This window comes from Pseudomonas sp. VD-NE ins (assembly GCF_031882575.1).
Classification (GTDB): domain Bacteria; phylum Pseudomonadota; class Gammaproteobacteria; order Pseudomonadales; family Pseudomonadaceae; genus Aquipseudomonas; species Aquipseudomonas fluorescens_BZ.
The window spans coordinates 6,016,328-6,073,998 of sequence record NZ_CP134772.1; the positions used below are offsets into that span (position 1 = coordinate 6,016,328).

51 protein-coding genes and 1 tRNA gene (2 of these 52 running past the window's edge) are annotated in these 57,671 nt (G+C 59.8%); 31 read left to right on the top strand and 21 right to left on the bottom strand.

From position 1 onward, the window contains the following. From RMV17_RS26915 to RMV17_RS26975, 13 genes are all read left to right on the top strand, one after another. Positions 1 to 548, top strand: the 3' end of a protein-coding gene (locus RMV17_RS26915) for a bifunctional diguanylate cyclase/phosphodiesterase (RefSeq protein ID WP_034155074.1). Its footprint begins 3,199 nt before the window's first position; 548 of the gene's 3,747 nt are visible here — the last part of the coding sequence; its start codon lies off the left edge, out of view; the stop codon is at positions 546 to 548. 15 nt (positions 549 to 563) lie between these two features. After that, positions 564 to 640 (top strand) — tRNA-Ile (locus RMV17_RS26920). A gap of 137 nt (positions 641 to 777) precedes the next feature. Next, positions 778 to 1,518: a hypothetical protein gene (locus RMV17_RS26925; protein ID WP_311883819.1), complete on the top strand. Its 741-nt coding sequence runs from the start codon at positions 778 to 780 to the stop codon at positions 1,516 to 1,518. Positions 1,519 to 1,676: 158 nt separating this feature from the next. Then, positions 1,677 to 2,138 (top strand): Lrp/AsnC family transcriptional regulator, encoded by a 462-nt coding sequence (locus tag RMV17_RS26930; RefSeq protein ID WP_311883820.1) that lies wholly within the window; start codon positions 1,677 to 1,679, stop codon positions 2,136 to 2,138. Between the two features lie 224 nt (positions 2,139 to 2,362). Next, positions 2,363 to 4,045 (top strand): flavin monoamine oxidase family protein, encoded by a 1,683-nt coding sequence (locus tag RMV17_RS26935; protein WP_034155059.1) that lies wholly within the window; start codon positions 2,363 to 2,365, stop codon positions 4,043 to 4,045. A gap of 12 nt (positions 4,046 to 4,057) precedes the next feature. After that, the gene (locus RMV17_RS26940; protein ID WP_311883823.1) at positions 4,058 to 4,852 is read left to right on the top strand and encodes a carbon-nitrogen hydrolase family protein; all 795 of its coding nucleotides are present in this window, start codon (positions 4,058 to 4,060) and stop codon (positions 4,850 to 4,852) included. A gap of 38 nt (positions 4,853 to 4,890) precedes the next feature. Continuing rightward, a complete protein-coding gene (gene pqqF, locus RMV17_RS26945) occupies positions 4,891 to 7,305 on the top strand; it encodes a pyrroloquinoline quinone biosynthesis protein PqqF (RefSeq protein WP_311883824.1) in 2,415 nt (804 codons plus the stop codon). A gap of 156 nt (positions 7,306 to 7,461) precedes the next feature. After that, positions 7,462 to 7,536 carry a pyrroloquinoline quinone precursor peptide PqqA gene (gene pqqA, locus RMV17_RS26950; RefSeq protein ID WP_003422658.1) on the top strand — a complete coding sequence of 25 codons (75 nt, stop codon included), beginning with the start codon at positions 7,462 to 7,464 and terminating at the stop codon, positions 7,534 to 7,536. A gap of 81 nt (positions 7,537 to 7,617) precedes the next feature. After that, positions 7,618 to 8,529 carry a pyrroloquinoline quinone biosynthesis protein PqqB gene (gene pqqB / locus RMV17_RS26955; RefSeq protein WP_311883826.1) on the top strand — a complete coding sequence of 304 codons (912 nt, stop codon included), beginning with the start codon at positions 7,618 to 7,620 and terminating at the stop codon, positions 8,527 to 8,529. Positions 8,530 to 8,663: 134 nt separating this feature from the next. Beyond that, positions 8,664 to 9,416, top strand: a complete 753-nt coding sequence (gene pqqC, locus RMV17_RS26960) for a pyrroloquinoline-quinone synthase PqqC (RefSeq protein ID WP_311883827.1) — start codon at positions 8,664 to 8,666, stop codon at positions 9,414 to 9,416. Continuing rightward, complete coding sequence (gene pqqD, locus RMV17_RS26965; protein ID WP_034155054.1) at positions 9,413 to 9,688, top strand: pyrroloquinoline quinone biosynthesis peptide chaperone PqqD; 276 nt, start codon at positions 9,413 to 9,415, stop codon at positions 9,686 to 9,688. The genes pqqC and pqqD overlap by 4 nt, the downstream gene beginning before the upstream one ends. Next, positions 9,681 to 10,820: a pyrroloquinoline quinone biosynthesis protein PqqE gene (gene pqqE / locus RMV17_RS26970; RefSeq protein WP_409373141.1), complete on the top strand. Its 1,140-nt coding sequence runs from the start codon at positions 9,681 to 9,683 to the stop codon at positions 10,818 to 10,820. The genes pqqD and pqqE overlap by 8 nt, the downstream gene beginning before the upstream one ends. Beyond that, entirely contained in the window at positions 10,786 to 12,597 is a 1,812-nt protein-coding gene (locus RMV17_RS26975; RefSeq protein ID WP_311883832.1) for a S9 family peptidase, read from the top strand. Before pqqE ends, RMV17_RS26975 begins: the two co-directional genes overlap by 35 nt. A gap of 133 nt (positions 12,598 to 12,730) precedes the next feature. Here the strand turns inward: RMV17_RS26975 and RMV17_RS26980 are convergent, their stop codons facing one another. The 3 genes from RMV17_RS26980 to RMV17_RS26990 form a co-directional block, all read right to left on the bottom strand. Further along, a complete protein-coding gene (locus tag RMV17_RS26980; RefSeq protein WP_003228885.1) occupies positions 12,731 to 12,889 on the bottom strand; it encodes a YqaE/Pmp3 family membrane protein in 159 nt (52 codons plus the stop codon). A 65-nt stretch (positions 12,890 to 12,954) separates the two neighbouring features. Next, positions 12,955 to 13,137, bottom strand: coding sequence for a DNA-binding protein (locus RMV17_RS26985; RefSeq protein WP_311883834.1), 183 nt, complete (start codon positions 13,135 to 13,137; stop codon positions 12,955 to 12,957). 209 nt (positions 13,138 to 13,346) lie between these two features. Beyond that, complete coding sequence (locus RMV17_RS26990) at positions 13,347 to 14,630, bottom strand: aminotransferase class III-fold pyridoxal phosphate-dependent enzyme (RefSeq protein ID WP_311883836.1); 1,284 nt, start codon at positions 14,628 to 14,630, stop codon at positions 13,347 to 13,349. Between the two features lie 169 nt (positions 14,631 to 14,799). Between RMV17_RS26990 and RMV17_RS26995 the strand changes: the two genes are divergently transcribed. After that, positions 14,800 to 15,714, top strand: a complete 915-nt coding sequence (locus RMV17_RS26995) for a LysR family transcriptional regulator (RefSeq protein WP_034155050.1) — start codon at positions 14,800 to 14,802, stop codon at positions 15,712 to 15,714. A 227-nt stretch (positions 15,715 to 15,941) separates the two neighbouring features. Here RMV17_RS26995 and RMV17_RS27000 read toward each other — a convergent pair whose 3' ends face one another. From RMV17_RS27000 to bioB, 11 genes are all read right to left on the bottom strand, one after another. Continuing rightward, positions 15,942 to 17,720: an acyl-CoA dehydrogenase C-terminal domain-containing protein gene (locus tag RMV17_RS27000; RefSeq protein ID WP_034155049.1), complete on the bottom strand. Its 1,779-nt coding sequence runs from the start codon at positions 17,718 to 17,720 to the stop codon at positions 15,942 to 15,944. A gap of 212 nt (positions 17,721 to 17,932) precedes the next feature. Further along, entirely contained in the window at positions 17,933 to 19,729 is a 1,797-nt protein-coding gene (locus tag RMV17_RS27005; protein ID WP_311883838.1) for an acyl-CoA dehydrogenase C-terminal domain-containing protein, read from the bottom strand. Positions 19,730 to 19,819: 90 nt separating this feature from the next. Then, the gene (locus tag RMV17_RS27010; RefSeq protein ID WP_034155047.1) at positions 19,820 to 21,109 is read right to left on the bottom strand and encodes a GGDEF domain-containing protein; all 1,290 of its coding nucleotides are present in this window, start codon (positions 21,107 to 21,109) and stop codon (positions 19,820 to 19,822) included. A 198-nt stretch (positions 21,110 to 21,307) separates the two neighbouring features. Further along, positions 21,308 to 23,410: a cytochrome c peroxidase gene (locus tag RMV17_RS27015; RefSeq protein ID WP_311883840.1), complete on the bottom strand. Its 2,103-nt coding sequence runs from the start codon at positions 23,408 to 23,410 to the stop codon at positions 21,308 to 21,310. Between the two features lie 272 nt (positions 23,411 to 23,682). Beyond that, a complete protein-coding gene (locus RMV17_RS27020; protein ID WP_108225153.1) occupies positions 23,683 to 25,488 on the bottom strand; it encodes a phenylacyl-CoA dehydrogenase in 1,806 nt (601 codons plus the stop codon). Positions 25,489 to 25,763: 275 nt separating this feature from the next. Further along, on the bottom strand, positions 25,764 to 26,060 hold the full coding sequence (locus tag RMV17_RS27025) for a hypothetical protein (protein WP_016983171.1): 297 nt from the start codon (positions 26,058 to 26,060) through the stop codon (positions 25,764 to 25,766). A 107-nt stretch (positions 26,061 to 26,167) separates the two neighbouring features. Then, positions 26,168 to 26,848: a dethiobiotin synthase gene (bioD, locus tag RMV17_RS27030; protein WP_108225152.1), complete on the bottom strand. Its 681-nt coding sequence runs from the start codon at positions 26,846 to 26,848 to the stop codon at positions 26,168 to 26,170. Next, the gene (gene bioC, locus RMV17_RS27035; RefSeq protein WP_311883844.1) at positions 26,845 to 27,654 is read right to left on the bottom strand and encodes a malonyl-ACP O-methyltransferase BioC; all 810 of its coding nucleotides are present in this window, start codon (positions 27,652 to 27,654) and stop codon (positions 26,845 to 26,847) included. Before bioC ends, bioD begins: the two co-directional genes overlap by 4 nt. Then, on the bottom strand, positions 27,647 to 28,378 hold the full coding sequence (locus tag RMV17_RS27040) for an alpha/beta fold hydrolase (protein ID WP_034155042.1): 732 nt from the start codon (positions 28,376 to 28,378) through the stop codon (positions 27,647 to 27,649). Before RMV17_RS27040 ends, bioC begins: the two co-directional genes overlap by 8 nt. Continuing rightward, positions 28,371 to 29,549, bottom strand: coding sequence for an 8-amino-7-oxononanoate synthase (bioF, locus tag RMV17_RS27045; RefSeq protein ID WP_311883846.1), 1,179 nt, complete (start codon positions 29,547 to 29,549; stop codon positions 28,371 to 28,373). Before bioF ends, RMV17_RS27040 begins: the two co-directional genes overlap by 8 nt. A 128-nt stretch (positions 29,550 to 29,677) precedes the next feature. Continuing rightward, positions 29,678 to 30,733 carry a biotin synthase BioB gene (bioB, locus tag RMV17_RS27050; RefSeq protein ID WP_108225149.1) on the bottom strand — a complete coding sequence of 352 codons (1,056 nt, stop codon included), beginning with the start codon at positions 30,731 to 30,733 and terminating at the stop codon, positions 29,678 to 29,680. Between the two features lie 91 nt (positions 30,734 to 30,824). On the opposite strand from bioB, the gene RMV17_RS27055 reads away from it, so the two are divergent. The 5 genes from RMV17_RS27055 to rarD all read left to right on the top strand — a co-directional run bounded on the left by RMV17_RS27055 (position 30,825) and on the right by rarD (position 36,717). Beyond that, on the top strand, positions 30,825 to 31,559 hold the full coding sequence (locus RMV17_RS27055) for a ComF family protein (RefSeq protein ID WP_311883850.1): 735 nt from the start codon (positions 30,825 to 30,827) through the stop codon (positions 31,557 to 31,559). 188 nt (positions 31,560 to 31,747) lie between these two features. Then, on the top strand, positions 31,748 to 32,512 hold the full coding sequence (locus tag RMV17_RS27060) for a TOBE domain-containing protein (RefSeq protein ID WP_311883852.1): 765 nt from the start codon (positions 31,748 to 31,750) through the stop codon (positions 32,510 to 32,512). Positions 32,513 to 32,582: 70 nt separating this feature from the next. Further along, on the top strand, positions 32,583 to 34,484 hold the full coding sequence (locus RMV17_RS27065) for a PhoX family phosphatase (RefSeq protein WP_311883854.1): 1,902 nt from the start codon (positions 32,583 to 32,585) through the stop codon (positions 34,482 to 34,484). Between the two features lie 166 nt (positions 34,485 to 34,650). Then, the gene (locus RMV17_RS27070) at positions 34,651 to 35,625 is read left to right on the top strand and encodes a serine/threonine protein kinase (RefSeq protein ID WP_016983182.1); all 975 of its coding nucleotides are present in this window, start codon (positions 34,651 to 34,653) and stop codon (positions 35,623 to 35,625) included. 204 nt (positions 35,626 to 35,829) lie between these two features. Continuing rightward, positions 35,830 to 36,717 (top strand): EamA family transporter RarD, encoded by an 888-nt coding sequence (gene rarD, locus RMV17_RS27075; RefSeq protein ID WP_007910020.1) that lies wholly within the window; start codon positions 35,830 to 35,832, stop codon positions 36,715 to 36,717. A gap of 223 nt (positions 36,718 to 36,940) precedes the next feature. Here rarD and RMV17_RS27080 read toward each other — a convergent pair whose 3' ends face one another. Next, positions 36,941 to 37,459, bottom strand: coding sequence for a glycine cleavage system protein R (locus tag RMV17_RS27080; protein WP_311883855.1), 519 nt, complete (start codon positions 37,457 to 37,459; stop codon positions 36,941 to 36,943). 504 nt (positions 37,460 to 37,963) lie between these two features. Between RMV17_RS27080 and RMV17_RS27085 the strand changes: the two genes are divergently transcribed. Next, positions 37,964 to 40,141 (top strand): malate synthase G, encoded by a 2,178-nt coding sequence (locus RMV17_RS27085; protein ID WP_311883857.1) that lies wholly within the window; start codon positions 37,964 to 37,966, stop codon positions 40,139 to 40,141. A gap of 398 nt (positions 40,142 to 40,539) precedes the next feature. Here the strand turns inward: RMV17_RS27085 and RMV17_RS27090 are convergent, their stop codons facing one another. Further along, entirely contained in the window at positions 40,540 to 40,986 is a 447-nt protein-coding gene (locus tag RMV17_RS27090; RefSeq protein ID WP_034155034.1) for a response regulator, read from the bottom strand. A gap of 259 nt (positions 40,987 to 41,245) precedes the next feature. On the opposite strand from RMV17_RS27090, the gene RMV17_RS27095 reads away from it, so the two are divergent. The 8 genes from RMV17_RS27095 to RMV17_RS27130 all read left to right on the top strand — a co-directional run bounded on the left by RMV17_RS27095 (position 41,246) and on the right by RMV17_RS27130 (position 50,610). Beyond that, entirely contained in the window at positions 41,246 to 43,180 is a 1,935-nt protein-coding gene (locus tag RMV17_RS27095) for a putative nucleotidyltransferase substrate binding domain-containing protein (RefSeq protein WP_311883860.1), read from the top strand. Continuing rightward, a complete protein-coding gene (locus tag RMV17_RS27100; protein ID WP_311883862.1) occupies positions 43,177 to 43,884 on the top strand; it encodes a 3'-5' exonuclease in 708 nt (235 codons plus the stop codon). Before RMV17_RS27095 ends, RMV17_RS27100 begins: the two co-directional genes overlap by 4 nt. A gap of 365 nt (positions 43,885 to 44,249) precedes the next feature. Further along, the gene (locus RMV17_RS27105; protein WP_311883864.1) at positions 44,250 to 44,726 is read left to right on the top strand and encodes an RNA polymerase sigma factor; all 477 of its coding nucleotides are present in this window, start codon (positions 44,250 to 44,252) and stop codon (positions 44,724 to 44,726) included. Continuing rightward, complete coding sequence (locus RMV17_RS27110) at positions 44,723 to 45,697, top strand: FecR family protein (RefSeq protein WP_311883866.1); 975 nt, start codon at positions 44,723 to 44,725, stop codon at positions 45,695 to 45,697. The genes RMV17_RS27105 and RMV17_RS27110 overlap by 4 nt, the downstream gene beginning before the upstream one ends. Positions 45,698 to 45,963: 266 nt before the next feature. Next, positions 45,964 to 48,390: a TonB-dependent siderophore receptor gene (locus RMV17_RS27115; protein WP_311883868.1), complete on the top strand. Its 2,427-nt coding sequence runs from the start codon at positions 45,964 to 45,966 to the stop codon at positions 48,388 to 48,390. A 74-nt stretch (positions 48,391 to 48,464) separates the two neighbouring features. Further along, positions 48,465 to 49,595: a PepSY-associated TM helix domain-containing protein gene (locus RMV17_RS27120; RefSeq protein WP_034155028.1), complete on the top strand. Its 1,131-nt coding sequence runs from the start codon at positions 48,465 to 48,467 to the stop codon at positions 49,593 to 49,595. Then, entirely contained in the window at positions 49,592 to 49,771 is a 180-nt protein-coding gene (locus RMV17_RS27125; protein WP_311883871.1) for a hypothetical protein, read from the top strand. Before RMV17_RS27120 ends, RMV17_RS27125 begins: the two co-directional genes overlap by 4 nt. Positions 49,772 to 49,980: 209 nt before the next feature. Beyond that, positions 49,981 to 50,610 carry a glutathione S-transferase gene (locus tag RMV17_RS27130; RefSeq protein ID WP_311883873.1) on the top strand — a complete coding sequence of 210 codons (630 nt, stop codon included), beginning with the start codon at positions 49,981 to 49,983 and terminating at the stop codon, positions 50,608 to 50,610. A 208-nt stretch (positions 50,611 to 50,818) separates the two neighbouring features. Here the strand turns inward: RMV17_RS27130 and creD are convergent, their stop codons facing one another. The 4 genes from creD to RMV17_RS27150 all read right to left on the bottom strand — a co-directional run bounded on the left by creD (position 50,819) and on the right by RMV17_RS27150 (position 55,034). Next, positions 50,819 to 52,189, bottom strand: coding sequence for a cell envelope integrity protein CreD (creD, locus tag RMV17_RS27135; protein ID WP_311883875.1), 1,371 nt, complete (start codon positions 52,187 to 52,189; stop codon positions 50,819 to 50,821). A 169-nt stretch (positions 52,190 to 52,358) separates the two neighbouring features. Then, positions 52,359 to 53,777, bottom strand: a complete 1,419-nt coding sequence (gene creC, locus RMV17_RS27140) for a two-component system sensor histidine kinase CreC (protein ID WP_311883877.1) — start codon at positions 53,775 to 53,777, stop codon at positions 52,359 to 52,361. Next, positions 53,777 to 54,457, bottom strand: a complete 681-nt coding sequence (gene creB, locus RMV17_RS27145; protein ID WP_311883879.1) for a two-component system response regulator CreB — start codon at positions 54,455 to 54,457, stop codon at positions 53,777 to 53,779. Before creB ends, creC begins: the two co-directional genes overlap by 1 nt. Before the next feature lie 73 nt (positions 54,458 to 54,530). Continuing rightward, positions 54,531 to 55,034 carry an ATP-dependent zinc protease gene (locus RMV17_RS27150; RefSeq protein WP_095050277.1) on the bottom strand — a complete coding sequence of 168 codons (504 nt, stop codon included), beginning with the start codon at positions 55,032 to 55,034 and terminating at the stop codon, positions 54,531 to 54,533. 257 nt (positions 55,035 to 55,291) lie between these two features. Between RMV17_RS27150 and RMV17_RS27155 the strand changes: the two genes are divergently transcribed. After that, positions 55,292 to 56,179, top strand: coding sequence for an acyltransferase (locus tag RMV17_RS27155; RefSeq protein ID WP_108225133.1), 888 nt, complete (start codon positions 55,292 to 55,294; stop codon positions 56,177 to 56,179). Position 56,180: 1 nt separating this feature from the next. Here the strand turns inward: RMV17_RS27155 and RMV17_RS27160 are convergent, their stop codons facing one another. Beyond that, positions 56,181 to 56,738, bottom strand: coding sequence for a DUF2780 domain-containing protein (locus tag RMV17_RS27160; RefSeq protein ID WP_077574816.1), 558 nt, complete (start codon positions 56,736 to 56,738; stop codon positions 56,181 to 56,183). A 150-nt stretch (positions 56,739 to 56,888) separates the two neighbouring features. Between RMV17_RS27160 and RMV17_RS27165 the strand changes: the two genes are divergently transcribed. Together RMV17_RS27165 and RMV17_RS27170 are read left to right on the top strand one after the other, a co-directional pair. Next, complete coding sequence (locus tag RMV17_RS27165; RefSeq protein ID WP_016983732.1) at positions 56,889 to 57,524, top strand: RNA polymerase sigma factor; 636 nt, start codon at positions 56,889 to 56,891, stop codon at positions 57,522 to 57,524. After that, positions 57,521 to 57,671, top strand: the 5' portion of a protein-coding gene (locus tag RMV17_RS27170) for an anti-sigma factor domain-containing protein (RefSeq protein ID WP_311883885.1). It continues 524 nt past the right edge of the window; 151 of the gene's 675 nt are visible here — the first part of the coding sequence; it begins with the start codon at positions 57,521 to 57,523; the stop codon falls past the right edge of the window. The genes RMV17_RS27165 and RMV17_RS27170 overlap by 4 nt, the downstream gene beginning before the upstream one ends.

Consider the following 57,671-nt stretch of genomic DNA (forward strand, 5'->3'; position numbering starts at 1 on the left):
GCCTCGGCCCACTCTCGGTAAACCTCGCCGGCGCGCAACTGCGTCAGCCGAATCTGCTCGGACGCATCGAACAGTTGCTCAACGACAACCGCCTGCAGCCGGATTTACTGCAACTGGAAATTACCGAGAATTTCATCATGAGTCAGGCCGAAGAGGCGCTGGCGGTGTTGCACCAGCTCAAACACCTCGGTGTACAACTGGCGATCGATGACTTCGGCACCGGATATTCTTCGCTCAGTTACCTCAAACGACTGCCGCTGGACATCCTCAAAATCGACCAGTCATTCGTTCGCGGACTGCCCGACGACCCACACGACGCGGCCATTGTCCGGGCCATCATCGCGCTGGGCCGGAGCATGCAATTCACCGTCATCGCTGAAGGTGTGGAAACCCAGGCGCAACAACAATTTCTCGCCGCCGAAGGCTGCGAACAGATCCAGGGCTACATCGTCAGCCTGCCGCTGCCACCGGAAGAATTCGCAGCAACGTTTCTTCGTGTAACCGTATCGGATTATTCGGATAGCACAGCCGAGAAACCGTCGCTATAATCCGCGACCTACTGAGGGCCTATAGCTCAGTTGGTTAGAGCAGAGGACTCATAATCCTTTGGTCCACGGTTCAAGTCCGTGTGGGCCCACCAAACATACAAAGGCTTATGCTTGATGGCATAGGCCTTTTTTGTTTTTGTGTCTCGTCAGCCACTCAGTCGACCCCATCCACCTGGATGTGAGTGGCGCCCGCGGACATACGTAAAATCAAATCGCAACGGAGCACGCAATGAGCGTAATGGAAAAGGAACTTCCAGAAATACACATCGACGACACCATCAAGGTTCTCGAACATTTGAGTACATGCAGGCCCCTGAAGGCATCTGCAAGGCGTAGCAGGCTCGAAGTGAATGCGGAGAAATTTGCCAATTGGTGTCTCGTTCTCGGCGGTGCCGGGATGGCCGTCGCTGCCTGCATGGCCTACTGGCATACGTCGCAGACTCCGCTGCCGGAAGGGGCCAAATATCTGGCTCTCTATCTTGTGCTCTTCTCGACAATATCTACTTTGCTGTCGCTGCTTACACCCATGGCGGCACTGATCTATGCGCTCTGCCGATGGGAGACCATCACCTTGAAAAGCATGATTGCCGATGTCAGACACGAGAATGCGTTAGTGGATTCACTTCAACCTCATCCGGAAGTGGCACTTCTAGATGCAAAGTATTGGCTCGAACTCAGAATCAATCGAGCAGAAGCGCGTGTCGCCCTGTTTTTTGGAGAAAAAGCTGCAGCCCTTGCTCTGCTGGGAACGGCTTACGTCTGCGCGGAAAAATTCGGCGGTTTCCCCTGGATCAGTAAGACCTTGTTGGCCGGACCTGTGAGCGGAAATTGGGGTGATAGCGCCTTATTGATGATCATTGCCTTGGTCCTCGGTCTTTCCATAGGAGCGGTATTGCTCAAACGTGTAAATCTTCGATACCGTTTCCAGATCGAACTTATCGATCAAGCTTTACGCAGAATGGCCAGATAACGGTCAATCCAACGCATAAAAATCCGCGTAATTACGCGGATTTTTCGTTTCCATTCTTCGCGTTCCATTGGCCAACCATTCGATTACCGCCCACAAGCGTCTCGTCGGTTGAGCCTGTAACATGCTCGCTCCAAGATCCGCGCCCTATGGAGCCTTCCTTGCCTGACATCCGCCCGCCCGTGCTCGATGAAATCGACCGGCAGCTAATCGCCGCCCTGCAAATCAACGCTCGCGAAAGTGTGGCGATGCTCGCCCGGCAATTGGGCATCGCACGCACCACCGTGACGTCGCGACTGGCGCGGCTGGAAAAGGCTAGAGTGATCACCGGCTATGGCGTGCGCCTGGGTCAGCGCGTGGTCGATGGCGGGCTGCAAGCCTACGTCGGGATCAAGGTGCAACCGCGTTCCGGCAAGGACGTGGTGCGTCGGTTGAGTGCAATGGCGCAGGTGCAGCAGTTGTGTGCGGTGAGTGGCGAGTTTGACTATGTCGCCTGGTTGCGCACCGATTCGCCGGAGCAACTGGATCAGTTGCTGGATCAGATTGGTGGTGTGGATGGGGTGGAGAAGACGACCACATCGATCATTTTGAGTAGCAAGATTGATCGGGGGCAGCCGGTTTAAGATTTTGATCGGGCTTCTCGGGTGAATTTTCAGGGCCTCTTCGCGAGCAGGCTCGCTCCCAAATTTTGGTCGGTGTGTAGTCGATTCTCGTCATATTGATCGCTAATTTTGCAAAACGACGACACTTTGCGTCTTATTAACGTGCTCTACGCTCCCTAGAATGGCTGGCATCTTTTCCTATACTCAGACGCGCATCCCGCGTCGGGTCGCCAGCAAGGTCAGCCATGAACAAGAACAATCGCCATCCTGCAGACGGTAAGAAACCAGTCACCATTTTCGGCCCGGACTTTCCGTTCGCGTTTGACGACTGGATCGAACACCCGGCCGGTCTCGGCACTATTCCTGAACATAATCACGGCGCCGAAGTGGCGATTGTCGGCGCGGGCATCGCCGGGCTGGTGGCCGCCTATGAGCTGATGAAACTCGGTTTGAAACCGGTGGTTTATGAGGCGTCGAAGCTTGGCGGTCGTTTGCGCTCGCAAGCGTTCAACGGCACTGACGGCATCGTCGCTGAACTGGGCGGCATGCGTTTTCCGGTGTCCTCCACCGCGTTCTATCACTACGTCGACAAGCTCGGCCTGGAAACCAAACCGTTCCCGAACCCGCTGACGCCGGCCTCCGGCAGCACCGTGATCGACCTGGAAGGCAAAACCCATTACGCACAGAAACTGGCGGATCTTCCTGCACTGTTTCAGGAAGTGGCTGACGCCTGGGCGGATGCACTGGAAGCCGGCTCGCAGTTCGCCGATATCCAGCAAGCCATTCGCGACCGCGACGTGCCGCGCCTGAAAGAACTGTGGAATACCCTGGTGCCGCTGTGGGACGACCGCACTTTCTACGACTTTGTCGCCACCTCCGAAGCTTTCGCAAAGCTATCGTTCCATCACCGCGAAGTGTTCGGTCAGGTCGGTTTCGGCACCGGCGGCTGGGATTCGGACTTTCCCAACTCGATGTTGGAAATCTTCCGCGTGGTGATGACCAATTGCGACGATCACCAACACCTGGTGGTCGGCGGCGTCGAGCAAGTGCCGCAGGGCATCTGGCGGCATGTGCCGGAGCGCTGCGTGCACTGGCCCGAAGGCACCAGTCTGAAATCCCTGCACCGTGGAGCACCACGTTCCGGCGTGAAGAAAATCGCCCACGCAGCGGATGGCCGTTTCGCCGTCACCGATAATAACGGTGACACCCGCGAATACGCCGCCGTACTGACAACTTGCCAGAGCTGGCTGCTGACCACGCAGATCGAATGCGACGAAACCCTGTTTTCACAGAAGATGTGGATGGCCCTCGACCGCACCCGTTACATGCAGTCGTCGAAGACTTTCGTGATGGTCGACCGGCCATTCTGGAAGGACAAGGACCCGGAAACCGGCCGCGACCTGATGAGCATGACCCTCACCGATCGCCTGACCCGTGGCACCTACCTGTTCGATAACGGCGACGATAAGCCGGGCGTGATCTGCCTGTCGTACTCGTGGATGAGCGACGCCTTGAAGATGCTCCCGCATCCCGTGGAAAAACGCGTTGAACTGGCATTGAACGCATTGAAAAAGATCTACCCGAAAGTCGACATCGCTGCGCGGATCATCGGCGATCCGATCACCGTGTCGTGGGAAGCCGACCCGCACTTCCTCGGTGCATTCAAGGGCGCCTTGCCCGGCCATTACCGCTACAACCAACGCATGTACGCGCACTTCATGCAGGACGAGATGCCAGCCGAGCAGCGCGGGATTTTCATCGCCGGCGATGACGTTTCGTGGACGCCGGCATGGGTTGAAGGCGCAGTGCAGACCTCGCTCAACGCGGTGTGGGGAATCATGAAGCATTTCGGCGGTTCGACACATAAAGCGAACCCGGGCCCGGGTGATGTGTTCAAAGACATCGGCCCTATCGCCCTGCCCGAGTAAGAGGAATCCCTGATGCGTGTAGCCCTTTACCAATGTCCACCGCTGCCACTGGACCCCGCCGCCAACCTGCAACGCTTGCATCAACTGGCGATGGAGGCCAAGGGCGCCGACCTGTTGGTGCTGCCGGAGATGTTCATGACCGGCTACAACATCGGCGCCGAAGCGGTCAGCACCTTGGCCGAGGTCTTTAACGGTGAATGGGCGCAGCAAATCGGCCGAATCGCCAAAGCCGCAGGTTTGGCGATTGTTTACGGCTATCCGGAGCGCACTGCCGACGGGCAGATCTACAACGCCGTGCAGTTGATCGATTCGCACGGTGAGCGCCTGTGCAATTACCGCAAAACGCATCTGTTCGGTGATCTGGATCGCTCGATGTTCAGCCCCGGCGATGATGACTTCCCAATCGTCGAACTCAACGGCTGGAAACTCGGTTTCCTGATCTGCTACGACCTCGAGTTTCCGGAAAACACCCGCCGTCTGGCACTCGCCGGCGCCGAGCTGATTCTGGTGCCGACGGCGAACATGATTCCGTTCGATTTCGTCGCTGATGTCACCGTGCGCTCGCGCGCTTTCGAAAACCAGTGTTACGTGGCCTACGCCAACTATTGCGGCAACGAAGGCGACATCCACTATTGCGGACAAAGCAGCATCGCCGCACCGGATGGCAGCCGCATCGCTCAAGCCGGACTCGACGAAGCGCTGATCGTCGGCGAACTGGATCGGCAGTTGATGCTCGACTCGCGCGCGGCCAATCGCTACCTCAGCGACCGCCGCCCGGAGCTTTACGGCGCGCTGAACCAGCGCTAATCCGCTAGCATTGGCACTTCACTGTTCTGGAAGTGCCCATGCCTGCGCCGACTCACCCCCGCCACCACTCTGAAATCCTGGCCAACGGCTTGCGCGTGACCCTGCGTCATGTGCCCGGTCTGAAGCGCAGCGCCGCTGCGTTGCGCGTGTCTGCCGGTAGCCATGACGTGCCGTTGGCGTGGCCGGGGCTGGCGCATTTTCTGGAGCATTTACTGTTTCTCGGCACCGAGCGTTTTCCTGCCGGTGAAGGGCTGATGGCCTACGTGCAAAGTCACGGAGGGCAAGTGAATGCCAGCACTCGCGAACGTACCACTGACTTTTTCTTTGAGCTGCCGACCCGAGCGTTCAGCGCCGGGCTGGAGCGTCTGTCAGACATGCTCGCCAAGCCGCGTATGAATCTGGACGATCAGTTGCGGGAACGCGAAGTGTTGCAGGCGGAATTTGTCGCATGGTCACAGGATCCTGCGGCGCAGCGGCAGTTTGCGTTGTATGAAGGTTTACCAGCAGATCATCCACTGCGCGGGTTTCACGCGGGTAATCGGCACAGCCTGAAGGTTGAAGATCCGGCATTTCAGCAGGCGTTGAAAGATTTCCACCAACATTTTTATCAGACCGGGCAGATGACCCTGAGCCTGGTCGGGCCACAGAGCCCTGAAGAACTGAAATTGCTGGCGGAGCAATTCGCGGCGGCGTTACCGGCTGGGGATAAAGTTATGCAGGCTGCGCCCCTGCCACTGGCGGTGAAAAGTTATCAACAGGTCGATGAGCAGCGCAGCAATCTACTGCTCACATTCGAGGCCCTGCCTGAATCGTCCAGAGAGGCTCTGGCGTTTCTCTGTCATTGGCTGAACAGCGCCAAGCCCGGCGGCCTGCTGGCGTATTTGCGACAGCAGCAACTGGCGGATGGGTTGAAAGCGGCACCGGTGTATCACTTTGTCGGGCAAGCGTTGCTGCACTTGGAGTTCACCGCTGCCACCGGATCGTTAAACGCCATTCGCGAACAACTGCTCGATTGGTTGAGCTTCTTTGCTCAGCAAGATTGGACGCCATTGCGCAAGGAATACGCAGCCCTGCTGCAACGCCAGCAGCAGGTCAGCGGCGCACTGCAACTGGCGAGGCTCGACAGTGAGCGGTTGGAAAACGGCCTGTCCAATGCCGGCGTTGAAGCTCTTGAACAGATTCTCGGCGAAATCGGCGTTGTGGATAACTTCAGCGAGCACTGGCACCTGCCTGCCGCCAATCCATTCCTGCGAGCCAATGAACCTTTGGCCAACGCCGGACTGATTCGCGGCCAGACCAGCGCTCACCGAGGCCTGCGCACGTTCGCTCAGGATCGTTCGCGCGGCCGTCGTGAACGCTCGCCGATGCAATTCAGCCAGGCGTTGCCGGACTGCACTGATGAAGGCGCGATTTATCTGCGCTGGCAGGTGGAGGCCGCCGCCAGCGCTAACCTGCAATCGCGGTTGCAGCGCAGTCTTTGGCAAACCCGCCAAGACGCGCGCGAGGCCGGAGTCGAATTGTCTTTCAGCGCCACTGGCAACCAATGGCTGCTGAAGCTCACCGGTCTGCAGGAGTCAATGCCCGGTGTCCTCGAGCTCGCGCTGAAATGTCTGACGCAAGTTGACGCCGATTCCCCGCTTGGCGAGCCGCAAACGCCGCTGATCCCCATTCGCCAATTGCTTGAAGCGCTGCCCGAACATGTTCTGCAATCAACGAGAACCGGCGACGATGCGAAACACCTGTGGACAACTTCGCGCTGGGACGGTCTCGCTGTGGGGCTCAACCAACAGAGCCAATCCGCCATGGGTCTGGCCCTTAGCCGTATTCCCGGGATCCCGGACAACCAGCTGCCAGCACCGACGACGGTCACCGCACAACCACACTGGAGCCACATCGAAAGCGCTTCCAGCGAACACGCCTTGCTGCTGTTCTGCCCGACTGCCGACAGTGACATCGCTGCCCATGCGGCGTGGAGAATGCTCGCGCAACTTTGTCAGACGCCGTTCTATCATCGTCTGCGAGTCGAGTTGCAATTGGGCTACGCGGTGTTCAGTGCACTGCGCCAGATGCACGGCCAAACCGCCCTCCTGTTCGGTGTGCAATCGCCAAATGCCAGGCCTGCGGAGTTGCTCGAGCACCTTCAACAGTTTCTCAACGGCATTCCAGCCCTGATCGAACAGCTCGATGAGGTCAGCCTCAGCCAGCACCGGCAAAACCTCGCTGAACAATTCGACAGCGCCACGCTGGCCGGCAAAGAGGCGGCCGAATTGCTCTGGCAGGCCAGACTCGCGGGCCACTCGTCGGATTATCTCGCACAATTGACCGTCGCCATCGGCCAACTGGATCGCCAGACATTGCTCGCGGCGGCTCAACGCTTGATCAATGCAGAAGGCGGCTGGCTCTGCCTCGCTAGCGATCCAGTGCCTGGAAGCCCATGGCAAGCCGTCAAATGATCATTACCGAGGCTGCAAGGAGCTTTCTCAAAGATTCACGGGCATTTACCCGGAAATTTTGAGTAACATAGCAGCCTAACTATTTGGAACATCTCTGCGCTGCCGTGGACTATAACTATGGACAGCGCTATCCCACCCACCCCGAGGAGACACACCATGTCCTGGACAAAACCTGCTTACACCGACCTGCGTATCGGCTTCGAAGTCACCATGTACTTCGCCAGCCGCTGAGTTCTGCTTACGTAGAATTGCAGTGCAACGCCTCGGCTCGCCGGGGCGTTTTATTTTCCGCGTTGAAATGATGGAGTGTTCATGTTCGTCCAGATTCTGGGTTCGGCCGCTGGCGGCGGTTTTCCGCAGTGGAACTGCAACTGCGTCAACTGCGCAGGCTTTCGCAACGGCAGCCTGAATGCCAAGGCCCGCACCCAATCGTCCATCGCGATCTCCGATGACGGCGTGAACTGGGTGTTGTGCAACGCCTCACCGGACATTCGCGCGCAGTTGCAAAGCTTCGCCCCGATGCAACCGGGCCGCGCCCTGCGTGACACCGGCATCAGCGCGATCATTCTGATGGACAGCCAGATCGACCACACCACCGGTCTGCTCAGCCTGCGCGAAGGTTGCCCGCATCAGGTCTGGTGCACGGACATGGTTCACGAAGACCTCAGCACCGGTTTTCCGCTGTTCAAGATGCTCACCCACTGGAACGGCGGGCTGGACTGGAACCGCATCGAACTCGATCAGAGTTTCACCGTGGCCGCGTGCCCGAACCTGCGATTCACTCCGCTGCCGTTGCGCAGCGCCGCGCCACCGTATTCGCCGCACCGCTTCGATCCGCACCCGGGCGACAACATCGGTTTGATCGTTGAAGACCTGAACACCGGCGGCAAGCTGTTCTATGCGCCGGGGCTGGGCAAGGTCGATGCGCCGTTGCTGGAGATCATGGCGGGCAGTGATTGCCTGTTGGTCGACGGCACGATGTGGGATGACGATGAGATGCAACGCCGTGGCGTCGGCACTCGCACCGGTCGCGAGATGGGCCATCTGGCGCAGAACGGTCCTGGCGGCATGCTGGAAGTGCTGGAACAATTGCCTGAGCAGCGCAAGGTGCTTATCCACATCAACAACACCAACCCGATTCTCGATGAGGATTCGCCGGAGCGTGCTGAACTGGCGAGACGTAATGTTGAAGTGGCGTTCGATGGCATGAGTATTGTGCTGTAACTGATGGCCTCATCGCTGGCAAGCCAGCTCCCACAAGGTTATGTGGCGTACACAAAACCTGTGGGAGCTGGCTTGCCAGCGATGACGTCCTGACAGACACCACAGAATCCAACGGTTGTTCCCGGAGAACAGACATGACTGACACGCCAATGTCCCCCACCGAATTCGAAGCAGCCCTGCGCGCCAAAGGCGCCTACTACCACATCCACCACCCGTACCACGTGGCGATGTACCAGGGCCGCGCCACTCGCGAGCAGATTCAGGGCTGGGTCGCCAACCGCTTCTACTATCAGGTGAACATCCCCCTGAAAGACGCGGCGATTCTCGCCAATTGCCCGGATCGGGAAATCCGCCGCGAATGGATCCAGCGCCTGCTCGACCACGATGGCGCCCCCGGTGAAGACGGCGGCATCGAAGCTTGGCTGCGCCTCGGTCAAGCGGTCGGTCTCGACCCGGATCAATTGCGCTCCCAGGAGCTGGTGCTGCCGGGCGTACGTTTCGCCGTCGATGCCTACGTCAACTTCGCTCGTCGCGCCAGTTGGCAGGAAGCCGCCAGCAGCTCGTTGACCGAACTGTTCGCGCCGCAGATCCACCAGTCGCGCCTCGACAGCTGGCCGCAGCATTACCCGTGGATCGATCCGGCCGGTTACGAATACTTCCGCACCCGCCTCGGTCAGGCGCGGCGTGATGTCGAGCATGGTCTGGCGATTACGCTGGAGCACTACAAGACCCGCGAAGGCCAAGAGCGCATGCTGGAAATTCTCCAGTTCAAACTGGACATTCTTTGGAGCATGCTCGATGCCATGAGCATGGCCTACGAACTGCACCGTCCGCCGTATCACAGCGTCACCGAACAACGGGTCTGGCATAAAGGAATCACCTTATGAGTTTCGATCGCAGCAAAGTCCCGACCTGGCGTCCCGGCTACCGCTTCCAGTACGAACCGGCGCAAAAAGGCCACGTGCTGCTGTATCCGGAAGGCATGATCAAGCTCAACGAAAGCGCTGCGCTGATCGGTGGTTTGATTGACGGCGAACGCGATGTCGCGGCGATCATTGCCAAACTCGATGAGCAGTTCCCCGGCGTGCCCGAACTCGGCGACGACATCGAGCAATTCATGGAGGTTGCCCGTGCGCAGCACTGGATCGAACTTGCCTGATCTGCCGCCCAAGCCTGAAGTCGGCCTGCCGCTGTGGCTGCTCGCCGAGCTGACCTACCGCTGCCCGCTGCAATGCCCGTACTGCTCCAATCCACTGGATTTCGCCGAGCAGGGCAAGGAGCTGAGCACCGAGCAGTGGATCAAAGTGTTCCGCGAGGCGCGGGAGATGGGCGCAGCGCAACTGGGCTTTTCCGGCGGCGAGCCGCTGGTGCGTCAGGATCTCGCCGAGCTGATTCATGAAGCGCGGCAGTTGGGTTTCTACACCAACCTGATCACCTCCGGCATCGGACTGACCGAGCAGAAAATCAGCGACTTCAAAAAGGCCGGCCTCGATCACATCCAGATCAGTTTTCAGGCCAGTGACGAGCAAGTGAACAATCTACTCGCCGGCTCGAAAAAAGCCTTCGCGCAGAAACTGGAAATGGCCCGCGCGGTGAAGGCCCACGGCTATCCGATGGTGCTGAACTTCGTCACCCATCGGCACAACATCGACAAGATCGACCGCATCATCGAGCTGTGCATTGCACTTGAGGCCGACTTTGTCGAACTTGCTACCTGCCAGTTTTACGGTTGGGCGCAACTCAATCGTGTCGGCCTGTTACCGACCAAAGATCAACTGGTACGCGCCGAACGCATCACCAACGAATATCGGGCGAAACTGGAAGCCGAAGGGCACCCGTGCAAGCTGATTTTCGTCACCCCGGATTACTACGAAGAACGCCCGAAGGCCTGCATGAACGGCTGGGGCAGCATCTTTCTGACGGTCACGCCGGATGGCACCGCCCTGCCCTGTCATGGCGCCCGACAACTGCCGGTACAGTTTCCCAATGTGCGCGATCACAGCATGCAGCACATCTGGTATGACTCGTTCGGCTTCAACCGCTTCCGCGGTTACGACTGGATGCCCGAGCCGTGCCGCTCTTGCGACGAGAAAGAACAAGACTTCGGCGGCTGCCGCTGCCAGGCATTCATGCTCACCGGCGATGCGAGCAATGCTGACCCTGTGTGCAGCAAGTCCGAACATCACGGCGTGATCCTCAAGGCCCGCGAAGAAGCCGAGACCGCCACCCAAACCATCGAACAATTGGCCTTCCGCAATGAACGAAACTCACGCCTCATCGCCAAGGGCTGAGCCTTTCAGCGCCTCGCAAGCCGTCGCTGCCGGCATGGACTTCGCCGAGTTGCAGCTCGGTGCCAACGGGCTGTTCTGGAATGAGTATCGTCCGGAAGATGCCGCGTGCCGGATCTGGCATTGGCGCGATGGCATGGCGAAATGTCTGACGCCGGATGGCTTCAGTGTGCGCAGTCGGGTGTACGAATATGGCGGTGGCGCGTTTTGTCTGACGCCGGATGGGGTGGTTTTCGTCGCTGAGGCGGATCAGCAGTTGTATCGCCAGACTTTGGATGGCGAGCCTGAGGCGCTGACGGCGGGCGAATGCCGTTACGGCGATGTGCATTTTGCCTTCGGCCAGGTTCTGGCGGTTGAAGAGCAGCAGGATCAGCATCGGCTGGTGGCGATTGATCTGGCTGATGGCCGTCGACATGTGCTGGCTGAGGGCGCGGATTTTTATGCGGCGCCAACACTCAGCCCGGATGGCCAGCGTTTGGCCTGGATCGAATGGAGTCGGCCGCATCAGCCGTGGACGTCGACCCGGTTGATGGTGGCTGAGCGTTTGGCTGACAGCACATTCGGTTCGCCGCGACGCGTTGCCGGCGTTGAGATTGAAGAGTCCATTCAACAGCCACGATTTGATGCTCAAGGTCAGTTGTATTGCCTGACTGATCGCGGTGGTTTCTGGCAGCCATGGGTCGAGACTGCCGGCGGCTTGAAACCATTGCCCGCTGCTCAGGCCGATCATGCACCGGCGCCTTGGCAACTCGGCGGCTGCACCTGGTTTCCTGTTGGGGATTCCGTTCTCGCCAGTTGGAGCGAAGGTGGTTTTGGGCGCCTTACGCTTGGGGATGAAGATTACACGGGGGATTACAGCCGCTTCCGCCATTTGGCGCTGGATGCACAGAACATCTACTGCATCGCTGCCTCGCCGATCAGCCCTTCGGCGGTCATCGCTATTGATCGAACGAGCCGCGAAGTGAAAGTGCTGGCCGGTGGTGTTGCGCCCCTGCCCGCTGAGCGCATCAGCCGTCCGCAAACCCTGCGCTACCCAAGCGGTTCTGGCGAAGCGCACGGCTTCTTCTATCCATCCATGAGCGGCGAGACAAAACCGCCGCTGGTGGTGTTCATCCACGGCGGTCCGACGTCGGCCTGCTATCCGATGCTCGATCCGCGCATTCAATACTGGACGCAACGCGGCTTCGCCGTCGCCGATCTCAACTATCGCGGCAGCAGTGGTTATGGCCGCGAATATCGTCAGGCGCTGCACTTGAGCTGGGGTCAGGTGGATGTCGAGGATGCTTGCGCCGTGGTCGCCTATCTCACCGAACAAGGCTTGATCGACGGGGAACGGGCATTCATTCGGGGTGGCAGCGCAGGCGGTTACACCACGTTGTGTGCGCTGGCGTTCAAGCAGGTCTTCCGCGCTGGCGCCAGCCTTTACGGGGTCAGCGACCCGGTGGCGTTGGCTCGGGCGACGCACAAGTTCGAAGGTGATTATCTGGACTGGCTGATCGGTGATCCCGAGCAAGACGCCGAACGCTACGCCGCCCGCACGCCGCTATTGCATGCAAACAATATCCGCGTGCCGGTGATTTTCTTTCAGGGTGAGCTGGATGCCGTCGTTGTCCCGCAACAAACCCGCGACATGGTCACGGCGCTGGAGCAGAACGGCGTCCCGGTCGAAGCGCATTACTACCCCGACGAACGCCACGGCTTCCGCCGCGCGGCCAATCAGGCACATGCGCTGGAGCAGGAGTGGAGGTTTTATCGGCAGGTAATGGGGTTGGCGGACTGATCACCGCGCCCCGTTCAAAACCGAGTTGCCCCATTCGCGAGCAGGCTCGCTCCCACATTGGATCGGTGTTGTTCACAAATCCCCTGTGGGAGCGAGCCTGCTCGCGAAAGCTATCTATCAGCTGCCGCAGAACTCAGCGCTTGGCGATGATATACACCGCATGCACGATCCCCGGAATATACCCGCACAACGTCAGCAGAATGTTCAACCAGAACGCCCCGCCAAACCCGACCTGCAGAAACACACCCAGTGGCGGCAACAGAATAGCGATGATGATCCGAATAAAATCCATGGGGCAGCTCCTGAATGGGGGTTGGCTCACCTGAGCCATACAAGCTAATCGACCCGCGCCGTTCGTCAGGGTTCAGTAGCATTTTCCGCGTCTGCATCAGACTGACGCCGAGCCGCCTCAGAAATTGCAACGAGGCACGACTCATCAAACTCCCGCATCAATGCCTTGCTGATGGCACCGACATCAAGCAGTGCAAAGGCTGACTCGTGTATCGATTCAGAAATTTCACTTTTGAATTTTTCACCCATGAGCTGGCTCCTCAATTTCCTTGGTCGACAGGTTCTCGATTTGTCGTAGCAACGGCTGAGCTTAAAAAACATGAGCGGCTCCATCGCTCAAGCATTAATTGCCACCTGCAAAACCCGGCCACAAAAAAACGCCCCACGCCAAAAGAATCAGGCGTGGGGCGTGCGTTATACCGCGAGACGGTTCTTGAATTCGGGTAGGAAACTTCAGTTCAGACGGCAATCCCTTTGCGGCATTGCAGTTGTGCGGTGCGCACGCGGGCGAAGGCGCGGGTGAGGCGCAGGAGCATTTCGTCGATGTTGGTTTTGCTCACGGTGAGCGCCGGGGTGAAGCGCAGGCAGTTTGCTTGCGGGGCGTTGAGCAGAAGGCCTTCGTGCAGGGCGGCGTGGACGACGGCTTCGGCGGAATCGTCTGACAGAGTCAGTCCGTGGAACAGGCCTTGGCCGCGCAGTTCGCCGTGGTCGTAGCGGTGCGCCAATCGGGCCAGGCCTTCGCGCAGATGTTGGCCGTTGTCGTTGATCTGTTCGAGAAAGCTGCGGTCTTGCACGCTGTCGAGCACCACCAGACCGGCCGCTGTCATCAGTGCGTTGCCGTGATGGGTGCCGCCGAGTTCGCCCGCTTCGAAACAACAGGCCTTGCCCCGCGCCAATAGCGCCGCTAACGGCACACCGCCGCCAAGCCCTTTGCCGAGCACAACGATATCGGCGCGTACGCCGTAGGACTGTTCGGCGAGCAACGTGCCGCAGCGGCCGATGCCGGTTTGCACTTCGTCGAGGATCAGCAGAATGCCCAGTTCACGGCACAGACGCTCGACGCCTTTGAGGTAGTGCTCGGTGGCTGGAATTACACCGGCATCGCTCTGGATCGGCTCCAGCATGATCGCCACTGTTTGCGCATCGACCGCCGCGTGCAGCGCCGGCAAGTCGTTGAACGGCACCCGATCAAAACCCGGCAGCAGCGGCGCGAAACGGTTGTGCAGGTTGCAGCTGTCCGAGGCGGAAATCGTTGCCAGGCTTCGACCATGACAACCCTGCTTCGCAACGATGATCCGCGACGCGCCGCCGCGATGCAGTTGGCCCCATTTGCGCGCCAGTTTGATCGCCGCTTCACAGGCTTCGCTGCCGCTGTTGAGCAAGTACGCCTGATCGCTGGAAGTGGCGGCGCACAGGCGCTCGGCGAGGCTGAGCATGCCGCGATTATGCAGATTGAAACCGGGATTGATCAGCGCCTGCGCCTGACTGCTGATGGCTTTGACCAATGCCGAAGGGCTGTGGCCAAGGCTGTTGGCACCGCCGGCCTGGGAAAAGTCGAGGTATGCACGATCGTTGCTGTCCCACAGCCACGATCCCTGACCCCGGACGAACACCTGTTGCGGCCGTTCGACGCTGGGCATCAGCCTTTCAGCGCTAAGATTCTCGCTGCTTTGAGCAGGATTGGCCTCGAAAGCGAGGTCATCAAGACTCGGCGTCTGGCGCCGCAAACTGAACAGATTCATTGCAAAAAACCTCGTTCGAGGTGTTTTGAACTGCCTATGTAAACACTGTCGAAGCGAACGCTATTCATCGCGCTTTCTGGCCCTGTAAGCCTTGTGAATGCGGTTAGACTAGGCGCACTGACGGCTTCGGGCCATTTCGTTTTTCCAGCATTTTCGATAAGCGTTACTTATGGATTTCAAACAACTGCGTTATTTCGTCGCGGTCTACGAAGAAGGCCATGTCGGCCGCGCGGCGGAACGCCTGTCGATCTCGCAACCGGCGCTGTCGCAGCAGATCCGCCAGCTCGAACAGAACCTCGACGTCACTCTGTTCGAACGCAGCAGCAAACGTCTGCTGCCGACCCTCGCCGCGCACACGTTGTACAACCATGCCTTACCGCTGCTCGACGGTTTGCAACGGGCGCGCGAGGCGCTGGGCAACTTCAAGGGCCAGGCCTTGCGCACGTTGGCAATCGGCGTGCTGCAAACAGTTCACACCAGTCTGGTGCCGCAAATGCTTGAGCGGGTGCGTAAAGCGCAGCCGCATCTGGTGGTGCAGATTTATGAATTGACCGGACTTGAGATCGAGCGACGATTGCTCAATGGCTCGCTGGATATTGGCATCAGTTATCTACCGCCGCGCCAACCGGGTTTGCATGGTGTGATGCTTTACGAAGATGAACTGACGCTGGTGATCCCGGCGGATCATCCATTGCGTGAATTCAAGAAAGTCTCGATGCGTCAGGCGGCCGAACTGCCCATGTTGCTGTTAGGCGAAGAGTTTCAGATACGTCAGATCTGGCAGGCGCAACTGACCGCCCTCGGACGACGTCCGCAGGTGCAGGCCGAGCTGAACAATATGGTGGGGATTCTCGACAGTTTGCCGCACACCAAACTGGCGACGGTGCTGCCGGGCCGTTCGCAGAAGGAATACGACGATCAGGATCTGTTGTGGAAACCGCTGAGCGAACCCCGGGTGCCACTGAAAGTGGGTTTGGTCTGTCGCGATGTGCAACGTCAGCAGGCGCCTTTGGCGCTGTTGCGGACATTGCTGGAGGAGGTGATGGAGCGTGAAGTGCGGCCAGAGAGAGATCCTCTGGTCTGAGTACTTTTCTGCAGGCAAAAGAAAACCCCGCCGAAGCGGGGCTTTGCAGACTGTTTCCCTGACATCCATTTCACTCCGCCACCCTGGCAGAATCCTACGTGTCCGTGTTGTTGCTTTGCGCTTCCTGCGCGACGTCCATGAAATGTAGATTAGCCGTGGATCCAATCTACGCATATGGGAGAACAGCAGCACGTCATGTAAGAGAATGCTTACATGACGTCATCGCATCAGAATTGCGCCGCATCCAGCAGGAACAGCGATTCGCTACCGGCCTTCACCGACGCGCTCAACGAGTGAATTCGCGGCAGCAGACGGGCGAAGTAGAAGCGCGCGGTGCCTAGCTTGCTGGCATAGAAATCGTCCTGCGCTTCTTTGCCCAATGAGGCTTTGGCCATCAATGCCCACATGTAGGCGTAGGAAACGTATCCAAACGCTTGCAGATATTCGACCGAAGCCGCGCCAATTTCGTTCGGGTTGTTTTTTGCCCGATCCAACAACCACGAGGTCAACTCGTCGAGAGTGTCGACGGCATCGTTCAGCGGCTTGGTGAATTCACCCAGATCGGCGCTGGCCGTCGCGGTGAAATGGCGGATCTCGTCAGCGAACAGCTTGTAGAACGCGCCGCCGCTGCCGACGATCTTGCGCCCGACCAGGTCCAGCGCCTGAATGCCGTTGGTGCCTTCGTAGATCTGGGTAATGCGCACGTCACGCACCAGTTGCTCCTGGCCCCATTCGCGGATGTAGCCGTGGCCGCCGAAAATCTGCTGGCCGTGAACGGTGGTTTCCAGACCCAGATCGGTGAGGAATGCCTTGGCCACCGGCGTCAGCAACGCGACCAGATCTTCCGCACGTTTACGGGTGGTGGCGTCTTCGCTGAACTTGGCGGTGTCGAGTTGCATTGCCACGTAGGTGGAAAACGCACGGCCGCCCTCGTTCGAGGCTTTCATGGTCAGCAGCATGCGCCGCACGTCCGGGTGGACGATGATCGGGTCAGCGACTTTGTCTTTGTTCTGCGCGCCAGTCGGCGAACGGCTTTGCAGACGGTCGCGGGCGTATTCAACGGCGTTCTGGTAAGAGCGCTCACCGGTGGCCAGGCCCTGGATGCCGACGCCCAGACGTTCGTAGTTCATCATGGTGAACATCGCGGCCAGGCCTTTGTTCGGCTCGCCAACCAGATAACCCACGGCTTCGTCGAAGTTCATCACGCAGGTCGCGGACGCCTGGATGCCCATCTTGTGTTCGATCGAACCGCAGTTCGCCGGGTTACGCGCGCCCAGGCTGCCGTCGGCATTAACCATGAACTTCGGCACGAGGAACAGCGAGATGCCCTTAGGACCAGCCGGGGCGTCCGGCAGTTTGGCCAGCACCAGGTGAATGATGTTTTCGGTGAGGTCGTGTTCGCCACCGGTGATGAAGATCTTGGTGCCGCTGACTTTGTAGGAGCCGTCGGCCTGAGGCTCGGCTTTTGTGCGGATGATCCCCAGGTCGGTGCCAGCGTGCGGCTCGGTCAGGCACATGGAACCTGCCCAGACGCCGGCGTACATGTTCGGCAGGTACGCAGCTTTCAGCTCTTCGCTGGCGTGGGCGTTGATCGACAGGCAGGCGCCGGCGGTCAGCATCGGGTACAGACCGAAGGACAGGCTGGCGGAGTTGACCATTTCTTCAACCTGCGCCGACACGGCTTTGGGCATGCCCATGCCGCCGTATTGCGGATCGCCACCGACGCCAACCCAGCCGCCTTCGGCATAAGTCTTATAAGCCTGTGGGAAACCGGCTGGAGTGGTGACGGCACCGTCGGCCCAGTGGCAACCTTCTTCGTCAGCGGCGCGGCTCAATGGCGCGATGCTTTTGCTGGTGACCTTGCCGGCCTCTTCGAGAATGGCTTCAACGGTTTCGGCGTCGACGGTCTCGGCCAGTGCCGGCAGTTCGGCCCAGAGTTTGGCGACCTCGAACACTTCATTGAGGACGAAGCGCATATCGCGCAGCGGCGCTTTGTAGTCAGCCATGGCAAACCTCGCAAGATCTAAACGGTGATTCGTGGAATGGTGTTTTCGTTGAGCCGGAGTGTACCTCAACAACTTTTGCGACACATAGGGTCAACCGGTGACTGTTTTGTTATTTTTAGTCACCACAAAAAGATCGCAGCCTCCGGCAGCTCCTACAGGTAAAACTCGATCCCGTGTAGGAGCTGCCGAAGGCTGCGATCTTTTGCTTTTTCCTACAGGGAAAACAGTTCAGCAGGCAGTTTCATCAAACAATCACTCCCCGCCTCAATCGCCGCTCGATGCGCCGCCGTACGCGGCAACAAGCGCTTGAAGTAAAACTCGCACGTCGCCAACTTGCCCCGCAGGTAATCGGCCTCACCCTCGCCCGCGTCCAGTTGCGCCTGCGCCACCAATGCCATACGCAACCACAGATAACCGAGAATGATGTAACCGCTGTACATCAGATAATCAACCGACGCCGCGCCCACCTCATCCGGGTTCTTCATCGCCGCCATCCCGACCTTCATGGTCAGGTCGCCCCACTGCTGGTTCAGTTCATTGAGTTGCGCAACGAAACTGCCCAGTTGTGGATGCTCAGCGTTGGCCGCGCAGAACTTATGGACGATTTTGGTAAACCCGCGCAGCAACTTGCCCTGACTGCCCAGCACCTTGCGACCCAGCAGATCCAGCGCCTGAATGCCGTTGGTGCCTTCGTAGATCGGTGCAATCCGACAGTCGCGAACCAGCTGTTCCATGCCCCACTCGCGAATGAAGCCATGGCCGCCAAACACCTGCATGCCGTGATTGGTTACTTCCAGCCCGGTGTCGGTCATGTACGCCTTGCAGATCGGTGTGAGGAACGCCAGCAGGTCTTCGGCCTCCTGACGCGCTTCGGCATCGCTGCTCAGATGCGCGACATCAAGCAACTGCGCGGTGAAATAGGTCAGCGCACGATTGCCCTCGTTGAAGGCCTTCATGGTCAGCAGCATGCGCCGCACGTCCGGGTGGACGATGATCGGGTCGGCCGCTTTGTCCGGGGCTTTGGCGCCGGTCAGCGAGCGCATCTGCAAGCGGTCGCTGGCGTATTTGATCGCGCCCTGGAAGCTTGCTTCGCCCAGACACAAACCCTGCATGCCGGTGCCGAGGCGCGCGTGGTTCATCATGGTGAACATGCAGTTCAGGCCCTTGTTCGCCTCGCCGATCAGGTAGCCCTTGGCACCGTCAAAGTTCAGCACACAAGTGGCCGAAGCCTTGATGCCCATCTTGTGTTCGATCGAACCGCAGGAGACGCCGTTGCGCTCACCCGCTTCGCCCGCCGTATCCGGCAAGAACTTCGGCACGATAAACAGCGAAATCCCTTTGGTCCCGGCCGGCGCGTCCGGCAGTTTGGCCAGCACCAGATGGATGATGTTGGCGCTCATGTCGTGCTCGCCGGCGGAGATGAAAATCTTGCTGCCGGTGACCGCGTAACTGCCGTCAGCCTGAGGCACGGCGCGGGTCTTGATGATGCCCAGGTCGGTGCCGCAATGGGCTTCGGTCAGGCACATGGTGCCGGTCCATTGCCCGGCGGTGAGTTTGCTCAGATAAGTCTCTTTCTGCTCGGCGCTGCCGTGGGCGTGAATCGCCGACATCGCACCGTGGGTCAGCCCCGGGTACATGCCCCAGGAGGTGTTGCTGGAGCCGACCATTTCGCTGATCACCAAACCCAGCGAACTTGGCAGGCCTTGGCCGCCGTAAACCGGATCTGCCGCCAGACCGTGCCAGCCGCCTTCGACATATTGTGCGAAAGCCTGCTTGAAGCCTGTAGGCGTTGTCACCACACCGTTGTCGAAATGGCAGCCCTCTTCGTCACCGCTGCGATTGAGCGGCGCCAGAACGTTCTCGCAGAACTTCGCGCCCTCTTCGAGGATCGCGTTGATCATGTCCGGGCTGGCGTCGTGGGCGCCGAGGGCGGCGTAATTGGCGTGGAAGTCGAAGACGTGGTCGATCAGAAAGCGCATGTCGCGCAGGGGAGCTTTGTACTCAGGCATGGTGGCTTCTCCGTCAGCAGATTGCTCCAACCTACTGCCGGCCACCACGCCCCACAATCACTGTGCAGACGCTGAATGCGCCGTCATCACTCAACCTGCGGCCGTGTCCATGCGCACCGCTCCGCGACGGTTTTGTCCGTACGCCATCACGCAGTTACGCCCCGCGCCTTTTGCGGCGTAGAGCGCCTCGTCGGCAGACTTGAGCACTTGTTCCGGGTTGCGCTGCTCCACTCGTTCGGCGACGCCGATGCTCACCGTGACCGAAACGCTGGAGGCACCGGAACCGGCCCGGCGCTGACGACCTTGCTGATCATCCTGCGGACGGTTTTCCTGATTGCGCAGTTGAATGTTGTAGGAAGCAATCGACTCGCGGATCACCTCAAGGTGCGGCATGCACTCCTCAAGGGTTTTGCCTGCAAACACCAGGGCGAATTCCTCACCGCCATAGCGATACGCCCTACCACCGCCGCTGATTTTCGACAGTTTGCTGGCCACCAGACGCAGCACCTGGTCACCGACATCGTGGCCATGGGTGTCGTTGAATTTCTTGAAGTGATCGACGTCGCTCATCGCCAATACATAGTTGCGACCGAGGCGTTGCATACGTTCATTGAGCGCGCGACGGCCCGGCAGACCGGTGAGCTCATCGCGGAAGGCCATTTGATAAGCCTCGTGCGCAACGGCGGCGGCGATCATCAACATCACCTGACTGCACATGATGTTCAGGGTAAACGGCAGGATGAAGGTTTTCGGCAGCATCCAGAACACGCCGAGCAGGCCTACCAGTTGCGCCGCATGCAGCGGGCGCGGGTGGCGCCAGTATTGCCAGGCGAGCAGCAGGAATGCCGAGATAAACACCGGATAGGACAGTTGGATCAAGCTCATCCACGCGCCGTGCAGCGCCGGCCAGCGGATTTCCGAGAGCCACATCAGCAGTGCCTGGGGATAACTTTGCTCAAGGCCCAATGCCACGCTGCCAAAGGCCAGCAACACGGCGAAACGCGCAACCATGTCCTGAAACAGATGTGTGCGTTCCTGCCACGCCGCGAAAAGGCCAAACAGCAGCGGCAGCAGCAAACAGACGAGGTGGAAGACCACCGCAGCGTCTTCGCGAACCTTGCCGTTGTCGCGGTAATAGTCGGTCTGGGTATCGAGCAAAAAGTAGGCGATGTACACCGTGAGCATCAGAAACAGTTCGCGCTGACGTCGGTAAACCGCGCAATACGCGCCACCCAGCAACAGCACCAACGTCGGCAGCACGTTGAACAGAGAAGTGAAGAACACGTTGAGGTCTTTGACGTACGCAGCCGCCAACCCCGCAAGTAACAACAGCAGTGATGGCAGGAAATGGCTGAAACGTACAGCGGAAGAACGCGGCAAGGGTAAAGCTCCGACCCGTCATATCAAAGAGATGGCATTGTGCCTGCAATGTGGCCAGTTAAGCACACACAATGTGATCCAGATCACATGCAGTCTCTTTAACGGCAGAAAACCCGAGTATCTGAGCGATTTACCAAGTTTTTTGCCCGATTTGCCGTACTGGCCACCATCACTGATGGCCAGGCTTGAAAATATCCCTCACAGATCGTTGTAGAACGGCAACAACGGCCCCTCCGCCGAACTCCGGCCCTCGGCCCCGTATGGCTTGAGCGAGAACAAAGCGTCGGTCGCTTGCCGGGTGGTGACTTTCGGACTGGCCGGCCGCTGGGTCACGGCGTTTTCATCGCCGATCTCGCCCTGCGGAAGAACCAGCGACGGATGATCGAACGGTGCGCGCTCCCAAGCCACGCGCGGATCGGTGAGGCCGACTTCCATGAATTTCACCAGTGCGTCGATCTCATCCGGCGTCAGGTTGAGATTGGTCATGTCCGGATCGAGGTTCGAGGTGTTGTGCTGATTCGCCGCCGGGTGCTCGAAGCCGCTGGTGTTGTTGGCGTCCTCGCCACGGCGGTCGCCGCCACGGTTGTAGAACTCCATCACCTGTTTAAGCGTGGCGCGGCTGCCGTTGTGGAAGTACGGCCCGGTCAGCGCGATGTTGCGCAGGGTCGGGGTTTTAAAAGCACCATCGACCGAATCGCGGAAGCCAACGTTGGGTTTAAGCGTGGCGTCGCACGGAATCGCAGCGCTCAGCGGCGCTTCAAAGGTGCAGACATCAACGTCCAGCGGATCGGGAATGCTGCCGCCCTGCAACACCTTGTTGTACTGACGGCTGAACGACCATGGGTTGCCCCAGGCATCCGAGCCACCGAGGGCCAGATCTTCGGAAGTCGGACGTACACCCGTGTTGTAGAAGCCGTTGTCGTAGAGGGTGGTGAGATTATCGGCCATGACCATGCGTTCGATGCGTTCACGCGGATGCATCAGCAGGCGGCTGGCCGCGTTGGTCAACTCCGGGCCGCCATGGCAGCTGACACATTTGCCTTTGCCGAGGAACAGGTTCATGCCCTGGACCTGCTGCGCGTTCATCGCGGTTGAATCGCCTTGCAGGTAAGCATCGATGGGGGCCTGATCGGAGACCAGCGTGGCTTCGTACATCTGAATCGCCAGACCGAAGAACAGTGGGAAATTGGCCTCCATCTGCGTATACGGCGCGCCGCCGACGAGCACATTCTGGGTGGCGTTCCACAAGCGCGGCTGGAAGGCGTTCTTGATCAGCTCGCGATAGGTCGGACGTCGCGCGCCGGATACGGGGGCGAGCACGGAATCGCTGGAGGAAATCCGTTGTTGCTTGAGCATCAACTGATCAAGCATGCGCCGGCCAATGTCGGCGAAGGTGCGACCACCGCAGGACATTTCCACTGCGCTGCCGGGTGGGCCCACGGCTTGCGAAGCGGCAGACGCGTCATTGAGTGCAAGTTTGACTTTGGTCGCCACCGTGTTGCGTTCGCTGGTCACGTAAATGCCCGCATCCGGATCACGATTACCGAACGGGGAAAAACCGTTGAACACGTTGTTGGCCCGCCCGTCCCAGAAATTGCGCACGTTGAACGCGGCATTGATTACCGAAGGCGCGTTACGCCCGGTGCTGCGACGCACATTGATGCCGCCGACCTGGAAGATGCCGTCAGGCTGCTGGGTGCATTTGTCGAAACGCGGCTGGTTGGGTTTGACGAAGTTGGCGTCGAATACGCCTTGGGAGCCGACCACGTCATCGCTCGAGTAAACAATCGGCGAGTTGCGCTCCAAAGGGTTGCTCAGCACATGAGTCGGGAAATCGGTTTTCTTCAGCGTGTAATTCGGCCCGCCCTTGCCACCGGACAACGTCGCGTAGGACGCCACATCACCGGGGATATCGGACGCAATGAAAGGTTTGTTGAAGATCGAGGCGACGTTGGCGTTGGTGTGCGCCTGACCGGGGTTGAGCTGGTTGGTGATGCGATGATCGACGCCGGCGTGGTAGTGGCAGGAAGCACACGCCGTGGCGCCATCGCTGCCGACTTCCATGTCCCAGAACAACGCCTTGCCCAGCAGGATCGCGGCGGAGCGGTTGAGCACGTAGTCGGTCATCAGGTCGACCTTGCGCCCGCCCTCGGTTCCGGAGGGATCGGGCGGCACCATGCCGCGCAAGGATTGCAGGCTTGGCACTTCCGGTACGGGCGGATCGACTTCGGCCGGTGTAGCGGCCATCGTGTTGAAAGTGGCGAGTGCAAAGGCTAACCAGACAAGTCGGCAGATGTTCATGTGCTTCACCCTGACGTTGTTGTTATGCGTTTTGCCGGGCGAGAGGCGTCGTGGAACAGCACAGGATTTCTCGTGAGCGCCGGTTAATCTGCGCAGTGCAATTAATTGGCCATCCTCCGGAGAAACATTTTGAATCAATAAACGCGAGGGCTGCGCGCTGCCTGCTTACCGTTTCTGCTGGGGATTCCCCCCCAGAATTGGGGACAAATTCAACGCAAAAAAAAACCGCTGCCCCGAAGGAGCAGCGGTTTTTCAAAAGACCGCGTTAAGGCTTAGTAGCCCAGTGCGAAGTCTTCTTCTTTCATGTCCATCAGGTTGTTGGCGCCCGACAGCATGGTGGCCACGTGCGTACGGGTACGCGGCAGGATGCGCTGGAAGTAGAAGCGCGCGGTTTGCAGCTTGGCGGTGTAGAACGCTGCGTCGCCGGTGCCTTCTGCCAGCTTCTCGGCTGCTACACGAGCCATGTCAGCCCAGAAGTACGCCAGGCAGGCATAACCGGAGTACATCAGGTAGTCCACGGAGGCCGCGCCGACTTCTTCGCGATCTTTCATGGCGGCCATACCAACCTTCATGGTCAGCTCGCCCCATTCCTTGTTGATTGCCGCCAGCGGTGCGACGAACTCTGCAACGGCTTCGTTGCCTTCGTTGTTCTGGCAGAACTTGTGGACGATCTTGGTGAAGCCTTTCAGAGCTTCGCCTTGAGTCATCAGCACTTTACGGCCCAGCAGGTCGAGGGCCTGGATACCGGTGGTGCCTTCGTACAGCATCGAAATACGGCTGTCGCGAACGTTCTGCTCCATGCCCCACTCAGCGATGAAGCCGTGGCCGCCGTAGATCTGTACGCCGTGGTTGGCGGATTCGAAACCGACTTCGGTCATGAACGCTTTGGCGATAGGGGTCATGAAGGCCAGCAGTGCGTCGGCTTTCTTTTTCTCTTCTTCATCGACACCGTATTTGACGATATCGACCTGTTTGGCGGTGAAGTACACCATCGCACGGTTGCCTTCGGCGAACGCCTTCATGGTCAACAGCATGCGGCGTACATCTGGGTGCACGATGATCGGGTCAGCGGCTTTGTCCGGCGCTTTCGGGCCAGTCAGGGAGCGCATTTGCAGACGATCGCGAGCGTATTTCAAGCCGCCCTGGAAACCGATTTCGGCGTGGGCCAGACCTTGCAGCGCGGTGCCCAGACGTGCGGTGTTCATAAAGGTGAACATGCAGTTCAGGCCTTTGTTTGCCGGGCCGATCAGGTAACCGGTGGCGCCGTCGAAGTTCATCACGCAGGTGGCGTTGCCGTGGATACCCATCTTGTGTTCCAGCGAACCGCAGGTCACCGCGTTGCGTGCACCGACGGTGCCATCAGCATTGGGCATGAACTTTGGAACGATGAACAGCGAGATGCCTTTGGTCCCAGCCGGAGCGTCCGGCAGGCGAGCCAGCACGATGTGGACGATGTTGTCGGCCATGTCGTGTTCGCCGGCCGAGATGAAGATCTTGGTGCCAGAGACTTTGTAGGAACCATCGGCCTGAGGTTCGGCCTTGGTGCGCAACATTCCCAGGTCGGTGCCGCAGTGCGGTTCGGTCAGGCACATGGTGCCGGTCCATTCGCCGGAAACCAGTTTGGTCAGATAGGCTTCTTGCTGCTCTGGCGTGCCGTGCTCGGAGATGGTGTTCATCGCGCCGTGCGACAGGCCCGGGTACATGCCCCACGACCAGTTGGCTTCGCCAACCATTTCGCTCACGGCCAGACCCAGCGACTCCGGCAGACCTTGGCCGCCGTGCTCGACGTCGTGCGCCAGGCTTGGCCAGCCGCCTTCGACGAATTGCTTGTAAGCCTCTTTGAAGCCCGTCGGGGTCTTCACGCCGGACTCGCTCCAGGTGCAACCTTCGAGATCGCCCACGCGGTTCAGCGGTGCCAGTACCTGCTCACAAAACTTGGCGCCTTCTTCGAGAATGGCGTCAACCATGTCCGGAGTTGCGTCTGCGCAAGCCGGAAGGCTCTGATAGTGCGCTTCGTAGCCGAGCAGTTCGTCACGAACGAAGCGAATATCACGCAAGGGGGCCTTGTAGTCAGGCATAGCGATAAACCTCTGCTGATGTAACCGGGAATGAACGACCGTGTTGATTTGTTGTGACGGTCAAACAGTTGTTTGAAACATACGTTTACGCCGAAATCTTGTCAAGCGTCGATCTTTTGCCGTTCGTCATCGCACCTTTCAAACGCCGGGCACAGCAAAGCGCCATGTGCTCGAACGAGCCACGGGCGCTGAATAAAAGATTAGTTGAGGGAGAAGGACTTACAACGAAAAACGCCGCGACAAGGCGCGGCGTTCAAGGATGCGATGGCGAAAAATCAGGCGAAGGTATCGATGATGGTACCGAGCACTTCGTCGGAAGCCTTGGCGACTTTCACGCCCAGTTCCACTTGAAATTTGCCTTGGGCCATCTGGACCATGTCACTGCCCAGGTCCATTTGCTGACTGCGATCCACACCACGCAGACGATCGACCTGCGCTTCCGAAGACTGGCTGGTGACTGAACGTTCAATCGTGTTGTTGGCAATCTGGCTGGCGGCCTGATCGACGCGGTTCTGCCCGCTCTGAATCGAACTCAGACCTGCATAAAAAGCTGTGTTACCGGAGATTTCCATAACGGTTCTCATCCTTGGGAAGGATCAATGACACCATTGAAGCAGAGGCGCCAGAAAAACACCCGTCAAAAACACTAATGGCACAGTGCCTGCCCATAGAGAAAAGCTTAGTCGAGCAGATCCAGTTGCAAATGATCCGCCACCGCTTCTGCGCTCAAGGCCTTGAGTTTAGGCACGCGCCCCAGGCACGGCGCCGGAATTCGCTCGGCCAACGTCGCGAGATTTTCTTCCAGCCGCGAAGTCTTCGGATCGATGATATTCGCCACCCATCCAGCCAATTGCAGGCCATCACGGGCAATCGCCTCGGCCGTCAGCAAAGCATGACTGATGCACCCCAATCGCACGCCTACCACCAGAATCACCGGCAGCTTCAGCGCAATCGCCAGATCCGACAGATTATCCTGATCGGCCAAAGGCACCCGCCAGCCACCCGCGCCTTCGATAAGGGTGAAATCGGCATTCATCGCCAAAATCTCGCGCATCGGCGCCAGCAGCGATTGCACGGTCAACGCTACTCCGGCCTCGCGCGCTGCCAGGTGCGGAGCGATCGCAGGCTCGAACGCCACGGGATTGACCTGTTGATAAGTCAGCGGCAACGAGCATTCCGCCAACAGCGCCAACGCATCGGCATTGCGCAGCCCCTTGGGCGTCACTTCGCACCCTGACGCCACCGGTTTGCCCGCCGCGGTACTTAGCCCGGCAGAGCGCGCCGCATGCAGCAGCCCGGCGGCCACCGTGGTCTTGCCGACGTCAGTATCCGTTCCGGTAATGAAATAGGCTGCGCTCATACGGGTTTCTCCAACACGGCGTAGACCACCTGATAAGTCGCCGGCAATCCCGACGCCTCACGGAACTGCTCGTAAGCTTCCACCAGCCCGAGAATCCGCGCCCGCCCGGTCAAACCACCGGGTCGCCCGGGATTCAGATTGTGCGCACCCAATGCCTTCAATTCGTGGGTCAGACTGCGCACATCAGGGTAATGCAGCACGTGAGGCTGATTCTCCAGACTCAGCGTGCGCAAACCACTCGCCGCACATAACTGCTCATAGCGGGCGAACTCGCGGAAGCGGTTGACGTGCACCAACCCGTCGACTTGCCGCCAGCTGTCGCGCAACTCAAACAGCGTCCCTGCACAAAGACTAGCAAACGCAAAAATCCCACCCGGTTTCAGCACGCGAAAGGCTTCGCTGAGCACCGCATCGAAGTCCGCGCACCACTGCACGGCGAGGCTGGAGAAAATCAGGTCGCAGGTCGAATCCTGCAGTGGCAGCCGCTCCGCATCGCCAGCAATAAAATGCTCGGCACCGCCCAATGGCCGCGCGTGATTGAGCATGCCCTCGGCAATGTCCAGCGCCAGACCGTGGCCCTCGGCGAAACGCGAGGCCAGTGCCCGAGTGAAATAACCGGTGCCACAACCCAGATCCAGCCAACGCGCCGGCACGAATTGCTGCGGCAAACGCTGAATCAACTGTGTACCGACATCACGTTGCAACTCGGCGACGCTGTCGTAACTGGCCGCCGCGCGGGAGAAAGAGGCCGCTACCTGACGTTTGTCAGGCAAGCCGCCGGGCAGCACAAGAGACAAATCAGTCATCACCGCACTCGTGTAGAAAAGCCTGGATAGCGCCCGCCAGTCCGTGGGGGTCTTCCAGAAGAAAGGCATGGCTGGCCTGTTCGATCAGGCCAATTTCGATATCCGGCAACAGGACGAACAACGCCCCCGCCGCTTCCGCCGGAACCAGAGCGTCCTGTCCGGCGAACAGATGAAATTGCGGGCCGCGAAAAGCTTGCAGTGCTTCGCGGGTGTCCAGTTGCGCGAGCAATTCCAGGCCCGCCATCAACGCCGACGGCGCCGTGTGCGGTGCACCGCCGAGCATCAACCGCGACAAGCCGCGCGCATCTTGTGCACCTTGAGCACAGAGCAGCGAAAAGCGTTTGAGGGTCAGCCGGGGATCGGCCTGGCAACCGGCGAGAAACGCATCGAAGGTCTCGCCAGGCATCGCGTTCGGCCACTGTTCATGGGCAACGAAGGAAGGATTGCTCGCCAGCGTCAGCAAACCGCAGCAACGCTCGCCACGGCGCGCCGCCAGTTCGGACGCGAGCATGCCGCCCAGCGACCAGCCACCGAGCCAGACGTCTTGAGGAATGCTTTCATCGAGTTCATCGAGCCAGTCTTGCAGGTCGCTGGAGTCCAGCTCTGGCAACGGCTCGATTTCAACCTTCAGATGTTCGTCGAGCCCTTGCAATGCTGCGGCCAGAGGCTCCATCGGCGACACGCCGAGGCCCCAGCCGGGCAGCAGGATCAGGCGATTACGCATGGCTTGGCTCCGACGACAGTTGGGCAAAGCAATCGGCCAGTCCCTCTAACAATAGCTGCACCTGCGCCTCACTGTGGGCAGCGGTCAGGGTTACGCGCAAGCGAGCGCTGCCGGCAGGCACGGTCGGCGGACGAATTGCGGTGACCATCAAACCGCGCTCGCGCAGCATCTGCGACAGCCGCACGGCGCGCCCGGCATCGCCGATCATGATCGGCTGGATCGGCGTAAAGCTGTCCATCAACTCCAGGCCGATCTGCTCGGCGCCCAGGCGGAACTGGCGAATCAAGGTCTGCAGATGCTCACGGCGCCAGTGTTCAGTGCGCAGCAGTTCCAGACTTTTCAGTGTCGCGCACGCCAGCGCCGGTGGCTGGCTGGTGGTGTAGATGTACGGCCGGGCGAACTGGATCAGGCTTTCGATCAACTCTTCACTGCCGGCGACAAATGCCCCCGCCGTGCCAAACGCTTTGCCGAGGGTGCCGACCAGCACCGGCACATCCTCCTGACTCAAACCGAAGTGCTCGACGATGCCTCCACCGTTGGCACCCAACGGCCCGAAACCGTGAGCGTCATCGACCATCAACCACGCGCCTTTGGCCTTGGCTTCACGGGCCAATGCCGGCAGGTCAGCGAGATCGCCGTCCATGCTGAACACACCGTCGGTGACTACCAGCGTATTGCCGGTGGCTTTCTCCAGACGTTTGGCCAGGCTATCAGCGTCGTTGTGCAGATAACGATTGAAACGTGCGCCAGATAACAATCCGGCATCCAGCAATGAAGCGTGATTGAGGCGATCTTCCAGCACCGTATCGCCCTGCCCGACCAGCGCGGTGACTGCGCCGAGGTTGGCCATGTAACCGGTGGTGAACAACAAAGCACGCGGGCGTCCGGTGAGGTCGGCCAATGCTTCTTCCAGCGCGTGATGCGGGCCGCTGTGGCCGATTACCAGATGCGAGGCACCGCCACCGACACCCCAACGCTCAGCGCCGGCACGCCAGGCTTCGATGACTTGAGGATGATTGGCCAGGCCGAGGTAATCGTTGTTGCAGAAGGCGAGCAGCGGTTTGCCGTCGACCACCACTTGCGGTCCCTGCGGGGACTCGAGCAACGGTCGCTGGCGATAGAGATTTTCGGCACGACGGGCAGCAAGGCGTGCGGCGAGATCGAAAGACATGCAGGCCTCACATCTGAAAAATGACTGTGTAGGAGCTGCCGAAGGCTGCGATCTTTTGATGTTGTTTTTAAAGACAAGATCAAAAGATCGCAGCCTTCGGCAGCTCCTACATGGAATCCGTGTGGCGATCAGACGGCGGCGTTGTAGAACTGCTCGCTGCTCTTCTGCTCCACCAGCGCCTGTTCGATTGCGGCCTGGTGAACCTCATCGGAATGTTCTTCACGAGCCTCCGGCTGGATGCCCAGACGCGCAAACAATTGCATGTCCTTATCGGCCTGCGGGTTGGCCGTGGTCAGCAACTTGTCGCCGTAGAAAATCGAGTTAGCGCCAGCAAAGAATGCGAGCGCCTGCATCTGCTCGTTCATCGCTTCGCGGCCGGCAGACAGGCGCACGTGGGATTGCGGCATCAGGATGCGGGCCACGGCGAGCATGCGGATAAAGTCGAACGGGTCGACGTCCTCGGCGTTTTCCAGCGGCGTGCCGGCGACCTTCACCAGCATGTTGATCGGCACCGATTCCGGATGCTCCGGCAGGTTGGCCAACTGGATCAGCAGATTGGCGCGGTCGTCCAGCGACTCACCCATGCCGAGGATGCCGCCGGAGCAGATCTTCATCCCCGACTCACGCACGTAGGCCAGCGTTTGCAGACGCTCGCCGTAAGTGCGGGTGGTGATGATGCTGCCGTAGAACTCGGGCGAGGTGTCGAGGTTGTGGTTGTAGTAATCGAGGCCGGCTTTGGCCAGCGCTTCGGTCTGATCCTGATCGAGACGACCCAGGGTCATGCAGGTTTCCAGGCCCATGGCTTTCACGCCTTCGACCATTTTCAGCACGTAGGGCATGTCTTTGGCCGACGGGTGTTTCCACGCCGCGCCCATGCAGAAACGCGTCGAACCGATCGCCTTGGCGCGTGCTGCCTCTTCGAGGACCTTCTGCACCTCCATCAGCTTTTCTTTTTCAAGGCCGGTGTTGTAGTGACCGGACTGCGGGCAGTACTTGCAGTCTTCCGGGCAGGCGCCGGTCTTGATCGACAGCAGCGTCGACACTTGAACGCGGTTGGCGTTGAAATGTGCGCGGTGCACCGTTTGCGCCTGGAACAGCAAATCGTTGAAGGGCTGTACGAAGAGTGCTCTGACTTCGGCCAGAGACCAGTCGTGACGCAGGGTGGCGGTGGTGCTCGCGCTCATGGGTAGTTCCTTGGTTATGCTTGGCTGGCGGCTGCGGGAACGGAATACCCACAGGCGCGACACGGATGTTCGGCATATTTAAGGAAGAGTCATGCGCTGTCAACCACGATACGAAGGACAGGTTTACATCTGTTTAAATAATGTACAGACCTGCTTGCTTTGCGATGAGCCGGCAGAAGCAGAAATGCCAATCTGTGTGGCCTGCGAAACTGATTTGCCCTGGCTCGGCGACCACTGCCAGAACTGCGCCTTGCCACTCCTCGCAACGGGCCTGACCTGCGGCGAGTGCCTGCTAGAGCCGCCAGCCTTCGAACAGGTTGTGGTGCCGTGGCTGTACGGCTTCCCGGTCGACAGTTTGATTACGCGCTTTAAACACAACGCAAAATGGCCGTTTGGCCACCTGCTCGCCGACGTTCTCGGGGAATACCTGCAACATCGCTTCGATGAGGGGTTGCGCAGGCCTGATGTGTTGTTGCCGGTGCCGCTGGCTGGTAAACGTCTGCGCCAACGGGGGTTCAACCAGTCCGCGATGTTGGCGCGCTGGTTGAGTCAGTCGCTGGATCTGCCGTGCGAAGAAACGGTTCTGCGCCGAATCAAGGAGACCGACGCACAGCAGGACCTCGACGCCAAGGCGCGTAAACGCAATCTGCGTAATGCTTTCAACCTCATGCCGGATGCGCAGATAAAAGACCGACATTTCGCGCTGGTTGACGACGTATTGACCACTGGCGCTACCGCACAGGCTCTCGCCCGGTTGCTGATAAACGCTGGCGCCGCCCGGGTCGATGTCTATTGCCTGGCGCGCACGCCGAAACCCGGAAGCTGAAGCCAACGCAATGTTCATGTGGGAGCGAGCTTGCTCGCGAAGGGGCCAGCACATTCAAAATCAATGTTGACTGACAAGCCGCTTTCGCGAGCAAGCTCGCTCCCACAGGGTTCTGCGTCAAGCTTGACTCTCGCGTTGCGAGCGGCCAACTTCCTCCACCACCGCCACAGCAAAAAAGCGCCCTATCCATGTCCATGCCTTCCCTGTTGTCCCAGCACATCGTCCGCCGTCCGCAGCGCATCGCCCTGCTGCAACATATCGCCGAACAGGGCTCGATCACCCGCGCGGCGAAAAGTGCTGGCCTGAGTTACAAAGCGGCGTGGGACGCCATTGATGAGCTGAACAACCTCGCGCAAAAACCGCTGGTCGAGCGCGCCGTCGGTGGCAAGGGCGGCGGCGGCGCGAAACTCTCCAGCGAAGGCGAGCGCGTTTTGCGTCTGTACCAAAAACTTCAGGCCTTGCAAGCGCAGGTGCTGGAAGCGGCGGAAGATGCCAGCGATCTCGATCTGCTCGGTCGCTTGATGCTCAGAACCAGCGCGCGCAATCAGTTGCACGGCAAAGTCGTGGCGATCGAAGCGCAGGGCCGCAATGACCTGATCCGTCTCGAACTGGCCGAGGGCCTGTGCCTCGACGCGCAGATCACCCACGACAGCACCGTGCATTTGGAGCTGCAGGCCGGCACCGAAGTGGTCGCGTTGATCAAGGCCGGCTGGCTGGAATTGCTGAGCAACGAGCAATCTGCAACGTCTGGTCACAATCTTCTCGAAGGCACCATCGAAGCGATTCTCGACGCCGAAGACGGCCCGAGCGAAGTGCGGATCACCCTGCCCAACGGCCATACCCTCTGCGCACTGGCTGAGCCGCTCGATTTGCGCACGCGCGGGCTGACGGTCGAACAACCGGTGCAGGTGCAGTTTTCGCCGTCCAATGTGCTGATCGGCACGCCGCTGTAGTCAGGCGCTGCAACGAAAGCGTCATCGACGCTCATTAAGGTAGCTGCCAAAACCAAGCAGGGAGCCTGATGTGAGCCTATTAGAAGAAAACCAATCCACTGATCTGGAAAAGATGGTCGGCCTCAGCCGTCGTGGTTTCATCGGCGCCGGTGCGCTGTGCGGCGCGGCGATGTTCCTCGGTGGCAGTCTGTTGAGCCGTAGCGCACTGGCTACCGGCGTCAGCGCTGGCAACAGCCGTCTGCTCGGTTTCGAGAGTATTCCAGCGGCGACCACTGACGTGATCAGCTTGCCCAAAGGCTACAAGTCGTCAGTGCTGATCAGTTGGGGTCAGCCGCTGCAGAAAAACGGCCCGGCCTTCGACCCGAGCGGCAACGGCACCGCCGCCGCACAGGAAGTGCAGTTCGGCGACAACAACGACGGCATGAGCCTGTTCGCCTTCCCCGACGACCGCAACCGCGCGTTGATGGCGATCAACAACGAATACACCAACTACCGCTACCTCTACCCGCACGGCGGCATGCCGCAATCGGCCGAAGACGTGCGCAAGGCGCTGGCCTGCGAAGGCGTTTCGGTGATTGAAGTGCAGCGCAAAAACGGTCAATGGCAGTTCGTTCAGGGTTCGCGCTACAACCGCCGCATTCACGGCAACTCGCCACTGCGCATCAGCGGCCCGGCGGCCGGTCACGATCTGATGAAGACCGCTGCCGACAAGCACGGTAAAAAAGTCCTCGGCACGTTCCAGAACTGCGCCAACGGTAAAACCCCGTGGGGCACTTACCTGACCTGCGAAGAAAACTTCACCGACTGCTTCGGCAGCAGCAATGCCCAGCAGCAATTCGACCCGGCGCAAAAGCGCTACGGTGTCTCGGTCGCCAGCCGCGAAATCAACTGGCATCCGTACGATCCGCGCTTCGACATGGCGAAAAACCCCAACGAACTCAACCGTCATGGCTGGGTTGTCGAGATCGATCCGTTCGATCCGCAATCGACCCCGGTCAAACGCACCGCGCTGGGCCGCTTCAAGCATGAGAACGCCGCACTGGCCGAGACCGACGACGGCCGCGCCGTGGTGTACATGGGCGACGACGAGCGTGGCGAATTCATCTACAAATTCGTCAGCCGCGACCGCATCAACCACCGCAACGCCAAGGCCAACCGCGACATCCTCGATCACGGCACCTTGTACGTGGCCAGGTTCGATGCCGGCGACGGCAACCCCGATCACCCGAAAGGCCAGGGCCAGTGGATCGAGCTGACCCACGGCAAGAACGGCATCGACGCCAGCAGCGGTTTCGCCGATCAGGCCGAAGTGCTGATCCACGCACGCCTCGCCGCCAGTGTCGTCGGCGCAACGCGCATGGACCGTCCGGAATGGATCGTCGTCAGTCCGAAGGACGGCCAGGTTTACTGCACTCTGACCAACAACGCCAAGCGTGGCGAAGACGGCCAGCCGGTGGGCGGGCCGAACCCGCGCGAGAAGAACGTCTACGGGCAGATCCTGCGCTGGCGCACCGACCGCGACGATCACGCGGCGAAGACGTTTGCCTGGGATCTGTTTGTGGTCGCCGGTAATCCGGGCGTGCATGCCGGGACGCCGAAGGGCGGGTCGAAGAACATCACCCCGCAGAACATGTTCAACAGCCCGGATGGTTTGGGCTTCGACAAGGCCGGACGCTTGTGGATTCTCACCGATGGTGACTCGAGCAATGCCGGGGACTTTGCCGGGATGGGCAACAACCAGATGCTCTGCGCCGATCCGAAGACCGGTGAGATTCGCCGGTTCATGGTCGGGCCGATTGGCTGTGAGGTGACGGGGATCAGCTTCTCGCCGGATCAGAAAACCCTGTTTGTCGGGATTCAGCATCCGGGGGAGAACGGTGGGTCGACGTTCCCTGAGCATTTGCCGAATGGCAAGCCGCGGTCGTCGGTGATGGCGATTACCCGTGAGGACGGTGGAATCGTCGGCGCCTGATATGGCCTCATCGCTGGCAAGCCAGCTCCCACAGGGAAACGCATTTCTAATGTGGGAGCTGGCTTGCCAGCGATGGCGTCAGCACAGACACCAACCACCTCCCCCGCTGCCATCTGCGCTACCATGCTGGGCCGGACGCGGCAGCCTGCTGCGCGCAGGAGTCAGCATGGCCCACCCGTTTGAAACCCTCACCCCCGACCTCGTCCTCGATGCCGTTGAAAGCATCGGCTTCCTCAGTGATGCGCGCATTCTGGCGCTCAACAGCTACGAAAACCGTGTCTATCAGGTCGGCATCGAAGACTCCGAACCGCTGATCGCCAAGTTCTACCGCCCGCAGCGCTGGACCAACGAAGCCATCCTCGAAGAGCACAAGTTCACCTTCGAACTGGCTGACGTCGAAATCCCGGTGGTGGCGCCGCTGATCCACAACGGCGAAACCCTGCACGAACATGCCGGTTTCCGCTTCACGCTGTTCCCGCGTCGCGGCGGTCGGGCGCCGGAGCCGGGCAATCTTGATCAGTTGTACCGCCTCGGTCAGTTGCTTGGGCGGATTCACGCGGTCGGCGCGACCAAACCGTTCGAACACCGTGAAGCCCTCGCCGTGCAGAACTTCGGCCACGCCTCGCTGAACACCTTGCTCGAAGGCAATTTCATTCCGAAAAGCCTGCTGCCGGCCTACGAGTCCGTCGCCCGCGACCTGCTCAAGCGCGTGGAAGATGCCTACGCCAACACGCCGCACCAGAACATCCGCATGCACGGCGATTGCCACCCCGGCAACATGATGTGCCGCGACGAGATGTTCCACATCGTCGACCTCGACGACTGCAGGATGGGCCCGGCGGTGCAGGACATCTGGATGATGCTCGCCGGTGATCGTCAGGAATGCCTCGGACAACTGTCGGAATTGATGGACGGCTACAACGAATTTCACGACTTCGACCCGCGCGAACTGGCGCTGATCGAACCGCTGCGCGCCTTGCGCCTGATGCACTACAGCGCCTGGCTGGCCCGGCGTTGGGATGACCCGGCGTTCCCGCACAGTTTTCCTTGGTTCGGCACCGAGCGGTATTGGGGTGATCAGGTGTTGGCGTTGCGTGAGCAACTGTCGGCGCTTAATGAAGAGCCACTGAAACTCTTCTGATTCACCAATATCCTTGTGGGAGCGAGCCTGCTCGCGAATACGGACTGACATTCAACACTGATGTCGACTGAAGCGACGCCTCGCGAGCAGGCTCGCTCCCACAATTGTTCGGTGTTCACAATTTCCCGACCATTGCGCTACGGCACTCGCCGACAAATCTCCTTACAATCCCTCCTTTGTCAGCTGCCTGAGCAAGGATTCTGCATGCAAGCCGCCAACCCGCGTCGCGGGTACATTCTGGGCCTGAGTGCCTACATCATCTGGGGCCTGTTCCCGATCTACTTCAAAGCCATTGCCGAAGTGCCGGCGGTCGAGATCATCATCCACCGGGTGCTGTGGTCGGCGCTGTTTGGCGCGCTGTTGCTGATGGTGTGGAAACACCCGGGCTGGTTGCGCGAATTGCTCGATAACCCCAAACGTCTGGCGATTCTGGCGTTGAGCGGGACGTTGATTGCGGCCAACTGGCTGACTTACGTGTGGTCGGTGAACAACGGGCGCATGCTGGAAGCGAGCCTCGGTTACTACATCAACCCGTTGGTCAACGTGCTGCTGGGGATGTTGATTCTTGGCGAACGCTTGCGGCGGATGCAGTGGATCGCGGTCGGCCTGGCGGCGGTTGGTGTAGCGCAACAGGTGTGGCAGGTCGGTAGTCTGCCGTGGGTGTCACTGGTGCTGGCGCTGACGTTCGGCTTCTACGGTCTGATCCGCAAACAGGCACCGGTCAAGGCATTGCCGGGGCTGGTGGTGGAAACCTGGATGCTGGTGCCGATCGCGATTGCCTGGCTGCTCTTCAACCAGACCGCGACCAGCGCTCAACCGGAGTTCTGGACCACTTCCCAAGCCTGGTGGCTGGTGGCGGCCGGGCCGGTAACATTGGTGCCGCTGGTGTGCTTCAACGCCGCCACCCGCCACTTGCCCTACACCACGATCGGCTTCCTGCAATACCTGGCGCCGACTCTGGTGCTGTTGCAAGCAGTGTTGCTGTTCGGTGAGCACTTGTCGTCGAGCACGTTAGTCGCGTTTATCTTCATCTGGGCCGGTCTGGCCGTTTACAGCGTCGATGCGGTGATCAGTTTGCGTCGGCGCAGCTGATCAAAAAACGCACAAACCTTCACAGGCCACGGTTCTCGTGGCCTACATCGTTCCTTCCCAAGGTTATCCACAGCGTGATCCCCGCCGTTTGTGTGCAAGTCACTGAATGTTGGCGGTTTTTTGATCACCTGCAGCAAAGCCACGGCGGACGTGGCGTTGCCGGCTGTCTCTACAGGTTATCCACAGGCAGGTGCACGTTTAAACTGGATAACCTGATCGGCGCTTAAACGTCTGTGCGTAACACCAGTTCCACCATCAGATCGTCGGCCAGGGTTTCCAGACGCGACTGCAAGACATCGAGGGACAAGGTCAGTGGCACTGCAAGAATCGCCTCGGCATGGAACAGCGGCTCACTGCTCATCGGCGCTGGGCGCACTTCGGTTAGCAGCCGCTCAAGGTTGACGCCCTGCTCGCTCAACAGCCGTGTGATGTCGCGCACGATCCCCGGCCGATCGTTACCCACCAATTCCATGGCAATCGGTTTCCAGGTGCAGGACTGCTCGATACCGCTTTCGGCGATCAGCACGCGGATGCCATGAGTGGACAGCGCTTGTAAGGCATCGACTAATTCATCGTAAGCCTCCGCCGGCACGCCGACCCGCAGAATCCCGGCAAACTGCCCGGCCATCCGCGACATACGACTTTCCAGCCAGTTACCGCCGTGTTCAGCGATGCATTGGGCGATGCGCTCGACCTGCCCGGGCTTGTCCGGGGCAAATACGGTGAGTACGAGATGGTCCATGGCGCAGCCCTCTTGTCATGACTTTTGTTGTAGAAGGGGAAGTATAGGCAAGGGTCGATTTTGCGTTGAGGCGACCGACGCTTTCGCGAGCAGGCTCGCTCCCACACAAACAGGTGCCATAGCAGCCAATTACTATTTATGTGTACAACTTTTTATATTTAGCTGGAACAATCCATCTGTTTTTTGAGAACATCCCGTTCCGCGATGTGACCGCAATGCGACATGAGGTCGCAGAACGACGTAATTAGTCTGATTTTCACAAGCGCAACTCATCATGTAGTATGCCGCAGCGCGCACTACATAACGCTGAATCGATGTCTGCCCAAGGCCTGTTCGCAACCCTGAAAGCCCCGTCAGCAAGGCCCCAAGCCGTTGATTGGTCCCAGCCCAGCCGCCAGCAATGGCATGTACTGGTCGGCAGGTTTGTGGTTTAAATGGCCAGAGGCTTCATTGTCAAAATTGAAGAGCTGAAAAGCGAAATAGCTGAGCAGAGTGAGGCAAGCAATGACTGAACACGTTCAAGTCGGTGGCCTGCAGGTCGCCAAAGTCCTGTTCGACTTCGTGAACAACGAAGCCATTCCCGGTACCGGCCTCACCGCCGAAAAATTCTGGGAAGGTGCCGACAAGGTCATTCACGACCTGGCACCGAAGAACAAAGCCCTACTCGCCAAACGCGATGACTTCCAGGCTCGCATTGATGCCTGGCACCAGGAACGCAACGGTCAGGCGCACGATGCCGTGGCCTATAAAGCCTTCCTGCAAGAAATCGGTTATCTGCTGCCAGAAGCGGCTGATTTCCAGGCAACGACGCAAAACGTCGATGATGAAATCGCCCGTACCGCCGGCCCGCAACTTGTTGTGCCGGTGATGAACGCTCGCTTTGCTCTCAATGCCTCGAACGCCCGCTGGGGTTCGCTGTACGACGCCCTTTACGGCACCGACGCGATCAGCGAAGACGGTGGCGCGGAAAAAGGCAAAGGCTACAACAAGGTGCGTGGCGACAAAGTCATCGCCTTCGCCCGTGCGTTCCTCGACGAAGCCGCGCCATTGGCTGCTGGCTCCCACGTTGATTCGACCGGCTACAAAATCGCCGACGACAGACTGGTGGTCACCCTCAAGGGCGGCAGCAACACTGGCCTGCGCGACGATGCACAACTGATCGGTTTCCAGGGCGACGCCAACGCGCCAATCGCCATTCTGCTGAAACACAACGGTCTGCACTTCGAAATCCAGGTCGATGCCACCACCCCGGTTGGCCAGACCGACGCTGCCGGCGTCAAAGACATCCTGATGGAAGCGGCCCTGACCACCATCATGGATTGCGAAGACTCCGTCGCCGCCGTCGATGCTGACGACAAAGTGGTGATCTACCGCAACTGGCTCGGCCTGATGAAGGGCGACCTGGCGGAATCGGTGTCCAAGGGCGGTCAGACCTTCACCCGCACCATGAACCCGGATCGCACCTACGCCGCGCCGAATGGCGGTGAAGTGACGTTGCACGGTCGTTCGCTGCTGTTCGTGCGCAACGTCGGCCACCTGATGACCATCGACGCGATCCTCGACAAAGACGGTAACGAAGTGCCGGAAGGCATCCTTGACGGTCTGGTCACTTGCCTCGCGGCGATGCACAACCTCAACGGCAACACCTCGCGTCGCAACACCCGCACCGGTTCGGTCTACATCGTTAAACCGAAGATGCACGGCCCGGAAGAAGCGGCGTTCACCAACGAGCTGTTCGGTCGCATCGAAGACGTGTTGGGCCTTACGCGCAATACCCTGAAAGTCGGGATCATGGACGAGGAGCGCCGTACCACGGTCAACCTCAAGGCCTGCATCAAGGCGGCCAGCGAGCGCGTGGTGTTCATCAACACCGGTTTCCTCGACCGCACCGGCGACGAAATCCACACCTCCATGGAAGCCGGCCCGGTGGTGCGCAAGGCTGACATGAAGGCTGAGAAGTGGATCGGCGCGTACGAAAACTGGAACGTCGATATCGGTCTGAGCACCGGCCTGCAAGGTCGCGCGCAAATCGGTAAAGGCATGTGGGCCATGCCCGACCTGATGGCGGCGATGCTTGAGCAGAAAATCGCTCACCCGCTGGCCGGCGCCAACACCGCTTGGGTTCCATCGCCGACCGCTGCTGCGCTGCACGCGCTGCACTACCACAAGGTCGACGTGTTCGCCCGTCAGGCCGAACTGGCCAAACGTGCTCGCGCTTCGGTCGACGACATCCTGACCATCCCGCTGGCGGTCAACCCGAACTGGACCCCGGAGCAGATCAAGAACGAACTGGACAACAACGCCCAAGGCATTCTCGGTTACGTGGTGCGCTGGATCGACCAGGGTGTTGGCTGTTCGAAAGTGCCGGACATCAATGACGTCGGCCTGATGGAAGACCGTGCCACGCTGCGTATCTCCAGCCAGCACATCGCCAACTGGCTGCGCCATGGCGTGGTTACCGAAGCGCAAGTGATGGAAAGCCTCAAGCGCATGGCGCCGGTGGTGGATCGTCAAAACGCCAACGATCCGCTGTACCGTCCGCTGGCCCCGAACTTCGACAGCAACATCGCCTTCCAGGCGGCGGTCGAACTGGTGATCGAAGGCACCAAACAGCCGAACGGTTATACCGAGCCGGTATTGCACCGTCGTCGTCGCGAGTTCAAGGCTGCTAATGGCCTGTAACTTGCGCTGAATGCCGGACATGAAAAAGCCCTGATCGAAAGATCAGGGCTTTTTTGTTTGTGCTGTGGATTGGATTTTTGTGGTGGGCTTGAGATCCATCCCCCTCACCCCAGCCCTCTCCCCCAAGGGGTAGAGGGGGAAAGGGAGCAGATTTATATGCTTTTCAAAATCTGAGCTCGGCTCAGGAATTGCCAGGGTAGAGGGGAAAGGGGGCCGATCTTTATGCTTTTCAAAATCTGAGCTCGGCTCAGGAATTGCCAAAGGTTGAGGAGCAAGGGGGCAGATATTGGTGCTTTTCAAAACCGGAGTTCGACTTAGGAATTTCAAGTCGGTGGACCTCGCACATCCACCTCGGTCAGTCCCCTCTCCCTCCGGGAGAGGGTTAGGGTGAGGGGCTCTTAAGGTTCGATCCCCAATTCATGCTTCACCAACGCCAACAATTTGCCCGTATCAATCGGCTTGAGCAAAAAATCCACCACGCTCAAATGCATCGCCGCAATCGCGTCCTTCACATCGGCATCGCCGGACACAATGATGATCGGCAGCGCCGCCCGCACCGACTCACGCACTTGCCGAATAAGCTCAAGTCCACCGACATGGCCCATGCGCAGATCGGTGATGACCAGCCCGATCGAAGGCTTTTCTTCAAGCATCTTCAGCGCCGTTTCACCACTGGCTGCAGTCATGCAACGAATACCGTCCAACGCGAGAATCTCCGACAACAGCTCCCGGGCGTCCTTGTCGTCATCGACGATCAGTACACGCTGCGGCGGCAAATCGGGTTCGAGCATTACAGCGCTGAGCGCTTCACGCTCGGCGTCGCTCAAAATATCGTGGTCGGACATGGCGTTCTCTACGTTTTCAAATCAATCACCTGGCACAGTCGTCAGACATCGCTAAGCAGAGCTTCAATGTGCACTTCGTCGGATTTTTTTCCAAGAGGCTGGCGGGCGAATTTCCGACTGTTTTTGTAGGGCTCTTCCTAAATGTGCCCAACGGCAGCTCAAACCTAGACTTACGTCCAATGGGCACCCTGCCCGCAGGGGTCGACCATGGCCAGAACGATCCGACAACAACAATTCAAAAAAGACTGCGGTAATGGTTATGAGTAAAGCGGACGCCTTCACCCAGGCAGGGAAAACCGCGGTATTGCAGAACATTCAGGGCACCCTGCAATTCCTCCAGCGCTTCCCGCCCTTCAATCAGATGGAACACGCCCACCTGGCTTATCTGGTGGAGCAATGTCAGCTGCGTTTCTACGGCCAGGGCGAAAGCATCATCAAACCCGCCGACGGCCCGGTTGAACACTTCTATATCGTCAAGCAAGGTCGGGTGGTCGGCGAACGTCAGCACATCACCAAGTCCGGCACCGAAACCACCTTCGAGATCACCACCGGCGAATGTTTTCCGCTGGCCGCGTTGCTCGGCGAACGCGCGACCCGCACCGAACACCTGGCCGGCGAAGACACCTTCTGCCTGCAACTGAACAAACTGGCGTTCATCAAGCTGTTCGCCCTGTCCAACGCCTTTCGCGACTTCGCCTTGCGCGGGGTCAGCAGCCTGCTCGATCAGGTCAACCAGCAAGTGCAGCAGAAAGCCGTGGAAACCCTCGGCACGCAGTACTCGCTGAACACCCGCCTGGGCGAACTGGCGATGCGTCATCCGGTGACCTGCAGCCCCGACACGCCACTACGCGAAGCGGTGAAGCTGATGCACGAGCAGCAGGTCGGCAGCATCGTCGTCGTGGATGAGCACAAGGCACCGCTGGGGATTTTCACCCTGCGCGATCTACGCCATGTCGTGGCTGCGGGGGTCGGTGATTTCAGTGAAGCCATCGAGCGCCACATGACGCCTTCGCCCTTTTATCTTTCACCGGATCACAGCGCGTTCGACGCGGCGATTGCCATGACCGAACGGCATATCGCCCACGTCTGTCTGGTCAAGGATCAGCGTTTGTGTGGCGTGGTCTCCGAGCGTGATCTGTTTTCCCTGCAACGGGTCGATCTGGTGCATCTGGCGCGGACCATCCGCAGCGCCCAGCGCGTCGAACAACTGGTGAGCCTTCGTGGTGAGATCGGCCAACTGGTCGAACGCATGCTCGCTCACGGTGCTTCTTCGACGCAGATCACCCACATCATCACCCTGCTCAACGACCACACCGTGTGCCGCGTCATCGAACTGACCCTCGCGGAAAAAGGCGACCCCGGTGTGCCGTTCAGTTGGCTGTGCTTCGGCAGCGAAGGCCGCCGTGAGCAGACGCTGCACACCGATCAGGACAACGGCATTCTGTTTGACGCCCGCGATGCCGCCCATGCGGCGGAGATTCGCGGCAAGCTGCTGCCGCTGGCCCAGCAGATCAACCAGAGTCTGGCGCTGTGCGGCTTTACTCTGTGCAAGGGCAACATCATGGCCGGCAACCCCGAGCTGTGCCTGTCGCGAGCGGAATGGGCCCGGCGCTTTGCGGCTTTTATTCGTGAGGCGACGCCGGAGAATCTGCTCGGTTCAAGCATCTACTTCGATCTGCGCGTGGTCTGGGGCGATGAGCAAGGCTGTGAACAACTGCGCCGGGGCATTCTTGATCAGGTCGGCGACAACCGTTTGTTCCAGCGCATGATGGCCGAGAACGCCTTGCGCAATCGCCCACCGGTGGGACGTTTCCGCGAGTTCGTGTTGGCGCGCAAGAATGGTGAGAAAGCCACGCTGGATCTCAAGGTGCAGGGGCTGACGCCGTTCGTGGATGGCGCGCGACTGCTCGCACTGGCCAACGGCGTCGACGCCAACAACACCCTCGAACGCTTTCGCCAGTTGGTCGAGAAAGAAGTCATCGAGCGCCTGGATGGCGCGGCGTATGAAGAGGCCTATCACTTCATTCAGCAAACGCGCATGCAACAGCATCAGTTGCAGACACGGGAAAATCTGCCCTACTCCAACCGCGTCGATCCCGACAGCCTCAATCATCTCGACCGGCGCATCCTGCGTGAATCCCTGCGCCAGGCCCAGCGCCTGCAAAGCAGCCTGACGTTGCGGTATCAGCTATGAGCCTGTTTTCATGGCTGCGCCCGGCCAGTCCGGTGGTGCCGGTGGATTTTCAGCAGCGTCTGGCGCAGCTGCCGACGATTAGCGAACTGCGCGAATGCACGTTGCGCGAACAGCGCTGGGTGGTGCTGGATCTGGAAACCACCGGACTCAACCTGAACAAGGATCGCGTGCTGTCGATTGGCGCGGTGGTGATCGAGGACGGCGCGATCGATTTCAGTCAGCAATTCGAACGCACGCTGCAATGTCGCGAGCTGAAGCTCAGTCCCAGCGTGTTGATTCACGGGTTGGGGCCGAATGCGATTGCGGCGGGCAGTGAACCGGCCGAGGCGTTGTTGGAACTCATGGAATTTATCGGTGACAGTCCGGTATTGGCGTTTCATGCCCCGTTTGATCAGCACATGCTCGGCCGCGCGTTGAAGGAGCACCTGGGGCACAAGTTGCAGCAGGTGTTTCTGGATGTCGCCGACATTGCACCGCTGGTGTGTCCGCAAGCGAATATTCGTGAGGCCGGGCTGGATGAGTGGATCGACTGGTTCAAGCTCGAGGTGTTCGAGCGGCATAACGCGAGTGCCGATGCGTTGGCGACGGCGGAGCTGGCGTTGATTCTGTTCAGCCGGGCGCGGGGGCAGCAGATTCATAGTCCGTTGAATTTGCAGCAGCGGTTGAGTCAGTGGAAGCGGCGGCAGCAGGCGCCTTCGTTTTAAATCAAAAGCCCCTCATCGGAACGCCGCCCGCCCAGCCCTCCCGAAACGTCGGACCGCCCCGAGGGAGAGGGAGCCGACCGAGGTGTCTCGGGCTCTTCATCGACCTGAGAAAACGGGTCGATTATGGATTCACTGAAGATCGCTCAGGTCGGTGTACCTCCAGAATATCCCCCGATCGGTCCCCTCTCCCCCCGGGAGAGGGCTAGGGTGAGGGCCTGCCTTTAACCGCCCACCTGACCAGTGGCCAATTGCTAACCATTCCCACCTCTGCCACAATCGCGAACAATTCGCGTTAGTTAACATTTCCCAATCGGTGATGTCCGGTGTCGTCAGTCCCAAGCCCTAACAGTGAGCTCGTCGGTGCGATGTATCGTGACCATCGCGGCTGGCTGCTGGCATGGTTGCGACGCAATGTGGCGTGTCCGCAGCGCGCCGAGGACCTGAGCCAGGACACCTTCGTCCGTCTGCTCGGTCGCAACGACATGCTGACACCTCGCGAGCCGCGCGCCTTTCTGGTGGCGATCGCCAAAGGCTTGTTGTTCGACTACTTCCGCCGCGCCGCGCTGGAACAGGCCTACCTCACCGAACTGATGCTGATCCCCGAAGGCGAACAACCTTCGGTGGAAGAACAGCAAATGATCCTCGACGACCTCAAGGCCATCGACCGCTTGCTCGGCAAGCTGTCGACCAAGGCCCGCGCCGCATTCCTTTATAACCGCCTCGATGGCCTCAGCCATGCCGAGATTGCCGACAAGCTCAGCGTCTCGGTGCCGCGCGTGCGCCAGTATCTGGCGCAAGGCATTCGTCAGTGCTACATCGCCCTGTACGGTGAGCCGACGTGAGTCTGGCCAGTTCCAGACCGGTGCCGGCGCATGTGCTGGACGCGGCGATTGCCTGGCAACTGACCCTCGATTCGAGCAGCCCGCTGGAGCGCGAGGAATTCGCCAAATGGCATGCGGCCCATGAAGAACACGCCCGCGCATGGCGGCAACTGGGCATGCTCGATCAGCGTTTCAGCGTGGCCAAAGGTCCGGCCCGCAGTGCCTTGCTGCAGTCGCGCGAGGGCATTCGCCGACGGGTACGCAAGCTTGGCAGTGGGCTGGCCAGCGTTGTGGTGCTGGTCGGTGTGGGGCTGTTCGCCAGCGAACGATTTCTGCCGCTGGACTACTGGCTCGCCGATCAGCGCACCGCGACCGGTGAGCAGCGCACTGTGCGTCTGGCTGACGGCACCGTGCTGAATCTGAACACCCACAGTGCGGTGGATGTGCGGTTCGATGACAAGCGCCGGTTGATCGTCCTTCAGGAAGGCGAAATTCTCGTCGAGACCGGGCATGGCGATGCGCGACCCTTTATCGTCGAAACCCGCGAAGGCAGCATGCGTGCCTTGGGTACGCGGTTCCTGGTCAAGCGTGAAGACGAAGGCACACGTCTGAGCGTGTTGCAGTCGGCCGTGGCCGCCCACGGGCAAGCAAATCCAGAAGAGCAAATCCTCCATGAAGGCCAGCAAGTGCTGCTGCGCAGTGATGGATTGGGTTCGATCGTCGCGCTCAATCCCGGCGCCGACGCATGGACCCGCGGCATGCTGGTGGTGGATAACGCACGCCTGAGCGATCTGGTGCATGAACTGGGGCGTTATCGTCGCGGGCATCTGGGCGTGGCGCCGGAAGTGGCGGACTTGCGGATTACCGGTAGCTTCCCGCTGCATGACACCGATAAAGCCTTGAGTGCATTGCTGCCGACCCTGCCGGTGCAGATCGAGCGGCATACGCCGTATTGGGTCACTGTCGCGAAGGCTGATATCAAGCCTGAGTAATGCGGTGTCTGAGCGGCCGCCATCGCTGGCAAGCCAGCTCCCACAGGGATCTGCGGTGAGCATCAATTTTGTGAACAGCACTGAAACCTGTGGGAGCTGGCTTGCCAGCGATGAGGCCACATGCAGCTCCGTAGAACTCAGGTTGCCAGGCGAATCAGCAGCCCCATTTCCAGTTAATCGAAATTATTTTCATCCAGCCCTATCACTTTCTGCTTTTCATCCGGCACACAGGCAATTGAGAAATATTTCCATTCAGGAGCCGCCGTATGTCCCGTTCGCTAGACACCTTGTTGCGCCCCAGTCTGCTGGCCGTCGCCATCGCGCTCAGCGCGCCGCTGATCAGCAGTCCGTTGCTTGCCGCTGAACAAGCGTCCAGCGTGCGCGCCTACAATCTGCCGGCGGCACCACTGTCGACCACGCTGAATCAGATCGCCAGCCAGGGTGGCATCGCGCTTTCGCTCAATCCGTCGCTGGCGGCAGGCAAGACCTCAGCACCGGTCAACGGCCAGTACGACGCGGCTGGCGCTCTGCGTGCGGCCCTGCGTGGCACCGGTCTGCAACTGGAACAAAGCAATACCGGCACTTACACCTTGGTCGCCGTGCCTGAAGGAACGCTGGCCCTGCCGGAAACTTCCGTCATCGGCGTGGAAAACTTCGAAAGCGCCTGGGGCCCGGTCGAAGGCTACACCGCCACCCGCACCGCCGCCGGCACCAAGACCGACACCGCATTGGTCGAAGCACCGCGATCAATCTCCGTCGCGACTCGCCAGCAAATGGACGACCGCAGCGTGCACAGCCTCGACGACGCCGTGCGCTACATGCCGGGCATCACCGCCAGCAGCTACGGCAGCGACACCCGCGCCGACTGGCTGCGTGTGCGCGGTTTCGAACCGACCCAGTTCCTCGACGGCCTGCCGCTGCCGAAAGGCGTGTACGCCAACCCGAAACAGGAAACCTGGAACCTCGACCGCCTCGCCCTGCTGCGCGGCCCGGCCTCCTCGGTTTACGGCCAGACCCCACCGGGCGGCCTGCTCGACATGGTCAGCCGTCGCCCAAGCGCTGAAGCCAGCAACGAAATCCAGCTGCAATACGGCAGCGACAACCACCGCCAGATCAACTTCGCCAGCACCGGCAAGATCGACGATGCCGGCCAGTTTCTCTATGGCCTCAGCGGTGTGGTGCGCGACAGCGGCACGCAGGTCGATCACGTCGACAACAAGCGCTACAACATCGCGCCGAGCCTGACCTGGAACATCGACGACGACACCAAGCTCACCCTGCTGAGCCAGTTCACCCGCGACGATACCGGTATCACCAGCCAGTTCCTGCCGGTGCAGGGCACCAAGATCAAGTCACCGTTCGGTGATATTTCCCACCACAAGAATCTGGGTGATCCGGACTGGGAATATTACGATCGCACCTACTACGCGCTGGGCTACGCCTTCGAAAATCGTCTGAACGATGTCTGGCAGTTCAAGCAAAACCTGCGTTACACCAAGTCGGATCTGTCGTTCCAGTCGCTGACGCCGGGGTCGTACCCATTCACCGAAGTGGATGATCAAGGCAATGTCGGGCGCACCAGCACCAGCGTCGAAGAAGATATCAGCCAGTTCGCCGTGGACAACAACTTCCAGGCCGACTTCGCCACGGGCGACATCCGCCACACCCTGCTGCTGGGCCTTGATCACCAGCGCAGCAACACCAACTACACCTCGATCTTCGGTGACGGCCTGACCACCAACGTGATCACCCCGATCTACGGCCAGCCGATCGTACGCCCGGCGCGCTCGACAGCGTTTTACGATTACGACCAGAAGACCTACCAGACCGGCCTGTACATCCAGGACCAGATGGCCCTCGACCAGTGGCGCCTGACCCTCGGCGGCCGTGAAGACTGGGTGCACACCAGCACCAAGTTCATCAACAAGGGCGATGCCACCAACACCCAGCGTGACAAGGCGTTCAGCGGCAACGCCGCGCTCAGCTATGTCTTCGACAACGGTTTCGTGCCGTACCTGTCGTACGCCGAGTCCTTCCAGCCGACCACGGGTGCCGACGCCACTTCGACCGGCTCACTCAAACCGACCGAAGGCAAGCAGTGGGAACTGGGCATCAAGTACCAGCCACCGGGCAGCAAAACCCTGCTGACCGCCGCCGTGTATGACCTCACCCAGAAGAACGTTTCGGTCAACACCTTCGTCAACAACGTGTCGATCACCAGCCAGACCGGGGAAGTGAAAGTCAAAGGCCTGGAGCTGGAAGCGGTTTCCGACGTCACCGATAACCTGAAAGTCATTGCTGCCTACACCCTGGCAAAATCGGAAGTGCAGAATGGCGTCGACAAGGGCAATCGCCTGCAACTGATGCCGAACCAGCAAGCCTCGCTGTGGACCGATTACACCTGGCACGCCGGCGTCCTCGACGGCTTCGGCATTGGCGGTGGCGTGCGTTACACCGGCAACACCTACGGCGACAAGGCCAACACCTGGCTGGGCAAGGCGGACGCCTACACCGTGTTCGACGCGAGCGTGCATTACGACCTCGGCCGTCTGGACAACAGCCTCAAAGGCGCGTCGCTGGCACTCAACGCAACCAACCTGTTCGACAAGGAATACATTTCCACCTGCGACAGCTTCTACTGCTACTACGGCGACACGCGCAGTGTCGTCGCCAGCGCCACTTACAAGTGGTAAGCGATTGAGCTGAAACAGGCCCTGTGACCAGGCCGTCCTTCGCGGACGGCTTTGGTGTTTTTGAAGGTCATGAAATGAAAAGTAAAACAATCCGCCGCTGGTCGTTCGTTCATACCTGGACCAGCCTGGTCTGCACCGTGTTTTTGCTGATGCTGGCACTGACCGGTTTGCCGCTTATTTTCCATCACGAGATCGAACATCTGCTCGGCGATGCACCCGAAGTGCGCGAGATGCCGGCCGACACGCCACGGCTGAATCTGGCGCAACTGGTCGAGGCCGCAGAGAAACATCGTCCCGATGAAGTCGTGCAGTACTTCGGTTTCGATGATGACGAACCGAATGCCGTACTGACGATCATGGCGAAAACCGCCGGCACTGAGCCGAACTCCTCGCACACCTTCATGCTCGACGCGCGTACCGGTGAAGCGCTGGAAACCCCGTCGGCCAACGGTGGTTTGATGCTGTTTATCCTGCGCCTGCACGTCGACATGTTTGCCGGGCTGCCGGGCAAGTTGCTGCTGGCGTTCATGGGGCTGCTGTTTGTCGTGGCCATCGTATCCGGGACAGTGTTGTACCTGCCGTTCATGCGCCGCTTGAAGTTCGGCACCGTGCGTCAGGACAAATCCACCCGCCTGCGCTGGCTCGACCTGCACAACCTGATCGGTGTCGTCACCCTGACCTGGGCGCTGGTGGTGGGCGTGACCGGCGTGATCAGCGCGTGCGCCGACTTGTTGATCGCGGCCTGGCGCAACGATGCACTGAACACCTTGATCGCACCTTATCGCGATGCCCCGCCACTGACACATCTGGCACCGGCCACGCGTTTGCTCGATATCGCTGGCGAAGTGGCACCGGACATGAAGCCGGATTTCATCGCTTTCCCCGGCACACGGTTTTCCAGCGAACACCATTACTCGGTGTTCATGAAGGGCGGCACGCACCTGACCTCGCATTTGCTGACACCAGTGCTGATCGACGCCACTACACTGCAAGTCACCGCCGTGGCCGAACGGCCGTGGTACATGGACGCCATGGGCATGTCGCAGCCGCTGCACTTCGGTGACTACGGCGGCATGCCGATGAAAATCCTCTGGGCCACGCTTGATGTGCTGACCATCATCGTCCTCGGCAGTGGCGTGTATTTGTGGGTAGTGCGGCGCAAAGCGGCGAAACCTGTGCTGGAAACGGCGGAGGCGTCTGCATGAAGCCACGTCAGTCGAATTTCTGGAAGGTGTTCAGCACGCCGATCGTGATTGCGTTGCTGAGTGCAGCGGGGTTGTTTGCGGCGTTGCTTGGGGATGGGATTTGGGATGCGTTGAGCTGGGTTGGTCTGGGTGTGCCGGCCTTTCTGGCGATCAGGGGATTGCTGCAGCGCAGGTAGTTTTTGTGCTGTCGGTGATGGCCTCATCGCTGGCAAGCCAGCTCCCACAAGGAGCTCTGCTGGGCCTGAAATGTGTGTTCACTGCAAAAACCTGTGGGAGCTGGCTTGCCAGCGATGACGGCCGGATGGGCGCCATAAATTCCCTCGCCAGCCATCGCGGTTCTGACTAGGCTAACCACCTGCTCTTCGACGATCACCGAGGTTTGCCAATGTCCGCCCCCAGCATGACCCTGTACCACAACACGCTCTCCCCGTTCGTGCGCAAAGTGATGGTGTTGCTGCACGAGACCGGCCAGCAGGATCGCGTCGCCTTGCAAGACTGCGTGCTCAGCCCGGTCAGCCCGAGCGCCGAGCTCAATGCCGACAACCCGCTGGGCAAGATTCCCGCGCTGCGTCTGGCCGACGGCAATGTCATCCATGACAGCCGTGTGATCCTCGAATACCTCGACCAACAACACGTCGGCAATCCGCTGATCCCGCGCGAAGGTGCGGCGCGCTGGCGGCGTCTGACCCTGGCCTCGATGGCCGACGGGATCATGGATGCGTCGGTGATGGTGCGTTATGAAATGGTCCTGCGTGCTCCGGAAAAACATTGGGACGAATGGCTCGAGGCTCAGCGCGACAAGATCCGCCGCGCCCTCGCTGTATTGGAAGAGAATGCGATTGCCGAGCTGACCAGCCATTTCGATGTGGCCGCCATCAGCGTCGGTTGTGCACTGGGTTACCTCGACCTGCGTTTCCCGGATCTGGGCTGGCGTGATGCCAACCCGCAACTGGCCAACTGGTTTTTTGAAGTGAGTCAGCGACCGTCCATGATCGCGACCATGCCCAAACCTTAAATCGGCGGCGCCTGTTCCGGCCTCTTCGCTGGCAAGCCAGCTCCCACAGGATTTGTGCTAGATCGGGGATTTATGTCATCACCGAACTCATTGTGGGAGCTGGCTTGCCAGCGATGGCACCCCCTCGGTTCCACAGGCAAAAAACCGATAATCCGCGTCACCAGCTCATCCTTCCAGCACTGATCCTCACGCAACCCCAGCGACCGGCTCATTGCATCGTCCCCACATCAAACTCCAGCGGCTTGGCCGGTTTCTGCCCGATCCCGTACCAATCCAGTTTGCGCGTCAGCACCATGAACACACCGAGCAAACCGAACAGCAACAACGAGCCCATCAACAACGCGTAATCCTCGGCGCTCAGCAAGCCATAGAGCAGGCCATACAACGCCGCCAGCCCCGCCGAAAAACTCAAACCATGGCGCACACTGCGTAACACGTGGCAGACATAAAACCCGATCAACAGCACACAAGCACTGGCCGACAACAAATACGCCAGGGCAAAACCAATGTGCTCCGACAACGACAGCAGCAACAGATAAAAGAACGCCAGCGCCACACCGACCAGCGCGTATTGCACCGGGTGCACAGCAAGACTCTTGAGCACTTCGAAGAGGAAGAAACCAGCGAACGTCAGGACGATGAACAGCAGCGCATATTTGATCGCCCGGTCGCTCTTCAGGTACTGATCCACCGGATCGATGAAGCTCACACCGAAGCTGCGACCGTTGAACGCCTCGCAATCATTGCTGCTCACGCAACGGCTCATGGCGTCTTGCAGGTTGGTGGAGAAAAACGTGGTCTGCCAATCGGCGCTGAAACCCTGATCATTGATCTCACGTTTGCCCGGCAGGAAGTTGCCGATGAAACTCGGATGCGGCCAGTTGGCGGTGAGGCTGACACTGCTGCTCTTGCCCACTGGCAACACTTGCAACGAACCGGTGCCTTGCAGGCGCAGGTCAAATCCAAAGCTCAACTCGGTGGTTTTGCTGGTGTCGAGCGGCGGCAATGTCACTCGCACGCCTTCACCAAGCCAGCCGACTTGAGTACCGGGAACAAAGTCCAGGCGCTGACCATCGAGTTCCAGTTTCAGCGCATTTTCGATGCCGCGAATGTCGCTGATGCCGACCGCAAGAAACGGTGCATCGAACTGGTAATCGCTGAAGTCTTCTCTGATGCCCAATTGTGCTGGCAACGAGAAATGGCCATTGATGCGGTTGTCGGCGTGGAACAGCCGCGCCTCATAAATACCCCGCGCACGCAGTTCGGTTTGCACCTGGCCGTCGAGTTCGAAACGCTCCGGCAGGAAATACAACCGGCCGCGTTCTTCGCTCGGTTCGTCATAGCGCTGATTGGTTTTGTCGTTGGTTTTCCAGTTGTGAATCACTTTGCGATACGGCACCACCATCACCGGGCCGCTCAGTTGCTGGCTGTAGCTGGAGCTGCGGGCGATGTCTTCGAGCACGCCATCACGCAACTGTTGGCGCTCGTCAATGACGCCGTCGATCATCAATAACGGGATCAGCAACAGCAGGATCAGCACGGCGATGGCGCCGAGCTTTATCGTCAGATTCTTGTTCATGGGACTCTCCCTGTTTGGATGGGCAGAGTCTGCTGGTGCTTTATGAGGGGTATGTGGGGGGAATGTGGAGATTGTGTGGAAAGATCAAAAGATCGCAGCCTTCGGCAGCTCCTACAGGTGTACGCAACCCTATGTAGGAGCTGCCGAAGGCTGCGATCTTTTGACGGAATCAAGGCAAGCGCAATGTCACCTCAACACCACTTTCGACATTACGAATCTGCATCGACCCACCATGCAACTTGACCACCTCTTCAACGAAGTTAAGCCCCAACCCGGTGCTTTTACGCCCACTGTCCGGACGCGGCAACGAGTAGAAGCGCTCAGTCAAACGCGGCAAGGCGTAGTCAGGTATCGGCGCCGTTTCATTGAACAATCGAAATTCGATCTGCTCGCCAACCCGCTCGGCACAGAACCGCAGCAGCCCCTCTACCGGGGAGAAATCCAGCGCATTTTCGAGCAGATTGCCCAACGCCTGACGCAACAGAAACGGCTCGCCCATCAGCAGCAGATCCGCCGCAATCGTCTGCTCGATCCGCAATTGCTTGCCCTCGATCCGCGCCGCCTGACCTTGCAATAACTCATCGACCAAGACCGTCAACGGCACCGCGACCCGTTCCCCCAGGTCCTGACGTTGCTCCACCTGCGCCAGATTCAACAACCGTTCGATCAACTGTTGCATCCGCGCACTTTCACTGTCGATGTTGCCGACAAAGCGCAATCGCTGAACCGGCGGCATGTCGCCTTGCAGCAACTCCGCCGCGCCACGAATTGCCGCCAGCGGACTTTTCAGTTCATGGGTCAGCGTGTGCACATAGCGCTCGACGTAGGCCTTGCCTTCCAGTTGTGTGCGCATCTGCTCAACCGCTGTGGCGAGCTGTTCCAGTTCACCGCCACGGTAATGCGGCACTTCCACCCGCCGGCCCTCGCTCACCGCTTGGGCATAACCGGTCAGACGGTGCAGCGCACGACTCAACCACCATGACAACAACGCACCGAACAACAAACCGAGGCCGATCAACCCGGCGCCGTAAAACAGCAAGCGCCGTTCGGTGCGATCCACGTAAGGCTGTAAAGAGCTATTGGGTTTGGCCACGGTGACCACGCCGATAATCTGCCCGTTGTCGCGGATCGGCGCGCCGACATGCATGACTGAAGATGCCGGATCATCCGGATCGCTGCGACTGGAGCGCGCACCATACTCGCCACGCAAGGTCAGGTAGACGTCGTTCCAGCGCGAATAATCCTGACCGACCGCGACGCCGCTGGAATCGAGCACCACGATGCCCTTGGCGTCAGTCATGTAGATCCGGTGGTTGACCTGATTTTTCGGCAAGCCCCAGATGGTCGCTTGCGGTTGGCGCTCGCCATAGGCACGCAGCAATTCGGGCCAGCGGTTCTCGCTGAGGGTGCCAGCCTTGAAATCGTCCCGCAGGATTTCCGCCATCAGGTTAGCGGTATCGACCAGGGTTTCTTCGGTGGACTGGCGCACGCCGGGGCGGATTTCTTCCATCACCGTGTTGAGCACAAAATAACCGGTCAGGCCGACAAACAGCACATACACCAGAAAGATCCGCAGCCCCAGCGACATCAGCTGTGCCCCGGGCTGTAGCTGTAACCGAGGCCGCGATGGGTCTGGATCGGCTCGGCGTCGGCACGCACCAGACGCAACTTGGCGCGCACGCTTTTGATGTGGCTGTCGATGCTGCGCTCGTAACCGGCGTCAGCGGCGACGCCCAGCGCGTCGAGCAATTGCTCGCGACTGAACACTCGCTCGGGTTGTTCGAGCAGGCATTGCAGCAGGCGGAATTCGTGGCGGGTCAGGCTCAACGTCTGGCCGCGATAAAGGATTTGAATCCGTTCCGGATCGACACGGAACAGCGCGGAAGTGGCTTCAATCGCCGGGCGTGGCGCCATGCGTTTAAGGATGGCCTTGACCCGCGCCGCGACTTCACGCGGGCTGAACGGCTTGACCACGTAGTCGTCGGCACCAATTTCCAGGCCCACCACGCGATCAATCTCGGCATCCCGGGCGCTGAGGAACAGCACCGGCACTTCGCTGAAGCGCCGCAGCTGCTTGCAAGTCTCAAAACCGCTGATGTCCGGCAGGCCGATGTCGAGGATGATCAGATCGGCCGGAGTCTGCCGCTGATGCTCCAACGCCGCCGCGCCGAGGCTCAACCACGTGGTGGTGAAGCCCTCGCCCTGCAAGGCAAAAATCAGCGTGTCGGCAATCGCCGCTTCGTCTTCGACAATCAGGATATGAGGCATGGCGTCCGAGCCCGTGGGTTAAGTGCGCGAACGGTGCCCCAAGCCTGACGTTACGTCAATGAGACCACTTGGTTCAGCAGTCCGGTTTGTCGGCGGTGAAGCGCCGCGCCGGGTTCACTGCCGCGCCGAATTCACGCAAGGCCTTGGCACCGATCAGCAATGGGTAATTGAAGTTGCTGCGGTCGGTCAGGTTGACCTCAACGGTACGCTTGACGTTACCCAGGCACAGCTCCAGATCGACCACCGGGCGCTTGGCGACTTCGGTGCTTTCGCCCTCGTCCTCTTCATCCGAACGGCTCTTGATCTTGCTGATGCGCGCGACCTTGTGTTCGTAGACCTTGTTGCTGGCGTCTTTGGTGGCGAGGCGGAAACGCACCCATTCGTCGCCATCACGGGTGAAGGTTTCAATGTCTTTGGCCGACAGCGAAGCAGTCAGTGCGCCGGTGTCCATCTTGGCCTTGAGCACTTCACCGCCGATTTCCGGCAGCGCAATGTATTCGTAGCGCCCGTACAGGGTCGGCTCGGCGGCCATGACCGGCAGGGCGACGAGGGCAAACAGTGCAAGGAGGGATTTCACGTATGGGGCTTCCTTGAGAGGTGGGGCAACGGGATTTTAGACCGTTGCGCGCTTGATCGTTCCCACGCTCTGCGTGGGCATGCATCCAGTGACGCGGCGCGCCACAGGGACGCGGAGCGTCCCGGGCGGCGTTACCACGCAGAGCGTGGGAACGATCAGGTTAACGCGACGAAAGTGAAACATTCGTCACCGCCGATTTGGCCTGCCGCGCGAAGCTGCTTATCATGGCGCGCCCATCCGTTTGCAAAGAGTTGCTTATGCGCCGCCTGCTCACCGGCTGTTTCGTCACCCTGCTGCTGTTGCTCAACACCCTGATCCTGATCGGGCCGTTGCTGGTGTTTGCCCTGCTCAAACTGGTCGCACCAGGCCGCTGGCGGGATTACGCGTCGGGCGCGGTGATGTGGATCGCCGAGACCTGGGCGGAAATCGACAAGCTGATTTTCCGCCTGTGCATTCCCACCCAGTGGGACATTCGCGGCGGTGAAGACTTGCGCGGCGACACCTCGTATCTGGTGGTCAGCAACCACCAGTCGTGGGTCGATATTCCGGCGCTGATCCAGACGCTGAACCGGCGCACGCCGTTCTTCAAATTCTTCCTCAAGAAAGAACTGATCTGGGTGCCGTTTCTGGGGCTGGCGTGGTGGGCGCTGGATTACCCGTTCATGAAGCGCTACACCAAGGCGTTTCTGGCGAAGCACCCGGAGCTGGCCGGCAAGGATCTGGAAATCACCAAACAGGCCTGCGAGCTGTTCAAGCGTCAGCCGGTGACCGTGGTCAATTATCTGGAAGGTACACGCTACACCGTCGCGAAAAGCGCGCAGCAGCAATCACCGTTCAACCACTTGCTCAAGCCCAAGGCCGGCGGCGTGGCGTTCGTGTTGGCAGCGATGGGTGAACAGCTGGATGCGATTCTCGATGTCACGGTGGTTTACCCACAGGCGAACATCCCGGGCTTCTGGGATTTGATCAGCGGCAACGTGCCGCGCGTGATCATCGACATCAAGACCCGCGAACTCGACCCGGCGCTGTGGCAGGGTGATTACGAGAATGATCCAGCGTTTCGCCAGACGGTCCAGAGCTGGGTCAACCAACTCTGGAGCGAGAAGGATCAGCGCATCGCCGAACTGCGCGGCGAACGCGGCTGAATCAGCTACCGGTGCCGGCGCCCCAGATGCTGCCCAGGCTTTGCAGCAACGGGCCGCCGACGCCTTGATCACCCAGATACTTGAGCAGCACCGGGGCAAACTGGCCGACCATGCCGCTGTCCATGCCCAAGGCGCCGAAAGCGTTGTTCAGGTCATTGGTGTCCTTGACGTTACCCAGTGCGTTTTCCAGACCGGCGGACTTGCCGGACTGACCGAGCAATCCGCTCAACGCCGCCAGGTTGCCGCTACCGCCCGACAGTTTGTCGATGCCCGGCACTTCTTTGGCCAACTGTGAATAATCGGTGCTGCTCAACTGGTTCTTGGCCAGGCCCAGCATGGCGCTGGTGCCGCCGACGGCTTGCTGCGGCGTCACACCCAGACCGGTGACGGCTTGCAGCAGACCGGCGGTTTCCGAGGTCGGAGCCGCAGCGGTGGCCGCGTTGCCGCCCTGCATGCTGGCAGCAGCCTTGGTCACGTCGTCGAGGCTGAAACCAGCAAATACCGGGCTGGCCGCAAGGGTCATCAGTGAAGCCAAGGCAATACCGCGTGAAATCTTCATTCAGACATCCTCTTGCGCTGTGAAAACCACCCGTTGAACGGGCAGTGAAACTGCCGGTTTGACCGGGTATCCGCCGGCATGTTCCGGCGCGGCGCATCCATTTTCGTCCGGCCTGCGTATATAAAACGTGAAATCCCGGACACCTTCGCGATGAATGGCACAACCGCTGTCGCTGAACTAGCCTGTGAACAGTCCGAGTCTCGCCCTCGCGCGCTCACTCTTGCTTGGAGAGTCGTCATTTCCATCGCCGACACCGATCAGCTGCGACAGCTGCTGGCCCAGTGTGCACTGGGTGATCGTCGCGCCTTCGAAAAGCTGTACCGCAGCGTCGGCCCGCGTCTGCACGGCGTGGCCCTGCGTTTTATGGGCCGCACCGATCTGGCCGAGGAAGTGCTGCAGGAAAGCTTCGTGCGCATCTGGAACAACGCCTCGCGCTACGAAGCGCACCTGTCGGCGCCGTTGACGTGGATGATCAACATCACCCGCAATCAGGCCATCGACCAGTTGCGCAAACACCGTGACCGGCCACTGACCGATCTCGAACAGGACACACTGCCAGACGAAAGCCCCTCGGCTCACGACCAACTGAACAGCGCCCGTGAGGCCAACGCGCTGAATCGCTGCCTGGAAACCCTCGACGGCATGCAGCGCCAGTCGATCACCGTGGCCTACTTTCAGGGATTGTCGTGCACGGAACTCGCCGAACATCTCGCCACGCCACTGGGAACGGTGAAATCGTGGATCCGTCGTGGCATGGAACGTCTGCGCCGGTGCCTTGAATCATGAACTACCAGACCCCAGCCCTGCGCCGCGCCCTGGCTGCCGATTACGCGATCGGGTTGATGGCTGCGCCTGCGCGGCGGCGGTTTGAACAATTGCTGCTGGACGACGCTGTGTTGCGAGCTGAACTGGCGCAATGGCAGGAAAGCCTCG

Excerpts from the sequence above, each read along its gene's own strand:
- RMV17_RS26925 (WP_311883819.1), top strand. The coding sequence starts at position 778 with ATGAGCGTAATGGAAAAGGAACTTCCAGAAATACACATCGACGACACC.
- RMV17_RS26935 (WP_034155059.1), top strand. The coding sequence starts at position 2,363 with ATGAACAAGAACAATCGCCATCCTGCAGACGGTAAGAAACCAGTCACC.
- RMV17_RS26940 (WP_311883823.1), top strand. The coding sequence starts at position 4,058 with ATGCGTGTAGCCCTTTACCAATGTCCACCGCTGCCACTGGACCCCGCC.
- pqqF (WP_311883824.1), top strand. The coding sequence starts at position 4,891 with ATGCCTGCGCCGACTCACCCCCGCCACCACTCTGAAATCCTGGCCAAC.
- pqqB (WP_311883826.1), top strand. The coding sequence starts at position 7,618 with ATGTTCGTCCAGATTCTGGGTTCGGCCGCTGGCGGCGGTTTTCCGCAG.
- pqqC (WP_311883827.1), top strand. The coding sequence starts at position 8,664 with ATGACTGACACGCCAATGTCCCCCACCGAATTCGAAGCAGCCCTGCGC.
- pqqD (WP_034155054.1), top strand. The coding sequence starts at position 9,413 with ATGAGTTTCGATCGCAGCAAAGTCCCGACCTGGCGTCCCGGCTACCGC.
- RMV17_RS26975 (WP_311883832.1), top strand. The coding sequence starts at position 10,786 with ATGAACGAAACTCACGCCTCATCGCCAAGGGCTGAGCCTTTCAGCGCC.
- RMV17_RS26980 (WP_003228885.1), bottom strand. The coding sequence starts at position 12,889 with ATGGATTTTATTCGGATCATCATCGCTATTCTGTTGCCGCCACTGGGT.
- RMV17_RS26985 (WP_311883834.1), bottom strand. The coding sequence starts at position 13,137 with ATGGGTGAAAAATTCAAAAGTGAAATTTCTGAATCGATACACGAGTCA.
- RMV17_RS26990 (WP_311883836.1), bottom strand. The coding sequence starts at position 14,630 with ATGAATCTGTTCAGTTTGCGGCGCCAGACGCCGAGTCTTGATGACCTC.
- RMV17_RS26995 (WP_034155050.1), top strand. The coding sequence starts at position 14,800 with ATGGATTTCAAACAACTGCGTTATTTCGTCGCGGTCTACGAAGAAGGC.
- RMV17_RS27000 (WP_034155049.1), bottom strand. The coding sequence starts at position 17,720 with ATGGCTGACTACAAAGCGCCGCTGCGCGATATGCGCTTCGTCCTCAAT.
- RMV17_RS27005 (WP_311883838.1), bottom strand. The coding sequence starts at position 19,729 with ATGCCTGAGTACAAAGCTCCCCTGCGCGACATGCGCTTTCTGATCGAC.
- RMV17_RS27015 (WP_311883840.1), bottom strand. The coding sequence starts at position 23,410 with ATGAACATCTGCCGACTTGTCTGGTTAGCCTTTGCACTCGCCACTTTC.
- RMV17_RS27020 (WP_108225153.1), bottom strand. The coding sequence starts at position 25,488 with ATGCCTGACTACAAGGCCCCCTTGCGTGATATTCGCTTCGTTCGTGAC.
- RMV17_RS27025 (WP_016983171.1), bottom strand. The coding sequence starts at position 26,060 with ATGGAAATCTCCGGTAACACAGCTTTTTATGCAGGTCTGAGTTCGATT.
- bioD (WP_108225152.1), bottom strand. The coding sequence starts at position 26,848 with ATGAGCGCAGCCTATTTCATTACCGGAACGGATACTGACGTCGGCAAG.
- bioC (WP_311883844.1), bottom strand. The coding sequence starts at position 27,654 with ATGACTGATTTGTCTCTTGTGCTGCCCGGCGGCTTGCCTGACAAACGT.
- RMV17_RS27040 (WP_034155042.1), bottom strand. The coding sequence starts at position 28,378 with ATGCGTAATCGCCTGATCCTGCTGCCCGGCTGGGGCCTCGGCGTGTCG.
- bioF (WP_311883846.1), bottom strand. The coding sequence starts at position 29,549 with ATGTCTTTCGATCTCGCCGCACGCCTTGCTGCCCGTCGTGCCGAAAAT.
- bioB (WP_108225149.1), bottom strand. The coding sequence starts at position 30,733 with ATGAGCGCGAGCACCACCGCCACCCTGCGTCACGACTGGTCTCTGGCC.
- RMV17_RS27055 (WP_311883850.1), top strand. The coding sequence starts at position 30,825 with ATGCGCTGTCAACCACGATACGAAGGACAGGTTTACATCTGTTTAAAT.
- RMV17_RS27060 (WP_311883852.1), top strand. The coding sequence starts at position 31,748 with ATGTCCATGCCTTCCCTGTTGTCCCAGCACATCGTCCGCCGTCCGCAG.
- RMV17_RS27070 (WP_016983182.1), top strand. The coding sequence starts at position 34,651 with ATGGCCCACCCGTTTGAAACCCTCACCCCCGACCTCGTCCTCGATGCC.
- rarD (WP_007910020.1), top strand. The coding sequence starts at position 35,830 with ATGCAAGCCGCCAACCCGCGTCGCGGGTACATTCTGGGCCTGAGTGCC.
- RMV17_RS27080 (WP_311883855.1), bottom strand. The coding sequence starts at position 37,459 with ATGGACCATCTCGTACTCACCGTATTTGCCCCGGACAAGCCCGGGCAG.
- RMV17_RS27085 (WP_311883857.1), top strand. The coding sequence starts at position 37,964 with ATGACTGAACACGTTCAAGTCGGTGGCCTGCAGGTCGCCAAAGTCCTG.
- RMV17_RS27090 (WP_034155034.1), bottom strand. The coding sequence starts at position 40,986 with ATGTCCGACCACGATATTTTGAGCGACGCCGAGCGTGAAGCGCTCAGC.
- RMV17_RS27095 (WP_311883860.1), top strand. The coding sequence starts at position 41,246 with ATGAGTAAAGCGGACGCCTTCACCCAGGCAGGGAAAACCGCGGTATTG.
- RMV17_RS27100 (WP_311883862.1), top strand. The coding sequence starts at position 43,177 with ATGAGCCTGTTTTCATGGCTGCGCCCGGCCAGTCCGGTGGTGCCGGTG.
- RMV17_RS27105 (WP_311883864.1), top strand. The coding sequence starts at position 44,250 with ATGTATCGTGACCATCGCGGCTGGCTGCTGGCATGGTTGCGACGCAAT.
- RMV17_RS27115 (WP_311883868.1), top strand. The coding sequence starts at position 45,964 with ATGTCCCGTTCGCTAGACACCTTGTTGCGCCCCAGTCTGCTGGCCGTC.
- RMV17_RS27120 (WP_034155028.1), top strand. The coding sequence starts at position 48,465 with ATGAAAAGTAAAACAATCCGCCGCTGGTCGTTCGTTCATACCTGGACC.
- RMV17_RS27125 (WP_311883871.1), top strand. The coding sequence starts at position 49,592 with ATGAAGCCACGTCAGTCGAATTTCTGGAAGGTGTTCAGCACGCCGATC.
- RMV17_RS27130 (WP_311883873.1), top strand. The coding sequence starts at position 49,981 with ATGTCCGCCCCCAGCATGACCCTGTACCACAACACGCTCTCCCCGTTC.
- creD (WP_311883875.1), bottom strand. The coding sequence starts at position 52,189 with ATGAACAAGAATCTGACGATAAAGCTCGGCGCCATCGCCGTGCTGATC.
- creC (WP_311883877.1), bottom strand. The coding sequence starts at position 53,777 with ATGTCGCTGGGGCTGCGGATCTTTCTGGTGTATGTGCTGTTTGTCGGC.
- creB (WP_311883879.1), bottom strand. The coding sequence starts at position 54,457 with ATGCCTCATATCCTGATTGTCGAAGACGAAGCGGCGATTGCCGACACG.
- RMV17_RS27155 (WP_108225133.1), top strand. The coding sequence starts at position 55,292 with ATGCGCCGCCTGCTCACCGGCTGTTTCGTCACCCTGCTGCTGTTGCTC.
- RMV17_RS27160 (WP_077574816.1), bottom strand. The coding sequence starts at position 56,738 with ATGAAGATTTCACGCGGTATTGCCTTGGCTTCACTGATGACCCTTGCG.
- RMV17_RS27165 (WP_016983732.1), top strand. The coding sequence starts at position 56,889 with ATGAATGGCACAACCGCTGTCGCTGAACTAGCCTGTGAACAGTCCGAG.